Here is a 57449-nt window from a genome sequence, read left to right as displayed (position 1 = left end):
GTCGTTCAGATATCCCGGATGGTGAAAACGCATGCCGCCCGCGCCCTGCACGATCGGCTCCACGATCACCGCGGCCGTCTCGTCGGCGTGCGCCGCGAACAGCCGCTCCAGCTCCCGGACATATTCGGGCACATAGTCTTTCGGCGGCACGGGCGCGAAGATCTGCTCGGTGAGCACGTCGGTCCACAGCGAGTGCATGCCGCCGTCGGGGTCGCACACGCTCATCGGCGTGAACGTGTCGCCGTGATAGCCGCCGCGCCAGGTGAACAGCCGCCGCTTGCCCGGTCGCCCGCGCGCCCGCCAGTACTGCAGACACATCTTCGCCGCGACCTCCACCGACACCGAACCGGAATCGCAGAGGAACACCTTGTCCAGGCCCGCGGGCGTGATCTCGACCAGCAATTGCGCCAGCCGCGCCGCCGGCTCGTGAGTGAGCCCCCCGAACATGACGTGGCTCATCCGCTGCGCCTGCGCGGTCAGTGCCGCGTCCAGCACCGGGTGCCGGTAGCCGTGCACCGCCGCCCACCACGAACTCATCCCGTCGATCAGCTCGCGGCCGTCGGCCAGCCGCAGGCGGGTACCGGCGGCGGACGCGACCACCAGCGGCTCGGTGCTCGCCGGGAATCCGCCGTACGGATGCCAGACGTGCGCGGCGTCGAGTGCGGTGATCTGGTCGGGTGTCAGGGCCACGGGATTCCTTCACGCCGGGAGCTTGAACGCCGTTCAAGTTACACGACGACCGGATCGTCTCGCCGAAAACCTTTCCCCGAAGCGCGGTCGACGTTAATCTTTGACTTTGTCAAAGGTTCGTGGCGGACAAGCCACCGGAACACCGAAAGGCACAGGTCCATGAGCACCGCCACCACCGCGTCCGTGACCGCCGAGCACATTTCCGCGGTCCGCGAATTCAATCGCCGCTACACCCGCCTGATCGGCGTGCTGCACGAACACCTCGTGGACACGGATTTCTCGCTCACCGAGGCGCGAATCCTGTTCGAGCTGGCCCATTTCGGCCCGGTCGAGGTGGTCGCGCTGCGGCAGGGGCTCGGGCTGGACCCCGGTTACCTCAGCCGCATCCTGTCCCGGTTCGAGGACGCCGGGCTGGTGTCGCGGCAGCGCTCCGAGACCGACGGACGTCGCCAGCTGGTCCGGCTGACCGAGCACGGCGAGACGGCCTTCGCCGACCTCAACGAGCGCTCCAGCCGCGATGTCGCCGGTTTGCTCGGCACCCGGGCCGCCCATGACCGCGATCGCCTGGTCAACGCGATGCGCACCATCGAACGCATTCTGGACGACCAGGCGGGCGCGCCGTTTCTCCTCCGCGATCCGCGGCCCGGCGATTACGGCTGGGTGATTCAGCGCAATGCCGCCCTGTACGCCGCCGAGTACGGCTGGAACGCCGACTACGAGACGCTGGTCGCGCGGATCGTCGCCGATTATCTGGAGACCCGCGAACCGCAGGCGGAGCGGGCCTGGATCGCCGACCAGGACGGCGAGCCGATCGGCTGCGTGTTCTGCGTCCGCGAGGACGACACCACCGCGCGACTGCGCCTACTGCTGGTGGAACCATCCGCGCGCGGCCTCGGCGTCGGCTCCGCCCTGGTGGACGAATGCCTGCGCTTCGCCACCGCGGCCGGTTACCGCAGCATGGTGCTGTGGACCAACGACGTCCTCGCCTCCGCCCGCCACATCTACGAACGCGCGGGCTTCGACCTCGTCGACACCGAACCCCACCACAGCTTCGGCAAGGATCTCACCGGCCAGACCTGGCGCCGCGCCCTGCGCTGACCCGCACACCACTTCGGCCCTCCGGCAGGGCCCTCACGTGCGCGAACCAGCGGCTCCTTCCGCGCCGCTCACCCCGCTCGGGACGAACGCGGCGCCGGCGCGGACGAGCAGGCGGCGGAGGTCGGCGAGGCCGTCGGCTCCCAGGTGCTCGCCGAGGCGGTGCTCGATGGTGGCGAGGTGGCCCGCCGCGGTGGTCAGTGCGGCTCGGCCCGAGTTCGTGACGACCACCAGCCGCGCGCGACGGTCGGACGGATCGACGCGGCGTTCGACGTAGCCGCGGCGCTCCAGATGGGTGACGAGTTCGCCCATCGACTGCTGGGTCATGCCCGCGGTCTCGGCGAGATCGCCGATGCGGGAACCGGCGGGATCCAGATAGCGGAAGACGGCGTAGTGCGCGGGGCGGAGGCTGTCGTCGAGCACCGCGCGCAGCGCGCCGTTCAGCTCTCCCTCCACCGCTCGGGCCAGCAGGGTGAGCTGTTTCAGCAGGCTGTCGCGCTCGCCGGGTGGCGGAGAAACCATTGACACAATAGGAAGGTTACCTTTATATCTGGTGCATGGGAACCACGCTGACCTTCCGCAACGGCCACCGCGTCACGCTGGTCGAGGAAGGCGCCGACGAGCGCGGCGAGTACCTGCGCCTCGAACATCACCTGCCCGCACCCGGGCGCGAGGCGGGCCCGCACTGGCACCCGGTCCTCGCCGAACACTGGACCGTGCGCCGGGGCCGCGTCCGGTTCCGCATCGACGGCACCGAAGTAATTGCCGCCCAGGGTGATTCGGCCACCGCCCCGGCCGGTGCGGTGCACGAGTTCTGGACCGACGCCCCCGACACGGTCATCGATCACGAGATCCGGCCACCGCTGCGACACTGGCAGATGTTCCGGCTGTGGCAGGCCCTCGACGCCGCCGGGAAAACCAGTGGCACCGGCGTTCCGCGCAACCCTCTGGCCCTGGCGCTGCTGTGGGATTACCAGGACGGCTATCTCGCGAACATCCCCGCCGGACTCCAGCGCCTCGTCCTCGGCGGCCTGGCCCGGCTGGCCCGCCGCATCGGCTACGAACGCCGCTGGCTGGCGGACTGAGCCCGGCCTGAGCGGACACTCATCCGCCCGACGCGGCAGAATTCGCCACCTCGAGTCCGAAAGTGCACGTGTAGGCCGGTCAGGTCGCCCTGGGGACCTCGCGGACCGGCACTCGAGCACCGCCCCGGACCGCGCTGCGATTAGGGTCGTGGGCATGGTTCAGCCCAACCCGCCCGGTGACGCGGCACCGCTGGGCGTGTGGCCCGGCACCGCGTACCCGCTGGGCGCCACCTACGACGGGGCCGGCACCAACTTCTCGGTGTTCTCCGAGGTGGCCGAGCGGGTGGAGCTGTGCCTGATCGACCGCGCGGGCACGGAGACCCGCATACCGCTGGAAGAGGTCGACGGCTACGTCTGGCACGCCTATGTGCCGACCGTCGCGCCCGGTCAGCGGTACGGGTTCCGCGTGCACGGGCCCTACGATCCCGGGCGCGGGCTGCGCTGCGACGCGAGCAAGCTGCTGCTCGATCCCTACGGCAAGGCCTTCGCCGGGGAGTTCGGCAACGACCCCACCCTGTACACCCACGGCCGGGATTCCCTGGGGCACACCATGACCGGCGTCGTCATCAACCCGTTCTTCGACTGGGCCGACGACCGCGCGCCCCGCCGCCCCTACCACGAGACGGTGATCTACGAGGCCCACGTCAAGGGCATGACGTACACCCACCCACAGGTGCCGCCGGAGGTGCGCGGCACCTACGCCGGCCTCGCCCATCCGGCGATCATCGAACATCTGAAGTCCCTGGGCGTCACCGCGCTCGAGCTGATGCCAGTGCACCAGTTCCTGCACGACCGGCTACTGCTCGACCGCGGCCTGCGAAACTACTGGGGCTACAACAGCTTCGGCTACCTCGCCCCGCATCACGAGTACGCCGCCGACCCCCGGGCCGGGGCCGCGGTCACCGAGTTCAAGGCCATGGTGCGGGCGCTGCACGCCGCGGACATCGAGGTCATCCTGGACGTGGTCTACAACCACACCGGCGAGGGCAACCATCTCGGCCCGACGATCTCCCTGCGCGGCATCGACAACGCGGCGTATTACCGCCTGCGCGAGGACGACCCCGAGCACTACATGGACTACACCGGCACGGGCAACAGCCTCAACGTCCGCCACCCCCACACGCTGCAGCTGATCATGGACTCGCTGCGGTACTGGATCCTCGAGATGCACGTCGACGGCTTCCGGTTCGACCTGGCGGCCACCCTGGCGCGCGAACTGCACGACGTCGACCGGCTGTCCACCTTCTTCGACCTGGTGCAGCAGGATCCGGTGGTGAGCCAGGTGAAGCTGATCGCCGAACCGTGGGACGTCGGCGAGGGCGGCTACCAGGTCGGCAACTTCCCGGGCCTGTGGACGGAATGGAACGGCCAGTACCGCGACACCGTGCGCGACTACTGGCGCGGGCAACCGGCCACCCTCGGCGAATTCGCCTCCCGCCTCACCGGCTCCTCCGACCTCTACGAAGCCACCGGCCGCCGCCCCGGCGCCAGCATCAACTTCGTGACCGCCCACGACGGATTCACGCTGCGAGACCTGGTGTCCTACAACGACAAACACAACGAGGCCAACGGCGAGGACAATCGCGACGGCGATAACCACAACCGGTCCTGGAACTGCGGCGTGGAGGGCCCGACCGATGATCCGGAGGTCCTCGAGCTACGAGAACGCCAGAGCCGCAACATGATCGCGACGCTGGCGCTGTCGCAGGGCACGCCGATGCTGCTGCACGGCGACGAGCTGGGCCGCACCCAGCAGGGCAACAACAACGCCTACTGCCAGGACTCGCCGGTGTCGTGGATGGATTGGTCACTGGCGCACAAGAATTCGGAGCTGGTCGAGTTCACCGGCAACGCGATCGGCCTGCGCACCGCACACCCGGTGTTCCGGCGGCGGCGCTTCTTCGACGGCCGCCCCGCCCCCGGCGCCGACGCCGACATCGCCTGGTTCACCCCGGCCGGCGAGGAGATGACCGCCGCCGACTGGGAGTCCGGCTTCGCCCGCTCGCTGGCGGTGTTCCTGAACGGCGACGCCATCGCCGAGCCGGGACCGCGCGGTGAGCGCGTCCGCGACGACTCGTTCCTGCTGTGTTTCAATGCCCACGACGCCCCCATCGACTTCACCGTTCCCGGCCCGGACTACGGCGCCGAATGGTCGACCGCGCTCGACTGTTCGACACCCACCGGACTCTCCAGCGCCACCCATACCGCGGCGAGCACGGTCGAGGTGCCGGCTCGCTGCCTGCTCGTGCTCCGCCGTACCGCATGATCGAAATCGAGATGACAGAATTCCCCGCCACTCCCGAACACCGCACCGGCCCGATCGCCCGCAACACCCCCGTGCGCAGCACCTACCGGCTGCAACTGCGCCCCGACACGCTGACCTTCGCCGATGCCCGCACCATCGCCGAATACCTACAGCAGCTGGGCATCTCGCACCTGTACCTGTCGCCGATCATGACCGCGATGCCGGGTTCGCCGCACGGGTACGACGTCACCGACCCGACCACGGTGTCCGCGGCGCTCGGCGGCCCGGGCGGGCTCAAAGCGCTGTCGGACGAGGTGCGCAGCCGGGGCATGGGGCTGATCGTGGACCTGGTGCCCAACCATGTCGGCGTCGGCGACCCGCGGCAGAATCCGTGGTGGTGGGATGTGCTGCGGAACGGCAAGAAGTCGCAGTTCGCGCACTGCTTCGACATCGACTGGAGCCCGAACAACGGCGCCGGCGGACGACTGGCGCTGCCCGTGCTGCAGAGCGAGAACGATCCGGCCGCCCTCACGGTCGATCGCTCCGGCCCCGAACCCATGCTGGCGCTGCATGATCTGCGCTTCCCCATCGCCCCGGGCACCGACGGCGAGAACGCGCTGCGCATCCACGACAAGCAGCACTACCGCCTGGTCAGCTGGAAGGCCGGGATCTGCACCTATCGCCGCTTCTTCGCGGTGTCGAGCCTGGCGGCGCTGCGGCAGGAGGACCCGGCGGTCTTCGAGCTCACCCACCGCGAGCTGGCGGCCTGGTGCGAACACGATCTGGTGGACGGCGTCCGGGTCGATCATCCGGACGGATTAGCTTATCCCGCAGTGTATCTGGCGAAACTGCGGCGGCTGATCGGCCCGCACCGGCTGCTGCTGGTGGAGAAGGTGCTCTCCACCCGGGAGCCGCTGGACGCGACGCTGCCCATCGACGGCACCACCGGCTACGACGCGCTGGGTGAGCTGAGCGGGGTGCTGGTCGACCCGTCCGGCGAGCCGACGCTGACCGCGCTGTCGCGGCAGTACTGCGGGCACGGCAGCAACGGCGCGTGGTTCGGCAACAACGAGCACCGGATCAAGCGGGCCGTGGCCGAGCGGCTGCTGGTGCCGGAGGTGCGGCGCCTCGTCGCGGCGATCAAGCGCGACGCGGCGATCGGCGGCTTCGACGCGGCGGCGACCAGCGATCTGGCGCTGACCAACGCGACCGTCGAGGTGCTGTCGTTCATGCCGGTCTACCGCACCGACTACGCGCCGCTGGCGGGCATGGCGGGCAATATCGTCGCGAAGGTCGGCAAGCGCAATCGCGAACTCACCGTACCCCTGTCGGTGCTGGTGACGGCGTTGTCCGCGGGCGGGGAGGCCGCCGTGCGGTTCCATCAGGTGTGCGGGGCGGTGAACGCCAAAGCGGTCGAGGACACCATGTTCTACCAGGCGGCGCGGCTGGTCTCGCTGCAGGAGGTGGGCGGCAACCCCTCGCGCTTCGGTCATTCGCTGCTGGAGTTCCACCTGGCCAATACCGAGCGCGCCAACCGCTGGCCCGCGACGATGACCACGCTGTCCACCCACGACACCAAGCGCGGCGAGGACGTGCGGGCGCGGATCGGGGTGCTGTCGCAGTTCGCCGAGACCTGGGCGAAGGCGGTGGCGGCCTGGAACGAGATCACCCCGCCGCCCGACGGCGCGACGGCATTGTTTCTGTTGCAGAACATGTTCGGCGTCTGGCCCGCCGACGGCCGCCCGGCCGCCGCGGTCCCCGGGCTACGTGAGCGGCTACACCTGTTCGCGGAGAAGGCCGTTCGGGAGGCGGGCACCCAGTCCTCCTGGGAGGAACCGGATTCCGACTTCGAGTCACGGCTGCATCGCTGGGTGGACGCGGTGATCGACGGGCCGGTCGGCGCGGAACTCGACGCCCTGGTGGCCAAGCTGTCACACCATGCCTGGTCGGACGCGCTGGCACAGAAGCTGCTGCAGCTGTGCGGGCCCGGGATCCCCGACATGTACCAGGGCTGCGAGCTGTGGGAGGACTCGCTGGTCGATCCCGACAACCGTCGGCCGGTCGACTTCGGGCATCGGCTGGCTATGCTGCAATCGCTCACCGGCACACCGGAATTGGATTCCTCGGGCGCTGCCAAGATGTGGGTGGTCGCGTACGCGCTGTGGCTGCGCCGCGAGCGGCCGGACTGCTTCGTCGGCGGCACCTACACCCCGCTGTTCGCCACCGGCGACGGCGCCGACCACCTCGTCGCCTATGCCCGCGGGCGCGCGGGCGGTGCGCCGCAGGTGATCGTGGCGGCCACCCGGCACAGCGCGCGCCTGGCCGACACCGGCTGGGGCGACACCGTTTTGGACCTGCCCGAGGGCAACTGGACCGATCGACTGACCGGCAACGCCTTCTCCGGCCGGGCGCGGCTGGAGAAGTTGTTCACGCGGTTGCCGGTGGCCCTGCTGGTGCGCTGATCGGCGGCCGCCGCCGGGACGGGTCAGGCGCTGACCGGCTGTTCGAGTTCCGGGCGCGGGTCTTCCACGGGGTCTTCCACCACGTTCTCCACCAGCTCGCTCGGCAGTGACCTGCCCTGCTCGCTCAATTCCTGTTGCCACCGTTCGAGATTCGGCGGGCGGTAGTCGTCGCAGACCTCGACCGTCGAGGACAGCGACACCTTCTTGTCGTCGGGCGCCGACAGGCGGCGCCAGAAGTCCGGGTAGTAGCGCTGGTTGCGCGGATTCACCAGCAGGCCCAGCAGATTCATGATCCGGTACGGGAGGGGCAGCGCGTTGTGCGGTCGCACCGCGTTGTCGAAGGCCGGCGTGCCCATCAACTGCTCGAGCCGCTCGCGATCGAACTGCAGCCCTTGTGCGGCGGCCTCGTCCACCATCCAGCGCAACGTGAGATCGGAGAGGCGGCAATCGGCATGGCCGCCACCGATATCGGTGTGGCCACCCTTGAACCACACCTGCTTGACCCGATCGGCACGCTGATGCTCGACGCCCGCCTCGTCGGTGACCTCCCACAGGCAGGGCGCGAAGATGCGGCGGCGCTCGTCGATGGCCAGCGCCTGCCGGGCGCAGTGCACGTGCGGCGACAACCGCATGTCGTGGAAGCGGTACCGCCACGACGTCACCAGCGGCACGCCCATCGCGCCGACGGTGTCGAAGACGCCGACGAACTTGATCGGCACCGGATAGTGGCAGTGCTCCTCGCGGAAATCCACCCACTCCTGCGGATCCGGCTCGTCGAGATGCCGCTTGCGCTGCCGGTAGATGCGCAGCGCCTCCGGGTACTGCTTACCGATCATGGCCTCCGGCTTGAGCAGGCCCAGCCGATGGATCATCCCGGTGAGGCTGCGGGCGGTGTAGGCGCCGCGGCTGAATCCGAAGACGAAGATCTCGTCACCGGGCTCCCAGTTCAGCGCGACCTGCCAGTACATGGTGGACAGGTTCGCGTTCAGGCCGAGCCCGAACGCGCCGCCGAGCAGCTTGTCGGCCAGGTAGCCCTGCGAGCCGGGGCCGTCGGCGTAGAACACTCGCTGTCCCACATGTTCGCCGGTGTCCAGGGTGGTCCCCAGGCGCACCGACTCCGCGATCTTGACGACGTTACTGACCGCTGGATTGCTCTCGGATCCCCACGTGCCGTCGCAGCACACCACCAGACGTTTCATATCACGATCCTCCCGCCCCGTATTTCACGGATCTCGCGTAGCCGACTACTCGATTCATCGCCGCGGAGCCGCGCAAGCGTTAATAATTCCCGCATATTCGTCTCATCGCGGGCACCGTTGCGCAAGTACGGTGCCACCACCTCGTGCGCCCGGTCCCGACATCGAATCTTCGGGCCACCGGTTGCCGACGGGCCGCCGACCGACGGATTCGCGGTGAACTCGGCGCGAACAACGGCGATCGGCGGGCCGAAGTAGACTGCCGCCCAGCAGTTCTCGCACCGTGTGGGCGGCGACGACAGCCCACGCACCGGCGAGCAGCAGGTACAGGGCGACAGCGGATACGGCGAACAGTACAGCGCCGGTGTGGTGGTACAGCGCGGCGCAGCCGGTGACGCAGGTACCCACCGGGAACGTGAAACCCCACCAGGTCAGGTTGAATTCGAGCGCGCCGGCGCGCAGCGTGCGCACGGTGATCGCCAGGGCCAGCGCCAGCCACAGCATCGCGAAGCCCCACGCGAGCACCCCGTAGCCGATCGAGAACACCAGCAGCCCTTCGGCTTCCAGGCGCGGCAGAGCGGCGGGCGCGGCATCGGCGAGCAGACCCGCGGCGGTGATCGACTGCCCCAGTGGGCTGAGCACGATCCACAGTGTGGGCACCGTGGCGGACGGTGGCGCACCGTAATGCACCAGCCGCGACCAGATCATGGTCGTCGTGATCAGCGCCGCGATCAGGCTCAGCCCGAACATGGCCAGGCACGCCAGCAGCAGGGTCAGCCGCCACTGCCCGGCGGGCGTGTGCGGTACCAGCAGTGCGCCGGTGGCGGCCGAGACCATCGGCGGCACCACCGGCATCAACCACCCGCCGAACGCCGCGTCCGGGGCGAGGCGATGCCGGGTGATCATGCGATAGGGCACCACGACCGCCGTCGCCAAGCCCAGCACGGTCCCCACCGACCACAGCGCCGCATCGATCGCGACCGCCGCCGTCGCACCGATCACGTCCGCCCCGAGCAGCAGCGTGCCCGCGCCCACGGTCAGCAACGCCATCGGCGGCGCACCGAGAAAGTGGGCCATGACCGGGTGATCCTGATGGCCGCGCAGGACGTCCGGATGTCGCCGCCACTGCCACGCGAACGCCGCTGTCAGCACGATCAGCAGCACCGCCGCCACGGCCCACACCACCGTGGCCGCCTCCCACAACCCCGGCAGCCGCACCGGCAGGCTGGGCACCGCGGTCCCGACGATCCCGGTCCCCATCACCACCGCGAACCAGTTCGGCCCGAGCGCCCGCAGCGCGGACCCGTCCGCCACCCGCGCATCGGGCCGCGCCTGCACCGCCGCGGTCATCGGGACACCACTCCGCCGAACTCTCGCCACCGTTGCATGCCTCCACCGTCCTCGGCCGCGCTCTCCCTCAGTAGTCACCTCGTCCCGATGGGTACATAGAACGGCCCTATGCCCATGGCGGGCTCATCGGCGGACGTCCCAGCCGACCGAGACCACCGCCATGGTCGCCGAGGCCGAGCAGCCGCAGCGCGTGCGGCGCGTCCAGCGCCGGTTCATCGATGCGCTGCTGTGGGCCGGTAGCGCTCCGGACGGTGGCGGTCAGCCGCATACTTTCCGCGAACACATAGGCTCGTCCTATGCCGCTGTCGCCACGGGTCCCGGATCTGGCCGCGCTCGATCTGCTGCTGTCGGTGATCGAGCTGGGCAGTCTGGGTCGGGCGGCGCGGGCGCACGGGATCAGTCAGCCGTCGGCGTCGTCGCGGATCCGCTACCTGGAGAAGCTGGTGGGCGTGCCGGTGCTGGAGCGGACCACGCTGGGTTCGCGCCCGACGGCGGCGGGCGCGCTCATCGCGGAATGGGCGCGCGGGGTGGTCGACGCCGCCGCCAGGCTGGACGCGGGAATCGATACCCTTCGCGCGCAACGGGATTCGCGGTTGCGGGTGGCCGCCAGCCAGACCGTGGCGGAGTATCTGTTCCCCGGCTGGCTGACCAGGATGCGCGCCGCCGCGCCGGATACCACCATCGCGCTGGAGTCCGGGAATTCGACCGAGGTGGGCGCGGCGGTGCTGGACGGCCGCGCGGGAATCGGTTTCGTCGAGAGCCCGCGCGCCGCCCGCGGCCTGCAGAGCCATCCCGTGGCACGCGATCACCTGGTGGCCGTCGTGCCCCCGAACCACCCCTGGGCCCGGCGCGGCTCGGTGACACTACGCGAACTCGCCGCCACACCGCTCATCCAGCGCGAATCCGGATCGGGCACGCGGACCTGGTTCGAGCGCGCGGTCGCCGCGGCCGTCCCCGGCGCGCGACCGGCGGTCGCACTCGAGCTCTCCTCCACGACCGCCATCAAGTCCGCCGTCGCCTCGGGCCTGGCCCCGGCGGTCCTCAGCTCATTGGCCGTCGCCGGTGAGGTAGACGCCGGCACGCTGGTCTCCCCGCGGATCACCGATGCCGATCTCACCCGCACGCTCCGCGCGGTCTGGCCCGCCGCCCAGCAGCTGACCGGGCCCGCGCGCACCCTCTACGCCATCGCCCGACAGCGGTGATCAGCCTTGCGTCACAATGGTTCTCAGCCCTCGTAAGGCCGGACGGTGAAGTGGAGTTCGCCGGGCTCGGGGACATGAGCCGCGCCGACGGTGACGGTGCCGACGAAGTCGCCGTAGCCCGGGGAGAAGATCGCCGAGCGGCCGTCGTTGCTCCAGAACCCGGGACCGTTGGCACGGTGCGTCTTGGTGCCGGTTTCCCCGGTGGCGACATTGCGCCAGTTCAGGGTGACGTCGAGCGAGCAGCTGCCGACCCCGATCAGGGTGACCGCGGCGGTGAAACCCGCGGCGCCGGGATAGGCGTTGCCGTTCACCGAAGAGTCGACGATCGCGCCGCAGGGGCCGTTCGCCAGCGAATACACCCTGGTGAACTGGCCGCCGTCGGTATCGGCGGATGCCGGTGCGGCGGCGGCGATCACGGAGGCCCCGGCGACCAGGGCCGCCGCGGCGAGTGCTGTTGTAGATCCAATCGAACGCATCAAAACCCCCAGGGGTGGACGGTGACCATCACGGATCCGATGCCAAACGACGCTACCAGTCCGGTGCGACACGGACTCGGCGCTACCACATGGGCATTCGCGGGGACCCGCCCCGGGTCGGTCAAAACCTGTCGGAGGCAAGGCATAATCTCATGCCGTGTCAGCCTCGGGATTCGTTCACCTCCACAATCACACCGAGTACTCGATGCTCGACGGCGCGGCCAAGATCACGCCCCTGTTCAAGGAGGCGGAGCGGCTGGGCATGACCGCGGTCGGCATGACCGACCACGGCAACATGTACGGCGCCTCGGAGTTCTACAACTCGGCCAGGAAGCAGGGCATCAAGCCGATCATCGGCATCGAGGCCTACATCGCGCCCGCGTCCCGCTTCCAGACCAAGCGCGTCCAGTGGGGCGACCCGAGCCAGAAGAGCGACGACGTCTCCGGTTCGGGCGCCTACACGCACATGACGATGGTCGCCGAGAACGCGACCGGCCTGCGTAACCTGTTCAAGCTGTCGTCGCTGGCCTCCATCGAGGGCCAGCTCGGCAAGTGGGCGCGCATGGACGAGGAGATCATCGCCCAGTACGCCGAGGGCATCATCGCCACCACCGGCTGCCCGTCCGGCGAGGTGCAGACCCGACTGCGCCTGGGCCACGAGCGCGAGGCGCTGGAGGCCGCCGCCAAATGGCAGGAGATCTTCGGCAAGGAGAATTTCTTCCTCGAGGTGATGGACCACGGCCTGTCCATCGAACGCCGGGTCCGCGAGGGGCTGCTCGAGGTCGGCCGCAAGCTCGGCATCCCGCCGCTGGCCACCAACGACTGCCACTACGTGCACGAGTCGGACTCGGGCAACCACGAGGCGCTGCTGTGCATTCAGACCGGTAAGACGCTGTCGGATCCGACCCGCTTCAAGTTCGACGGCAGCGGCTACTACCTGAAGTCCGCCGAGGAGATGCGCGCCATCTGGGACGCCGATGTGCCCGGCGCCTGCGACAACACCGTCCTCATCGGCGAGCGCGTGCAGTCCTACGAGGAGGTCTGGACCCACCGCGACCGGATGCCCCTCTTCCCGGTCCCTGCGGGCGAGGATCAGGCCAGCTGGCTGCGCAAGGAGGTGATGCGCGGGCTGGAGTGGCGCTTCCCGAACGGCGTGAGCCAGGAGTACATCGACCGCGCCGAATTCGAGCTGAACGTCATCATCCAGATGGGTTTCCCGGCGTACTTCCTGGTCGTCGGCGACCTGATCAACCACGCCCGCGAGGTCGGCATCCGCGTCGGCCCGGGCCGTGGTTCCGCGGCCGGTTCGCTGGTCGCCTTCGCCATGGGCATCACGAACCTGGACCCGATCCCGCACGGTCTGCTGTTCGAGCGGTTCCTCAATCCTGAGCGCGTCTCGATGCCCGATATCGATATCGACTTCGACGATCGCCGCCGCGGTGAGATGGTCCGCTACGCCACCGACAAGTGGGGCACCGACAAGGTCGCCCAGGTGATCACCTTCGGCACCATTAAAACCAAAGCGGCGCTGAAGGATTCGGCCCGCGTGCAGTTCGGCCAGCCCGGCTTCGCGATCGCCGATCAGATCTCCAAGGCGCTGCCGCCGCCGATCATGGCCAAGGACATTCCGCTGTCGGGGATCATGGATCCCGAGCACGAGCGGTACAAGGAGGCCACCGAGGTCCGGGAGCTGATCAACACCAACCCGGACGTCAACAAGATCTACGAGACCGCCCGCGGCCTCGAGGGTCTGATCCGCAACGCCGGCGTGCACGCCTGCGCGGTCATCATGTCCTCCGAGCCGCTCATGGACGCGATCCCGGTCTGGAAGCGGGCCCAGGACGGCGCCATCATCACCGGCTGGGACTACCCGTCGTGCGAGGCCATCGGCCTGCTGAAGATGGACTTCCTGGGCCTGCGCAACCTCACCGTGATCGGTGACTGCCTGGAGAACATCAAGTCCAACCGCGGCATCGATCTGGATCTCGAGAATCTGCCGCTGGAGGACGTGCCGACCTACGAGTTGCTGGCCCGCGGCGACACTCTCGGCGTATTCCAGCTCGACGGCAGCGCCATGCGCGACCTGCTGCGGCGCATGCAGCCCACCGGCTTCGAGGACATCGTCGCCGTGCTCGCGCTGTACCGCCCCGGCCCGATGGGCATGAACGCCCACAACGACTACGCCGACCGCAAGAACGGGCGGCAAGAGGTCAAACCCATCCATCCGGAGCTCGAGGAGCCCCTGAAGGACATCCTGCGCGACACGTTCGGCCTGATCGTGTACCAGGAGCAGATCATGCAGATCGCGCAGAAGGTGGCCGGGTACTCGCTCGGCCGAGCGGATATTCTGCGCCGCGCCATGGGCAAGAAGAAGGCCGAGGTGCTCGAGGCCGAGTTCGAGGGCTTCGAGAAAGGCATGCAGGACAACGGGTATTCCAAGGCGGCCATCAAGGCGCTGTGGGACACCATCCTCCCGTTCGCCGGATACGCGTTCAACAAGTCGCACGCCGCCGGCTACGGCCTGGTGTCGTTCTGGACCGCGTACCTGAAGGCCAACTTCAAGGCCGAGTACATGGCGGCGCTGCTCACCTCCGTCGGCGACGACAAGGACAAGGCCGCGGTGTATCTGGCCGACTGCCGCCGCCTGAACATCCAGGTGCTGCCGCCCGACGTCAACGAGTCCGAGCACAACTTCGCCTCGGTGGGCAACGACATCCGCTTCGGCATGGGCGCGGTCCGCAACGTCGGCGCGAACGTGGTGGCGTCCATCATCGCCGCGCGCAAGGAGAAGTCGAAGTTCACCGACTTCTCCGACTACCTCAACAAGATCGACACCGTCGCCTGCACCAAGAAGGTCACCGAATCCCTCATCAAGGCAGGGGCTTTCGACTCGCTCGGGCATCCGCGCAAGGGCCTGATGCTGGTGCACTCCGACGCCATCGACTCGGTGATGGCCACCAAGAAGGCCGAGGCGATCGGCCAGTTCGACCTGTTCGGCGGCCTCGACGACGGCGACGACAGCGTGTCCTCGGTCTTCGACGTGAAGGTGCCCGACGAGGAATGGGACATCAAGCACAAGCTCGCCCTGGAACGAGAGATGCTGGGCCTCTACGTGTCCGGGCATCCGCTCGACGGCGTCGCCCACGTGCTCGCCGCCCAGGCCGACACCCCGATCCCGGCCATCCTCGAAGGCGATGTGAAGGACGGCGCGCAGGTCACCATCGGCGGCATCCTCGCCTCGGTCACCCGGCGCATCAACAAGAACGGAATGCCCTGGGCCTCCGCGCAATTGGAGGATCTCACCGGTGGCATCGAGGTGCTGTTCTTCCCGCAGTCCTACTCGGTGTACGGCATGGACGTCGTCGAGGACGCCGTGGTGCTGGTGAAGGCCCGCGTCTCGGCCCGCGACGACCGCGTCTCACTGATCGCCAACGACCTGGCCGTGCCCGACCTGTCCTCGATCGGCGTGGAGAAGCCGCTGTCGGTCACCATCCCGACCCGGCTGTGCACCCCCGACAAGATCACCGCCCTCAAACGAGTCCTCACCAGCCACCCCGGCACGGCCAACGTCCACATCCGCCACGTCGGCTCCCGCGAGAAGACGACCATGCTCAAGGTCGCCGACAACCTGCGGGTATCCCCGTCGTCGGCGTTGATGGGCGACCTGAAGGCGCTACTCGGGCCGGGGTGCCTGGCGAGCTAGGGGGCGGGGGCTCGCTACTGCTCGTTCGGATCCTCGTCGCGGAGGATCGCTCGCCCCTCCTCGGCATGCGACCGCATCAACGCCGCGATCTGCGAACGCAACCCGTACGGCCACTCACCGCTCGCGACCTGCTCCAGTAGCCACTCGGTGTCGTGTACGTCGAGGCGCGCGACCGCGAACATTACGACGTCGTCGTCAAAGTATTCCGGATTCCGGTCCGGCGTCAGTTCGCCGCGCAGGTATGCGGTGACGACTCGACGCGCACGATCGATCTGCTCCGTGTCTACCAAGACAATCCTACTCTCGTCGAAGCCTTACCATTTATTTCGATGTGGTCTGCGAGGATCCACTCCGGCCCGATCCATGGCTTCCAGCGCATTGTCTCGGAAGGCGGTGAAGTCACCACCTTGCGCCCGTGTGGCGTGCAGCGCCTCGAATAGCGGATTCGCCCGCGCGATACCGAAACTGGAACCGCCCATACCCGCAGACGGCTCCGCACCAAAGCCTACGCCCGGCAGCACCTGATAAGTCATAGCAGGAACCTCCCACATGAACGCATCCGGGTTTCTGGCCTGGTATTCCGCCAGCCAGGCCACCACTCGCTGCGCCGTTTCGTCGCCGGACGTGTAGATCACCAGGCCGTCCGGGCGCGCGGCGGCCGCACCCTCGACCTTCGCGCTGTAGATGCCGGGGAACGCGCGCGGATTATCCACGATCTCACGCACGATGTCGTGCATCAATCCCGCTGCCGCATCTGCTCGCGGATTGACATATACCCGGCCGTCGACCTGATCGGCTTCCAGGCTCGCGTTCTCACGATGATAATGCACGAAATGAATATCCGCCGGATTGAGTTCTCCGACATTTCCTTCGTAGAAGGGCGGCCAATTTCCACCACGCATCTGAGCTACGCCGACCCGGGAGTCGGGCGTCCGGCCCGCCAAGATCTGTGCGAGATCTCGTATATGGCCGCGCGGGTCCGAAAAGTAATTCGGAACATCGGAACCCGCGTACATCGAATAGACGTCCCTCGCGCTACCGATGTCGTCGCGGTTATCCCACAGCTGCCGCATGAATCCCTCGAGGTTCTCCCTCGCGAGATTCGGAGGCGGGTCGTAACCGTTCTGGCGATACGATTCTTCGCGAATCGCGAGCAGGTCTTCGAACGGCGTATTCGAATCCATGAGCTGCCGCAGCTCGTCCAGCGAACGAGGCTGCTCGAACATGTCCGGGAACTCGTTCAGCACGCGATCGGCAGTTTCCGGACTCAACGTACCGGAATATTCGTCGAATGCCGGCGGCCGGTTCGGCGCGGCCACGTGCTCCGGCGGGTAAGGATCAGTCGGATCCGGTCCGTGCTCGGGCTCCGGGACTCGCCCCGGCCCGGTCGTCCCATCGTCCTCGTTCTCGGGTACCCGTCGCGGTTCCTCCTGGGGTTCTTCCCTGGGCTCGGGTCGCGGTTCTTCCCTGGGCTCCGGTCGTGGCTCTTCCTTGGGCTCCGGTCGTGGCTCTTCCTTGGGCTCCGGTCGTGGCTCTTCCCTGGGCTCCGGTCGCGGCTCTTCCCTGGGCTCGGGACGTGGCTCTTCCTTGGGCTCCGGTCGCGGCTCTTCCCTGGGCTCCGGTCGCGGCTCTTCCCTGGGCTCGGGACGCGGCTCTTCCCTGGGCTCCGGACGCGGCTCTTCCCTGGGCTCCGGACGCGGTTCCTCCCTCGGCTCCGGACGCGGCTCCGGACCGGCCTCACCGTCGGGCTCTCGCGGAGTCGGCGGCGGCGCGCCTTCCTCCGGTGGTGGGGTGCCACGTTCCGCGGGCGGGGCGCCGTCGTCGAGAGCGCCGACACGCAGCCCGTCGACGAAGCCCTGCATGTCGCCTTGGAGTGCCCGCATGACGCCTGCCCCGCGCTCCGCGACCGCCCGCATCCCCCGGGCCGCGTTGCCGTAGGCCTCGCGCCGGGCCGCTTCGTCACCGCGCTCGGGGGCGGTCACCTGGGGCCGCTGGGACGGGTCCCCGCCCGTCGCGGGCGGCAAACCCTCGTCCAGCGCGCGAACGCGGGCGCCGTCGACGAAATTCTGCATCCGATCCTGCAACGCCCGCATGCCTTGTGCGGCATTGCCGTACGCCTCCTGGCGGGCGGCCGCGGGCTCGGGCGGCGTCGCACCGTCCGTGGCCGGCGGCATGCCTTCCCCCAGCGCACGAACCTGGGCACCGTCAACGAAGCCCTGCAACCGATCCTGCAGCGCCCGCATACTCTGTGCGACATTGCCGTACGCCTCCTGCCGGGCAGCCGGGTCGCCCGAATCGTCGCCGGCTCCGGGATCTCGCCCGGTACCCGGGCCGTCCCCGGAACCCGAATCGTCGCCGGAACGCGGGCCCGAACCGGAGTCATCGCCCGGCGCATGTGGACCACCGCCGCCCTCACCCGACCCGGGATCTCCCCCGGGTCGCGGCCCGTCACCATCGGGCAGCGGCGGGACCACCGCACTTGCCGGGCCGCGCAGCGCGTGCGGCATGGCACCCAGCACACCGCCGACAACGCCGGGCAGAATGTGATCCCAGCCCAGGTCCAGCTCCCCGGTGAACGGCACCAACGACGCCACCCCGGCCGCGGCGCCCGCGGCACCCGCCCCAGCGGCTCCGGCGAAACGGACACCGGCCCGTCCCAGGAAGCCGGGCACACTGCTACCGAAGAAGCGGCGCTCCAGCCCCATCATGGCGCGCACACCCACGAATTCACCCGCAGCACCGGCCGCGGCGCCGGCGAGCACGCCCAAACCGATCTGGTCCCAGTTGAATTCGCCCGCCTCGCGGTTGCCCTCCATCATCTGCACGGCCTCGGCGCCGAACGGGATCAGACCACCCTGGATCGCACCCAGCGTCACGCCCTTGAAGAGGATCGTCGTCACCAATCGGGCCGCGGCCGCCCGGGCCGCGTCGGTGCCGAGGTTCATGATCAGCTCACGGAACGCTGCCCGCACGGTCAGGCGGGTCGCCGCGGTCGCCGCGGCGCCATGGACCTGGCCGACGCCCGGAACGAAGGCGTCGATCGACAACTGCACCACAAGCGCGGCCAGGGAGCCGATGATCACGTACTTGCTGTACTCGGTCTGCAGCGCATCGCTGAAACACTGCTCGGCAAGTCCGTAACACGCTTTCACGGCACTGTTCAGGCCGTCGTCGAGATCGATGCCGTGCCGCTTCAACGCCTCGCCGGTCTGGCCCTCGATCGACCCGGCAGCACGATAGCGCGCCTCGCCGGACAGTTCCGCCGCCCTTGCTACCGCGTCACCGATCTCGTTCCAGGCATGCCCCAACCGGCGCAGTGCGTCCTCGTCGCCCTCCGGCCACGGCCCCGCCACCGCAGCCACGACCCAGGACGGAATTTCCGGGGGTATCTGCAGCCCCATCAGCAGTCGAGGAAATACGCGTCCACTACCCAGCCCGGCAGCAGGTGGATCGCGCTCACCTCATCCTCCTCCGACATTCTCCGGTCGTGCGAACGCCGCACATTCCGTCTGCGAACGCTGTTCAGTCCTCCGGTTCGGAATCGCGGTCGCGGCGGACATCAGGGGCGGTACGCGCAGCCGCGCTGACGATCTCGCGAACCTCTCGCAAGCTCGGCGCCCCTGGGAAGAGATCGGGAAGGTCGGGCAGCGCCCCGGCGGTGTCGGTGATGGGCGCGAGGATCTCCGCGCGCCGATGCTGTGCGGCCTCGGCCGCCGCCCGGGCGGCTTCGGTGATGGAGCGGGCGAGCCGGGCGGGTGGTCCCGCTTGAAATGCGTGTGCCGTCAACTGCACGTCGACGACGATTCCGTACGCGTCGACGGTGACCTCGACCAGCTTGTCCGACGACCATGCCGACGTGCGCGACTCCGACAGGCGTTCACAGACACCCGGGAGGTCGGCACTTTGCTGGTCGAGACCGTCCAGCAACGAGTCGACAAGCTTCTTCATCTCGTTGTTGGCCGAGCTCATCGCTTCGAAATCCGGACGATCCATCCGCGGCATCCTTCCTAGGCATCGACATTTCGGACCTCATCCGATGGGCGACTGCGTTTCGACCAAGGGGTTCTGAAAGTTTCGGCCGATTGTCGACGCACCGGCGTGACCGTCGGGTCGTCCTCCACCACGGGTGGACGATCCGCTGTTTCGGGAGGCACGACCTGCGCGGGTTTCTTCCGGGCCTTCTCGTCCTTCTTGCGTTCGCGGCGTTGCTGTCTCGGATTCTGCGCCGGAGACTGCGGCTGCTGGCCGCCACCGGGACCACCCGGTGGGCGGGCGCTCGACTGTGGCTGAGCCGTCTGCTGTTCGGGCCGGTAGCCGCCGCTCGGACCCTGAGCCGGAACTGCCGCCGCCGGGCCGGACGACTCGTCGGGCCCATACATCGGCGGCTCCTGCGGGCTCGTGGGCGCGACACTCACTCGCGGCGACTCGAAGGACTGTTCCTGCGGCGAGGCACCGGCAGCCGATTCGTCGGGCGACGCCGCGCTCTTCGAACCCGGCGAACCCGACGAACCGGTGGGCGATCCCGACGAACTCGGTGTGCCGGAGGACTGTTGCGCCGCAGCGTGGTTCGAGGACGTCGGCTGCGAGCCGGGCTCGGCCCGGGAACTGCCCGGCGCGTCCGGACCGGACGGTGAACCGGCAGCGACCGGAGACGACCCCGTCGCCGTCGGCGTTGCGGTGGGCACAGGAGTGGGCACGGCAGTCGGCTGTACACCGGCGTCCACGGCGGGTGGCGAACCCGTCGGGGCGAAGGTGGCCGGCGTAACTGCGGAGGTACCGGTCTTCCCCACGTCCGCAGCTGTGTCCAAGTCCAGATTGTCGAACTTGTTCGCCGAGTGATTCACGACGTCACTGGTGTACCGCAGCATGGCGACGAGCGTCTCGAGGTTCTCGACCGTCTTATCGGCGTCCGGACTGTAGGTCTGGGCGAATGCCGCTCCCGGTTCATCGGCGCCCCAGCACCGGCCCTCGCCGGTCAGTACCGACCGCAGATTTCGCAGAGCAGCCGCCAACTCGTTGCCCGCGGTCCGGTAAATCGATGACTGCCCGGAGAATTGGTTGGCATCGAACGAAAACGACGGACTCATGCCGGTCGCTTCGACTCGCTCGAGCGACAATTGGCCCGAGCATGACTCCCCACTGTCCTCATCTGCTCATCCGGTTCACTCGATGTGCTCGTTTTGTCCCAGTCTCTGCTATTCCCAGGATAGGGAATAGCACGAAGGCGGACGGATGGAGAGGTTCACAGCCGGGTCGATGCCCACTCGGATCTCCCGAACGGCCGCCTATCCCGGCGCCGCCGTACTCCCGCGAACGACCAGTGACGGTATTACCGGCGACGGCACCGGGACCGCGCCCTCGGACTCCACCAGGCGTAGCAGCAGGCCGATACTGCGCCTGCCCACCTCGTCGAAGTCCTGGCGCACCGTGGTCAGCGGCGGCGATAGATAGGCGGCCTCGGGGATGTCGTCGAACCCGATCACCGAGACGTCGTCCGGGACGCGAATCCCCCGTTCGGCGAAGGCGCGCAACAGGCCCAAGGCCATCTGGTCGTTGGACGCGAAGACCGCGGTGACGCCGGGTTGCGCGGCCAGCATCAGGCCTGCCTCGTATCCGGAGCGCGCGCTCCAGTCGCCACCGATGGGCGGGGGGACGGTGGCGCCCGCCGCGGCGAGGGTGTGCCGCCAGCCCTCGATGCGGTCGCGGGCTTCGAGCGAATCGCTCGGTCCCGACACGTGCCAGACGGTCTCGTGCCCGAGATCGAGCAGGTGCCGCACGGCCAACCGGGTGCCCTCGAACTGATCGACGGCCGCCGACGGCAGGGGCGCGTCCTGACCGGCCTCGACGGCGACCGCCACCGGGCGCGCGGGCAGGTTGTGCAGGGCGGCCGCGGCGGCTATCTGGGGGGCGATGATGATCACGCCGTCGACGCCCTGATCGGCGAGTGTGTCCACGGCCGCCAGCACGCCGGCGCGGTCGACCCGTTCCAAGGTGACGATGCTGACGCCGTAACCCGCTGCGCGCGCGGCTCTTTCGATGCCGAGCAGCGTGCAGGCCGGGCCGTACAGAACGGTGTCGAAGGTGACCACGCCGAGCACCTTGGATCGCCGGCTCACCAGTCCGCGCGCCATCGCGTTGGGGCGGTAGCCGAGTTCGGCGACCGCGGCCAGCACTCGCTCCCGGGTCTCCGGGCGCACCTGCGGACTGTCGTTGAGCACGCGCGACACCGTCTGGTGCGAGACGCCCGCCAGCTTGGCGACATCGGTCATCACGGCCGGCCTGTCCCCTGCGCCCCGAGTGGTGCGGGTCTTGCTGTCGCTCACGGCATCACCTCGCCGATACTCGCCGCCGCGTTCGGCATCGGCGCTCGGCTCGCAAGCTCACTCACATTCCCGCTTTCCGGGCCACTGTGCGGACGCGGCCCCGATCGTTCCGAATTCAGGTTAGCGCTCGCGCGGCCGCTCTCGGCGGCCCCCTCATCGGCCGCCGAAAGCGATTGCCCGTCAACGGCTGTCGGTGGTATCGCGGTCCCCGACAATTATTGCCGCACCGTGTTAACGCTAACACGCAGGCATGACGATCGGCGACGGTTTCCGTGAACCAGAGCATGCGCAGACGATCGGATTCCCGGATGCCGACTTCATCGGAACACCCGGCCTTCAGCGGGAAGCTAGGGCCGCGTGGTGCGCACCGCGCCGACGACCCAGCGAACCGTCGCGACCGCGGCACCGGCCAGCACCGCGATCTGCACGGAACCGGTGACCAGGGCGAGCACGGATAGGATCAGCAGACCGAACGCGAGGGCCTCGAGTTTATAGAGCGGCCAGGGCGTACCCGCGATATCGATCGTCCGCCGCGAGGTGACCGCGGAGCGCGAGATAGGGTCGACCACTGCCATGTCGACAGGTTACACGGATCGGGAAGTTCGGGCCACCGAACATTTCCACCCAGGAATATCCGAAAGATAGCCGGGCATTCTCCAGGGCATGCCACTCACCGGAGAGTACGAACCGAGCACCTCGGGCTGGGCCCGCGAACAGGCCGAGCGGTACGAGGCCACGAACGGCGCCGAGGCCGACACCATCAAGGGCTTGCCGATCATCCTGCTGACCACCCGCGGCGCGAAGACCGGCAAACTGCGCAAGACGCCGCTGATGCGCGTCGAGCACGACGGCGAGTACGCGGTGGTCGCGTCGCTGGGCGGGGCGCCCAAGCACCCGGTCTGGTACCACAACATCAAGGCCGACCCGCATGTCGAACTGCGCGACGGCGCGGTGGTGAAGGACTACACGGCACGCGAGGTCGTCGGCGACGAGAAGGCCGTGTGGTGGGAGCGCGCCGTGCGGGCCTACCCCGATTACGCCGACTACCAGAAGAAGACCGACCGCGAGATCCCCGTTTTCGTGCTGACCCCGCGCTGATCGACTCGTCGACCGAGGCGTAACCCGGCCTGGGCGGACACAATCCGGCGGTATGCGGCAATATTTGCCGCGTCGGGCGCGATCGTGACCGGTCAGGCCGGGACCACACCCCGGAGAACCGTGGGCATCCCCAACCGAAACGACGGGCTAGCATGTTCGGGTGTCCAACCCGCTTGATGTCGCTGAGAAAGTAACCGGCCCGCTGCCCGAACTGAGCGCGGACGAGATCGATGCCGCCACCAAGCGAATTTCCGACATCATCGAGCCGACGCCGCTGCAGCGCATCGAGCGGCTGTCGGCGGCCTCCGGCGCGGAGGTCTACGTCAAGCGCGAGGACCTCACCGCGGTCCGCTCCTATAAGCTGCGCGGCGCCTACAACCTCATCGTGCAGCTGTCCGACACCGAGCGCGCGGCCGGCGTGGTCGCGGCCAGCGCCGGTAACCACGCCCAGGGTGTCGCCTATGCCTGCAAGGCGATGGGTATCCAGGGTCGCATCTATGTACCCACCACGACGCCGAAGCAGAAGCGCGATCGGATCCGCGCGCACGGTGGCCCGCTGGTGCAGTTGATCGCCGTCGGCGACACCTACGACGCCGCGGCCGCCGCGGCCGCCGACGATGTGGCGAGCACCGGCGCGACGATGGTGGCGCCGTTCGACGACCCGCGCACCGCCGCCGGTCAGGGCACCATCGCCGCCGAACTGCTCGAACAGCTCGGCGGCACACCGGATCTGGTGATCGTGCCGGTCGGGGGCGGCGGCTGCCTGGCCGGGATCGGGACGTACCTGCGCGAAAGGTCCCCCGCCACAGCGATTCTCGGCGCGGAGCCGGCGGGTGCGGCCTCGATGACGGCGGCCCTGGTGGCCGGTGGCCCGGTGACGCTGCCGGAGATCGACCCGTTCGTGGACGGCGCGGCGGTGCGCCGCATCGGGCAGTTGCCCTACGACGCGGTGTCGAAGTTCGGCGGGCGGGTCCGCTCGCACGGCTCGCTGCCGCTGCTGACCGCGACCGAATCTCCCAGTGGCGCGGGCTCTTTCCGCCTCATGCAGGTGGACGAGGGCGCCATCTGCACCGCCATGCTGGAGCTGTACCAGAACGAGGGCATCATCGCCGAACCCGCGGGTGCGCTCGCGGTCGCCGCGCTCGCCGAGATCGACGTGCCGCCCGGGTCGACGGTGGTGTGCCTGGTATCGGGCGGCAACAACGACGTGTCCCGCTACGGCGAGGTCATCGAGCGTTCGCTGGTGCATCAGGGGCTGAAACACTATTTCCTGGTGGACTTTCCGCAGGAGCCCGGCGCGCTGCGCCGCTTCCTCGACGAGGTGCTCGGTCCCGACGACGACATCACCCTGTTCGAATACGTCAAGCGCAACAATCGCGAGACCGGCGCCGCGCTGGTGGGTATCGAACTCGGCTCCCCCGAGGGACTGGAGCCGCTGCAGAAGCGCATGCACGACGCGCCCATCCAGTGCGAGCGGCTGGATCCCGGCTCCCCCGCGTACCGCTACCTCACCTGAACCGGTTCCGTTACGGCGCAACCACTCTCACCGCGGCCGAGGATCCACTCCTCGGACCGCGGTGGGCGCGCGCCGTCCGGTCAGTCGTAGTACGGCAGGAAGCACGCCGGGTCGTTGCTGGACCCGAACTGGCAGTGCCAGTTGGCGGCGGTCGATCCCGTGCCGATGTCACGCAGCTGGTCGGCGATCTGCTCGAGAAGGCCGGGCTGCGGAGTGTCGGCATGGGCAGTGACGGTGGCCGTGCATAAAGCTGCGGCGATGATCGAGCCGGCGGTGACGGCGCGAATCGTGGTACGCACGAAATATCTCTCGATCCATGGCGGCTGCGCCGAGGCGGCGCAGCGAGCGGACAATCAGTTCCCCGGCACTGTATAGCCACCACGCCGGGCGGGCCTCCGCTTCACCGGCACACGACCACAACCCGCACCCTCGCGCTACGCCGCCTGCCTGCGGCCGCTGCGTGCCGCGCGCCGCCCGGCGACCTCGGCGCCGCGCACGGCGAGCGGCAGCACCCAGCCCGAAGCCACCTGGTCCCAGGCGAACTTGTCCAGTGTCATGCGGTTGTGGACGTAGCCGACCGACAGGCCGAGGCGAGGTTCCGCCCAGCCGAACGAGCCGCCCAGTCCGATATGGCCGAACCCCGTGCGGGCGCCCGGGACAGGCAGCGAGTGATAACCCAGGTGCCACAGCAACGGCAGATAGAACAGGGCACGGTCGAGCCGGTAGCGCTCGACCCGTCGCAGCGCCCCGATCGTCTCCGACGAGAGGTATCGCCGACCACCCGCCATGCCGTCGCAGGCCAGCGCGCCGTACATGGTGGCCAGTGCGTCGGCGGTGCAGACGCCGTTGCCGGCGGCCAGTTCCGTGCCGAGGATCGACGGATCGTCGCCCTCGAGCAGCGCCTCGACCCCGGGCAGGAACAGCGATCGGGCCACCGCGCCGAGGGCGCCCGGGATCCGGTAGGCGCGGCCGAGTACCAGCGCGCCCAGTGGCGTACCGACCACGGCCAGCCGCGAACCGGCGATCGACGCGACGGTGGTCGGCGCGCCGGCGGGCGGTCGGCCGAGATGAATGCCGTCGACGCCGAGAGGTCCGGCCACCTCGGTGCGGAACAGTTCGGTCATGGTCCGGCCGGTGATCGCGCGGGCCAGCCCCGCCAGCAGCCAGCCGAACGTCAACGCGTGATAGGCCGGAGTGCCCAGCAGCGCATCGGGTTCGGCGGCAGCCAGGCGCTGCTGCATCAGCTCGTGATCGAGTACGTCGTCCAAGCCCGCGGCGATGGTCGGCAGGCCGGACAGGCCCGCGCTGTGCGTGAGCACCTGGCGCACCGTGATCCGGTCCTTGCCGGCGGCGCCGAATTCCGGCCAGTACTCCGCGACGGGGGCCGCGTAGTCGAGCAGTCCGCGGTCGGCGAGCCGGTGGATGACCGTGGCCGCGACGCCCTTGGTCGCGGAGAACACGATGGCGCCGGTGTCGTGCGTCCAGGCGGTGGTGGGCGTGGCGTTGCCGGTCCAGATGTCGACCAGTGGCTCCCCGTGCCGGTGCACCGCCAGGGCCCCGCCCGCGCCCGGCCGGTCACCGACGAATCGCGCGAAGGCCCGTACCAGGGGTTCGAAGCCGGGGACGGCGTGACCGGCCACCCCGGCGGGAAGATCCGCGGGATCGGAAGGGAAAGCGACACTGCTCACATATTCCACGGTACGGGTGCGCCGCGGCCGCGGCAATGATGTTGTCCGAGTGGTGATTTCCCTTCACCGCGCCGATATCTCGCTGGTGAGGCCGCCGCGGCCCGGCAATCCTGCGGTTTTCCCGAAGCTACTCCGGTCGTGGGGCCCGCAATGGCTATCGTGGGTTATGCGATCGTTGCGATCATTGGCATTGCTGCTGCTCGTCGTCGCGATGGCCGGGGCCTGCTCGACCGCCGGGGCCCCGACGCCCGTGCCGAGCGCGGCGGATCGGTCGCTGGCGGGTGACTGGCACGCGACGCTGCCCGTCCCGGAGCATCCGGTCCCGCTGGGAGTGACCTTCGGCGACGACGGCGACACCGTCTCGGTCCCGGTGCAAGGCATCTACGCGCGGCGTTTGGAGCAGGTGTCGCGGATTCCGGACGATGTCCGCTTCACCATTCCGCGTTTGCCGGGCACACCCATGTTCCAGGGACGATACGACCGCGCCGCCGACACGATCACCGGCACGTTCACCCAGTCCGGCGAGACGCTGCCGCTGACCTTCGTGCGGGGGACGGTGCCCGAGGTGCCCCGGCCGCAGGAGCCGCGGCCGCCGTTCCCGTACCGGTCCGAGGATGTCCACTACACCAGCGGCGCCGTGACCATCGCCGGCACCCTCACCCTGCCCGCGACGCCCGGCCCGTATCCGGCCGTCGTGCTGATCAGCGGCAGCGGGCCGCAGGACCGCAACGAGGAGTTGCTGGGCCACAAGCCGTTCCTGCTGCTCGCCGACACTCTCACCCGCGCGGGATACGCCGTGCTGCGCACCGACGACCGCGGGGTGGGCGGCACCGGCGGCGCTCTCGACCGAACCAGTTACAACGATCTGGCCGACGATGTCGTGGCCGGGCTGGACCACCTGCGCGGCCGGGCCGATATCGACAAGAGCCGGATCGGGCTGCTCGGGCACAGCGAGGGCGGATACCTCGCGCCGCTGGTGGCGGCCCGGCCGGGCGCGGACGTGGCGTTCGTGGTCATGATGGCCGGTCCGGCCGCGGGCGGCGCGGAGGTGCTGATGGAGCAGAACCGGATCAAGCTGGCCGCCGAGAACGCCTCGGCGGAGGAGATCAGCGATCAGATCGAATTCGTCAGCACTCTCACCACGCTGTCGCGCACCGGCGACACCGAGCAGGTGCGCCGCTACCTCACCGACCGCAACGCGCAGCGGCCGCCGGACCAGCGGCTGTCACCGGCTCAGATCGACGAGTTCACCAGCGTGTACTTCACTTCGTTCGTCTCCTACGATCCGGCGCCCGCGCTGGCCGCGCTGCGCATACCGGTGCTGGCGTTCTACGGCGGCAAGGACTGGCAGGTGCCACCGGCGCAGAGCGAACCATTGGCGCGGCGCTACCTGGCCGCCGCGCCCGATGCCGACATTCACGTCTTCGACGGGCTCAATCACCTGATGCAACCGGCCGAGACCGGTAACCCCGCCGAGTATCCGGCCATCGAAACCACCATCGCTCCGGAGGTACTGGACTACGTCGGAAATTGGCTGACGCAGCGGGTGCGGTAGGCCCCGTCGTCAGGTCTCCAGCACGGCGAAGGAGTGACCGGGAACGGTTGTGACATCGGCGGTTTGGCGGATCGGCGCCCAACTCAGCAGCGGTGTGCCGGTGAACGGGATGGGAACCGGGTCGGGTGAGAGGTTGCACAGGAGGTGAATCCTGTTGCGGTGCAGCGCGATCCAGCGTGATTGCTCATCGACATCGATGGACAGGTGCGGTAGCCACGGGTCGGTGATCTCGGCGCGGGTCCGGCGCAGGGTGAGCAGGTCGCGGTAGCAGGCCAGCAAGCGGGCATGCGCGGGCTGTGCGGGCTCGGTCCAGTCGAGTTTCGAGGCCGTGAAGGTGGCGGGGTCCTGGGGGTCGGGGATGTCGGTGGCGGGCCAGCCGTGGTCGGCGAATTCGGACCGTCGTCCCTCGGCCACGGCGGCGGCGAGTTCGGGTTCGGGGTGCGAGGTGAAGTACCGGAACGGCGTCCGGGCGCCCCATTCCTCGCCCATGAACAGCATCGGCGTGTACGGCGACAGCAGGACGAGCGCGGCCTTGACCGCCAGTTGACCCTCGGTGAGGTAGGCGCCGGGACGGTCGCCCAGGGCGCGATTGCCGATCTGGTCGTGGTTGCAGGTGTAGGCGAGCAGGGCACTGGCGGGCGTCGTATCGGTCCGCAACGGGCGTCCGTGGGTGCGACCGCGGAAGCTGGAATATGTTGCGGCGTAGAAGAATCCGTGCCGCAGAGTGTCCGCCAGGCAGCGCAGCGAGCCGAAATCGCGGTAGTAGCCCTGTCGTTCGCCGGAGACCGCGGTGTGGACGGCGTGATGCAGATCGTCGTTCCACTGACCGTGCAGGCCGTATCCCCCAGCGGCGCGCGGGGTGATCAGGCGCGGATCGTTCAGGTCACTCTCGGCGATCAGGGTGAGCGGACGCCCCAGACGCGCTGAGAGACTGTCGGTTTCGATGGACAGCTGCTCCAGCAGTGGAACCGCGCGATGGTCGGCGAGGGCGTGTACGGCATCCAGTCGCAGTGCGTCGATGTGGAATTCGCGGAACCAGCGCAGGGCATTGTCGATGATGAAGCGGCGCACCTCATCCGAGCCCGGACCGTCCAGATTGACGCGCTGCCCCCAGGTGTTGCGATCCTCGGTGAGATACGGGCCGTAGCGGGGAAGGTAGTTGCCCGAGGGGCCCAGATGGTTGTAGACGACATCGAGAGCGACCGCCAAACCCTTTGCGTGGCAGGCGTTCACGAAACGCTGCAACCCGTCCGGGCCGCCGTACGCCTCGTGCACGGCGTACCAGAGCACCCCGTCGTAACCCCAGTTCCAGATTCCGTTGAACGCATTGACCGGCATCAGCTCGACCGTGGTGACACCCAGCTCCACCAGATGGTCCAGCCGGTCCACCGCCGCATCGAACGTGCCCTCCGCCGTGAACGTGCCCACATGCATCTCGTAGAACACCGCCCCCGCCAACTGCCGCCCCGTCCACGCGCCATCGGTCCACCCGGCCGGATCCAACCGATGCACCGCGGACCGCCCGTGCACGCCCTCCGGCTGCCGGGTGGACCGCGGGTCCGGCAGCACCTCCGTCCCCTCACCCAGCACAAACCCGTACCGCGCCCCCACTCCGGCCTCCACCTCGGCCTGCCACCACCCACCCCCACCAGGCCCCATCGCATACATCACCCCCTCCACCTCGACCCGCACCCGATCCACCCCCGGCGCCCACACCTCGAACCTGGTCACAGCCCCAGCATCGCACGAGAGTCCGCGAAACCCAGCCCGCGAGAGTCGGCCTCCGAAGCACAAGCCCCACCGGCCAAGATCGCGAGAGTTCAGTACGCGACGATTGCCCATTCCAGCGTGTCCCGAAAGGTCGGAATGTCCTGGAAGAGACGGTGCTGTGGTCGTCTCGATGTCACGGATTCACTCGCGACGCTGGATTGAAGGTGCTGCGATATTTCGCGGGGCTGATTCCGACGTGGCGGTGGAATACCGCGCGGATGTTGGCGGGACTGCCCAGACCTACTCGATATCCGATCCGGTCGACGGGAAGTAGCGTCGTTTCGAGCAGTTCGCGCGCGAGATCGATACGTGCGGCGGTGAGCCAAGTATGTGCTGAGGTGCCGGTTTCGTCGCGGAAGCGGCGGATGAAGGTCCGGCGCGAGCATCCGGCTCGGTGCGCGAGTTCATCGAGCGTGTGACGGTGGTGCAGGTTGGCCAGCATCCACTCCCGGATGTCGGCCAGCGTCCCCGCGGTCGCCTCGGGCCGAAACTGCTTGGTGTACTGGGCCTGGCCGCCCTCGCGGACGGGCGGTGCGACGAGGTCGCGGGCCCGCTCGTTCGCCGTCGCCGCACCGAAATCCTTGCGCACCACGTGCAGACACAGGTCGATACCGCTGGTGACCCCGGCGGATGTCAGCACGTCACCGTCGTCGACGAACAGCCGATCCGGCCGTACGTCGATGTCCGGGTATCTGCTTTTCAACAACGATGCCGCGCGCCAATGCGTCGTCGCCGGCCTGCCGGCCAACAGGCCGGCGGCAGCCAACGTGAAGGCACCGGTGCAGATCGACAGCAGCCGCGCACCGTGGTCATGTGCTCGGCGGACCGCGGAGACGACCGATTCGGGTGGTGCCTGTTCGAACGAGCCGTGTCCCGGAACGACAACGAGGTCGGCCCCCGCGGCGGCCTCGAGACCATTGATCGTCCGACAGGCCAACCCTGCCACGGCCGTCGTCACCTGCGGGGCCGCCGAACACACGAGCACGTCATAGTTCGGATCGGAACCGAACACATCGACCGGAATAGCGAGATCGAGAACGACGACATCCGGCACCGCGATCACCGCGACCTGCCGCCGGTCCCCTCCACGCCGCATGGCCCGATCCTAGCGGCACACGGCACTCGGGCTACTCCCATCACACGCGCATCGTCAATACCGTTGCCGCCATGAGCTTTTCCCTCGAACTCCCGGCCACCCCGATTGCCGAGGCGGCGCTGGCAGCCGTGCGCACGTCGGTGGCGGAACCGATCATCAACCACAGCATCCGGAGTTTCCTGTTCGCCGAACTGCTGGTCCGGCACGACGACCTCGCCGCGGAACCGGGCTATGATCGCGACCTCGTCTTCGCCGCGACCGTGATGCACGACCTCGGAACGGGAACCGGCGCACCAGGGCAAGCACGGTTCGAAGTGGAGGGCGCCGACCTCGCAGCACAGGTACTCACCGATATCGGCCTCCCCGCCGCGGCCGTCGACCGGGTCTGGGAAGCCGTCGCGTTCCACACCTCGCCCGGAATAGCCGAACGCCGGGGCCTGCTGGCATACCTCACCGCCGAAGGCAGCAAGATGGACATCGGCTTCAACGCGCACGTCACCGCGGCCCAGCAGGCAGCGATTCACGCCGCGTACCCACGGAACCACATGGTGCAGACACTCGTCGATGCCGTTGTCCGGCACGCGAACCTCTCCGACACCGCCGCGCCCCTGTACTCGATGGCCGATCTGTTCAGATCCGAACGCGAAACCACGGGGCGTACCCAATTGGAAGCCCTTGCCGCGGGCCGATCGCCGTGGGGCGAGTAACGGGATCCCCGGGACGTTCTTCTCTCCCGAGCTGGCAGCCGACCTCACCGCGGCATTCGCCGCCGAACTCGGGGTGGCGCCCACGACGGCCGGGCTGTCGACGGTGCCGCCGGACCTGCTGACCGCCGCCGGCGACGCGGTCTTCGCCAAGATGGACCAGTGGCGGGAGCGCTGGGGGCAGATCACCCACCGGCCGATCCCGTATGCGCCGGTGGTCGACGGCGACGTGCTGCCCACGACCCCCTGGCAGGCGCTGGCCGAGGGCAGGGCCCGGGACATCGAGTTGCTCGTCGGGCACACACGCGACGAGCACCGGTTGTTCAGCTTGATCGACGGCGTGCTCGGCCAGGTCACGCCCGAGCAGACCGAGGCCGCGCTCCACGTTCTCGCCCCCGGGCCGGACGGTGCGCGCCGGTACCGGGAGGCGTTCCCGGCCGCGACCGACGAGGAGCTGTACGAGCTGGTCAACGCGGACTGGCTGTTCCGCATGCCGAGCGTCCGGCTCGCCGACGCGCAGCTCGCCGGCGGCGGTCGAGCCCATCTCTACGAGCTGACCTGGACTGCCCCCGGCATGGACGGCGCGCTCGGCGCCTGCCACGGGCTGGACGTGCCGCTCGTCTTCGGCAATCTGGGCAGCGGGCGGACCGCGATGCTGATCGGCGACCCGCCCTCGCCGGAGGCGGCCGAGCTGTCGGCGCGCATCCGCAGGTCGTGGACCGCTTTTGCCGCGCACGGCGACCCGGGCTGGCCCGCGTACGACACCGACCACCGCCTCGCCCAGCTCTTCGACACACCATCGACGGTCGCCGCCTACCCGGAGGAACCGCGAGGCTACTGTGGCGCGATTTCACCTTCCCACCGCTACCGCTGCTCGCACCGGGAACCTAGTCACGGGTCGAGATCCATGATGGAAGATCGCGGCTTCCGCCGGATCGGCTGCCGCATTCGGGTGGTGCGGGGCGGCAGGTGTTGCCAGAGTGGTGCGGTGGGAATTTACAGCGAGCGGGTGTTGCCGCGGATCATCGATAAGGCCTGTGGGCTTCCGGCCAATGAGCGGATGCGGCGGCGGGTGTGTGCCGGGCTGAGCGGGCGGGTGGTGGAGATCGGGTTCGGGTCCGGGCACAACGTTCCGTATTACCCCGCCGTGGTGCAGGGGGTGACCGCCGTGGAACCGGCCGACGCGGGGTGGCGGCTCGCGGCGGAGCGGGTGGCGGAGTCTACGGTTCCGGTGCGGCGCTCGGGACTGGATGGGCAGGAACTTCCCTTCTCGGACAACAGCTTCGAGACGGCGTTGTCGACGTGGACGCTGTGCACCATTCCCGACCTCGAGGCCGCGCTGAGCGAGCTGCGGCGAGTCTTGGTGCCCGGTGGCACGCTGCATTTCGTCGAGCACGGGCTGGCGCCGGACGCCAAGGTGCAGGCCTGGCAGTATCGCCTCAACCCGGTGCAGAAGGCGCTGTTCGGCGGTTGCCACCTGAACCGCGACATCGAGTCGGCTATCGAGAGTGCGGGTTTCGAGATTCGGGAGCTGGACCGGTTCTACGAGGAGTCGGCTCCGAAATTCCTCGGCGCGCAATACCTCGGCGTCGCCGTCTCCGCCTGACGGCCCCGCCGGTCACCTGTTGCGGGGCGCGGCGGAGTATTCCTGTTCGGGCCGTCCCGTGCTGCCGTAGCGCAACTGCATGCGGAGCGCGCCGGTGGCGACCAGGTTCGCCAGGTAGCGCTGCGCGGTGGCGCGGGAGACACCGGTGGCCGCGGAGACCTCGGCGGCCGACAACGCCGCATCGGATTCCCGGATCGCTTGCAGCACAAGTTCTTTGGTCGGCGATGCCGTCGCGGTCTGCGGTCCGGCCGGTCCGGCGGGACGCAGCGCCTCGACGGCGGCGTCGATGTCGCGGGCGGTGACCACCGGGGCGGAGAGCAGGCGCCGATAGCGCGCGTATCCGGCCAGCCGCGTCGCGAGCGCGGCATGGTCGAACGGTTTGACCAGGTAGCCCAGCGCGCCCGCGGTGAGAGCCGACCGCACCGTGTCGGCCTCCGTCGCGGCGGTGAGCACCATCGCGTCGAAGTCGATCTCGCGCACCAGTCCCAGGCCCGAACCGTCGGGCAGATACACATCGACCAGCGCGAGGTCGAACGACGCTCCGGCGATCGCGGCGCGGGCGGCGGCGAGAGTGGTGGCCGTCGCGCCGACCGCGAAACCCGGTAGCGCCGAGACGATTCCGGCATGCAGGTCGGCCACCCGGAAGTCGTCATCGACGACCAAGACGCTCAGATCGGTTGTGCCCATACGGTTTCTCCCTCTACCAGCACCCCGGGCAACCGGGCAATGAACTCCGCGCCACCCAGCGGCGTCCCGTTCCCGCCCGGGCTCGACAACACCACGTCCCCGCCCAAAGCCCGCGCCAGCTGCCGCGACAGCGCCAAGCCCACCCCGCGCCCGCCAGGCACGCCATTGTCCGGACGAGTGGAAACCCCTTCCGCGAAAACCGATTCCACCAACTCGGGTGCCACCCCCGCCCCGCTGTCGGTCACCGCAATGTGCAGCGTCGTTCCCTCCCCCACCAGCTCCACCTCCACCTGCGCGCGCAGTACATTACCGGTTGCCTCAACCGGAGACGCATCCTTCGAGGCAGGGTTGCCGGTGCGCGCCGCTTCGATGGCATTGTCGAGCAGGTTCCCGAGGACCGTCGTCACATCCACGGGGACAACGAGATTGGCGTCTACCCAGGTGTTGGGGCCGAGCCTGAGATCGACTCCGCTCTCGCGGGCGTGGGCGGCCTTGGCGGCCAGGAAGGCTTGCAGGTACGGGTCGTGCACGACGTCCATGCCGGGGAGTGCCGCGCCCAGCGGGCCGGAGCCGAGCAGTTCATCGATGTACTGGGCGGCCTCCTCGGGACGGCCGCCGTGCAGAAGGCCGCTGAGCAGATGCAGGCGGTTGGCGAATTCGTGACGCTGAGCCCGCAGCACGGTGCTCATGGACCGCACGGCATCCAATTGCCTGGTCAGCGACTCGATGTCGGTGCGGTCGCGCACGCTCAGCACCGCGCCCAGCTCCCGCCCGTCGCGGCTGACGGTACGCGCCGTGACGACCACCAGCCGATCACCGACCGCCGCCGGAACCGGCCGTCCGTCGGCCGCGCGGAACACCCGCAGCACCCGTGGCGTCAGACCGATCTCGTCCACCGCCCGTCCACTCGCACCATCGATGCCGAGCAGCCGCCTCGCCTCGTCATTCACCACGGTCACTCGCCAGCGCGTGTCCACGGCGACCACCCCTTCGCCGATCCCGTGCAGCACCGCGGCCTGCTCGCGCACCAGCTCCGCGAGTTCCGGGGGTTCCAACCCGAGCGTCAACCCATGCCAGCGCCGCGCCAGCAGCATCGACCCGATCACGCCCGCGACCAGCGCGGCCGCCGCGAGCAGCCCGGCCCGCCCGAGATCGACCCACAGCTGCTGCCGCACGGCGGCCGTGGAGATCCCCACACTGACCTCACCGACGACACTCTCCCCGTCGGGCCGCAACACCGGAACCTTCGCCCGCACCGATTCCCCGAGCGTGCCCCGCTCCTGAATCACCACCTCGGCCCCGGCCAGCGCCGCCGACGGATCCGTGCTGACCATCTCCCCCAGCCGCGCCGGATCCGGATGGGCCAGCCGAATCCCGGCATCATCGGTGATCACGACGTACAACGCCCCGGTCCGCCGCCGGGTCTCCTCCGCGATCCGCTCGAGCTGCCCGGCGGCGAGTTCGTCGCGCAGCGCACGCGGATCGGTGACGGTAGCCGAGGTGTAGCGAGATGCCTCGGACCGCACCTCGGGATCGATCGCCACGGTGCGCGCAACGGCCAACGCCCGCTGCCCGTACTCGTTGGACAGTCGCTGCTGGCCCACATACGCGAACACGCCGAACGCGATACCCAGCGTCAGCGCGACCAGCACAACCTGCAGCAACACGATCTGCGTCCGCAACCGCATCCCGCGGCCGAACACGCTCATCACCGCAGTTGTACACCCATGAGCGAAATGATCACAACCCTCTGCCCAGCTATCCTCCCGCCGCTGCGCAGAATGAGCACAACGCCCGAATCGCAGCTTGCGCCAGTAGTGCGCACAACCTCACCCCGTGTGACCAGTCCCACTTATGGTCGACCAGCGGCCCCACATCACACGGCGCCGCCCGAAGGAGAACGTCATGCCCAACCTCATGGAGCGCCCCACGGCCGCCCCGTGTATCGAGTTCCGCGCCGCGACCAAACGCTTCCCCGGCTCCGACGGCGGCATCCACACGGCGGTGAAAAACCTCCACTTCACCGTCGCCCCAGGTGAATTCGTCGCCGTGGTCGGCCCCACCGGCTGTGGCAAGTCCACGACCTTGTCCCTGGTGTCCGGCCTGGAGAAGACCTCCGCCGGACGAACCCTGGTGCGCGGCAAGGACGTCCACGGCATCCCGGACGGCATCGGCTACATGTTCCAGCAGGATGCCGTACTGCCGTGGCGAACCGTCCTCGACAACGTCGCCCTGGGCCCGCGCCTCCAAGGCGCGACGAAACGCGAAGCGCGCCACCGCGCCGCGGAGTGGGTGCGCAAAGTGGGCCTGGCGGGCTTCGAGAAGTACTACCCGCACCAGCTTTCCGGCGGCATGCGCAAGCGCGTGGCCCTGGCCCAGACCCTGGTGAACGAGCCGGAGATCCTGCTGATGGACGAGCCGTTCAGCGCCTTGGACGTGCAGACCCGCCAGCTGATGCAGGACGAGTTGCTGCGCGTGTGGTCGGGCACGGGGACCAATCGCGGGCACAGCGCCGCGGTCGTCTTCGTCACCCACGACCTGGAGGAGGCGATCGCGCTCGCCGACCGCGTGGTCGTGATGACCGCGAGCCCCGCCACCGTGTGCGGCGATTTCACCGTCACCCTGGATCGCCCGCGCGACGTCGAGGAGGTCCGCCTCACCGACGAGTTCCGCCGGTTGTACACCGAGATCTGGGGCACGCTGCGTGACCAGGTCGAGGCCGCCCGCGCGAAGGGAGCGAGCCGTGTCGCCTGACACTCTCACCGAAACCGCGTCCGCCGCACCGGAAGTCGAGGCGGAGACCGAGGAGCAGATCCTCGCCCGCGCCCGTGGCCAGGCCCGTCGCACCCGCATCCGGACCTGGGGTCTGCGGGTCGCGCTGATCGCGCTGTGGCTGGGTTCCTGGGAGCTGACGGCGACGGTCTGGATCGACCCGTTCTTCTATTCGAAACCGTCGCTGATCTGGCAACGTATCGTCGAATGGTTCACCGAGGGAACCCAATTCGGCTCCATCTGGCTGCAGATCTTCACCACCGTCGAGGAGGCCGTACTGGGCTTCGTCATCGGCGCCGTGGCGGGTGTGGTGCTGGGTGTGCTGCTCGGTCGCAGCCGCTATTGGGCCGAGGTGCTGGCGCCGTTCATCAAGGCGCTCAACGCCGTTCCCCGCATCGTGCTGGCGTCGCTGTTCATCATCTGGTTCGGCCTGGGCTTGGAGTCCAAGGTGGCCACGGTCGTGGTGCTGACCTTCTTCGCGGTGTTCTTCAACGCCTTCACCGGCGCCCGCGAGGTGGACGGCAACGTGATCAACAATGCCCGGATCCTGGGTGCGAGCCGCTGGCAGGTGCTGTCGCAGATCGTGTTGCCCAGTGCCACCACCTGGATCCTGTCCAGCCTGCACACCGCGTTCGGTTTCGCGTTGATCGGCGCGGTGGTCGGCGAATACGCCGGCGCCGGTAAGGGTCTGGGACTGCTGATCTCCAACGCGCAGGGCACGTTCGACGCGGCGGGCATCTACGCGGGCATGATCATCATCACGGTGGTGGCGTTGCTCGCCGAATGGGCCATCGGCATGGCCGAGGGGCGACTGCTGAAATGGCGTCCGTCGCAGTCACAGTCGGCACATGAGGTGTGAGTGATGAGGTATCGCAAGCATATTGCCGTCGTACTGCTGGCGGTCTGCACCCTGCTGCTCGCGACGGGCTGCCGGGACTCCCGCCGGATCCCGATGGCAGACGGCCGCCCGCAGATCACCATCATGGTCGGCGGCCTGGAGAAGGTGATCTACCTGCCCGCCATGCTCACCGAACGGCTGGGCAACTTCGCCCGCAACGACATCGACGTGAAACTGATGGGCGAGCAGTCCGGGGCCAGTGCGGAGACGGCGTTGCTGACCGGCGATGTGCAGGCGGTGGTGGGCTTCTACGATCACACCGTCGATCTGCAGGCCAAGGAGCAGTGCCTGCGCACCGTCGTCCAGTTCTCCGACGTGCCGGGTGAGGTGCAGTTGGTCGCGAAATCGCAGGCGGCGGAGATCCGTTCACCGGCGGACTTCCGCGGCAAGAAGCTGGGCGTGACGTCGCTGGGCTCGTCCACCGACTTCCTCACCCAGGCGCTGGCCGGTCAGGCGGGCATGACCACCTCCGATTACGACCGGGTGAAAGTCGGTGCGGGACAGACGTTCATCGCCGGAATGAACCACGGCGGCATCGACGCCGGAATGACCACCGACCCGACGGTGGCGCAGATGGTGAAATCCGGTGACGCACAGGTCCTGCTGGACATGCGTACCGAGGCGGGCACCCGGGCCGCGCTGGGCGGGCTGTATCCCGCGTCGTCGCTGTACATGAAATGCGACACGGTGCAGGCACATCCGGACATCGTGCAGAAACTGGCCACCGCGTTCGTCCAGACGTTGCAGTGGATCGAGACGCACACACCGGAGGAAATCGCGGCGAAGATGCCGTCCCAGTACGCCGCCGGCGGCAAGGACCTGTACATCCAGTCGATCCGCGACTCGATCGGCATGTTCAACGGCGACGGCCTGATGAAACCCGAAGGAGCACAGAACGTCCTGAACATCCTCGGCCGGTACTCGCGCAATGTCGCCCCCAAGCGCGACAGCATCGTGCTCGAGGACACCTACACCAACGAGTTCGTGGACAAGGCGCTACAGGGCAGGCAATAGCAGCCCGCGCGGAATGCCCGGCCGCATGAGGGGCGGCCGGGCACCCGCACTCTCAATCGGCCCTCGGTGGTATTTCGGGAGCGAGCCCCAGCCGCCACGCCAGTCCACGCAGGTTCCGCCCGCCCGCGTCGCGGCGCGCGGTGCGCAGTTGATCGGCGACGGCTTCGCGGACGAAGAAGTCACTGCGGACTCGTTGGGGGGCAAGCTCTTCGGCTTTCAGGAGTAGAGCAAGGCCTTTGTCTCGATACTTCGGCTCGGCGAGGAGTGTGCGGCCCGCTTCGGCGTAGTAGTTGGCTTGGCGTACCGGGCTGGGTATGGCTTGGACGGGCACGTCGGTGGCCTGTTCCACAGCTCGTACGCCGTCACCCAGTTCCAGCCCGAGCGACGAGCGCCAGATACTGACGTTTACGCGCCCGAACCAGAATCCGCCGAATGTGCCCACCTCGTCGTCCATCCGTCTCGCCGCGGACTCCGCCTCATCGAGATGTGTTGCGGCAGTGGTGCGGTCGGCTCGCACCGCAGCGGCGAGCGCGGCGTTCAGATGAAGCATTCCGTAGCACTGCAACACCTCCGGGTCGTCGAGATGCGGCCCGAGCCGATCGGCGGCGGCCACCGACCGTTGATACTGCTGCGGCCGCGACACCTCACCGGCGACGCTCCCCCGCAGCCACACCGAAAACCCCAGCCATGCCGGAGATTCCAGAGCCTCGGCACACTGGTGTGCCGTCTTGGCCGCCAAGAGCGGCAGGCCACGGCCACCGAGGCGTTTCGTGGCCCATGCCATCGCGTCGTAGCAGGTGATCAGCGCGACGAGCGACTGCTCGCGAAGGGCGGGATGACGCACGTACGCCGCGTGTAATTCACTCAGCAATCCGGGCGTCAACCGGCCCTGAGCCGCATAATCGGCCGTCTGCCGATAGATCTTCAACTGCCGGAGGTCGGCGGCGATCTCGGGCCACGGCCGCACCGGCACGCCGGTGTCCTCACCGAGTTCGCAGGTATCCAAGGCGTTCTCGAACTCGACCAGCGCCGCGTGCGTCTCGGAAACAACACCGTCGCCCGTCTCCCACGGGCGGCCGGTGAACTCCGACGGCGCCACCCGGAGCGCACGCGCCACCGCCTCGAGAGTTCCCCGATTGGTCAGCGCTTGCTCCCCGCGCTCCAGCCGACCGAGGTACCCGTACGAAATACCCGCGAGCCCGGCGGCGGCCTCCAAACTCAGCCCACGCCAGGCGCGGATCTCACGCAATCGGCGGCCCATATCGTTCGGCGGGATCTCGCTCATCGGCCTCTCCTCCGCATCCGGAGCGTATAGGCCCAGCGTAGCGCCGGGCGGTAGCGGACATCGGTGATCAGGGTGGGCGCTCGCCCTGCTGCCGCCTGTCCTTTGAGGACAAGCGAGCTGTGATCCGGCTCATAACGTGCTGTCTTCCAGCATCACAGCGACTTCGAGGGGCGGCGATGAGATCTGTGCCTACCGCATTCGGTTTGGATACACCACGATGTCAGCACCACGCCGGAATGGGACGCGGCCCAGGTCCGGCGGCTGGCCAGGACGCTCGGGTATGCGCTGATCTGGCCCACGGCGGTCAGCGTGCTGCCTCTGGCCGATCAGGTTCGCGCGGCCGACGCGGACGTGGTGATCACGCCGACGCCGCTACATCTGGACGTGCTCACGCTGCATGCGCTGATGTATGTCACCGATGTCGAAACAGTGTGCCCGCGAATGAGTTTCGCGCGGTGGTCGTTCATCTCACCGTGGCGTCCGGCCGGATGACCGGGTCCGGAGACGTTCACCACCACACCGAGATCGACGGCCTGCGCGGTCACAAAACGAACCGGCGCGGCAAGTATCGCCGTGCCAGTTCGATTTGCGTCCGCGTAGGCCGGGGGTGCTACTCCGGCCAGCCTCCGTACGGGACGGTCAGCATTTCCATGAAGTGGCCGTCGAGATCGAGGAAGTAGACCCCGCGACCTCCGTCGTTGTGGTTGATCTCGCCCTCGTGCTGCTGGCGGGGATCGGCCCAGTAGGTCAGGCCGCGTTCGCGGATTTTCGCGAGTCCGGCGTCGAACTCCTGCTCGGAGACCAGGAAGGCGTAGTGCTGGGGCTGGATCTCGGTGACGTGCGGCGGGACAGCCGCGAAGTCGAAGGTCACGCCGTTGGCCATGGTGAGCGGAACGAACGGGCCCCACTGTGTACCGGCGGTGAGACCGAGAATGTCGGCCCAGAATTCGGCGGACTTCCGATTGTCCCGGCATCCGACGATGGTGTGATTGAACTGAATGGACAAAGGATTTCTCCTGAGTTCGTGGCGGTCCCGACCCCGGACCGGTACCAAGTTCGGCCTACGGGAGCACCGCCACGACTCGTAACGTATACCGACGGCGGCCGGGTCGGCAAACTCCCCGCTCGCGGTGCGTGAGTCAGGTTGCGGCCGGGGACGTTTCGGCAGTCCGCCGGGCACGGCGCAGCGCGTCGGCGGTGAACACCGCCAGGGCCAGCCAGATCAGGCCGAAGCCCGCCCAGCGGGAGGCGGGCATGGCCTCGTGGCCGACCAGCACGCCCCACGCCATCTGCAGTGCGGGAGTGAGGTATTGGAGAATTCCCATGGTCGACAGCGGCACCCGCCCGGCGGCGAAGGCGAACAGCAGCAGCGGGATCAGCGTGACCGGACCCGTCGCCATCATCAGGGCCGTGTGCCCCGCGCCGTCACCGAAGGAAGCGTTGCCGGTGATCCCGAACGCGATCGCCGCGGCCAGCGCGAACGGCGCCGACACCACGCCCTCGGCGGCGACGCTACGCATGGGATCGAGCCGGATCACCTTCTTCACCAGACCGTAGGTGGCGAACGAACAGGCCAGGACCAACGCGATGACCGGCGGCTTGCCGTAGTCCACGGTCAGCACCACGACCGCCGTCGCGCCGAGTCCCAGCGCCACCCATTGCGGCAGGGCCAGCCGCTCGCGGAAGATCACCACGCCGAACAACACCGTCACCAGCGGATTGATGAAATATCCCAGCGCGCACTCGACCACGTGGCCCGAGGTGACCCCGTACACGTACACGCCCCAGTTGAGCGCGATCGCCGCGCCCGCGACCGCGGCCAGCCGCCAGGTGCGGGCATTGATTGCGGCCATCTCGCGAATGCGCCCGGCCACCAGCAGCGCGGCCGTCACCACGACCAGGGTCCACAGGATTCGCTGCGCCAGAATCTCGACCGGACTCGCGAACTCGAGCAGCCCGAAGAACGCCGGGAACGCACCCCACGACAGATACGCCCCCGCCCCGACCGCGACGCCCCAATTGGCGGTCCGCGCCCGCCCGGTCTCGCCCCCGGAATCCGGTATCACCTGCGCTGATGGCCTCCGAAACTGCACTGGAGAGACGGTACTTCCGATCGGCACCACCTGTCGAGCGGCTTTCGGACGCGGCCTTCGGAAGCCGATTCAATCCGGCAGGCGCACAACCCCGTCCATGTACCGGTGGCAGCGGCCGGTCAGCAGAACCCGGTTTTCCGACAGGGCACAGCGCAAGCGCCCGCCGCGACGGGAGAGTTGGCGGGCGGTGAACTCCGTGCGGCCGAAGTGCCGGCTCCAGATGGGCGTCAATTGCGCGTGGGCCGAACCGGTGACCGGGTCCTCCGGGATGCCGACGCCCGGTGCGAAGAAGCGGGAGACGAAGTCGGCGCTGTCGCCGGGGGCGGTGAGGACCACGCCGCGGGCCAGTTTCGGGAAGGCGGACAGGTTCGGGCGGGCCGCGCGGACCTCGCGCTCGGACGCGACGACGACCACCTCGTCCTGCCCGGTGAGGGTGCGCAGCGGGCGCACGCCCAGCGCGTCGATCAACTGCGGGTCGCCCACGACGTCGAGCGAGGCGACGGCGGGCAGATCCAGCACCAGCTCGTCGTCATCGGTACGGTCGACGGTCAGCCAGCCGCTGCGGGTGTAGAAGTGCACGCGGTCGGCGCCGGGGTGCATGTCCTCGAGGATCTGCGCGGCCGACGCGAGGGTCGCGTGCCCGCACATGTCGACCTCGACCGCGGGAGTGAACCAGCGCAACTGGAATGCCGGACCACCGTCGGGCGCCGGCTCGGCCTCGGGCGGCAGCGACGAAGTGTAGAAGGCGGTCTCCGCGAGATTGTTCTCCTCGGCCAACTGCTGCAGCAGCCCATCGGGCAACCATGCCGGTAACGGCATCACCGCCGCCGGATTGCCCGTGAACGGCGCATCGGCGAATGCATCGATCTGATGCAGCAGGACCTCCATACAGCCGAAGGTACCCGTGTTTCCAATCGACACACGAGACAACGCCGTTCACGGCGCGCCATAGCAGACGACCAATTCGGTCCCGCGAAAAACCGCTGACCTCAGCCGTTTTCGACCGGCGCGGGCTTCGAGTCGTCCCCTCCCGGCGAGTCGGGCATCAGCTGCCGCTTCTCCCCCGCCAGCGAGGCGCTCAGCCACCAGGCCACCTCGACCAGCACGATGCCGATCACCCCGCAGATCACCGCGGTACCGGTCAGCGCCGCGTTGGACGGGTCGAGTTTGAAGAAGTGCCTGGTGAACGGGATGCTGAACAGGATCAGGTACCCGCCCACCGAGCCCCCGATCAACACCGCCTTCCACCACGACCAGGGCCGCGCCACGATCGCCAGCACCCACACCGCGATGATCAGCAGCGTGATCAGCGCGGTGGTGCCCGCCTGCACCTTCTGGGTGTCGCTCTGCTCCGGACCCTGATACGCGATGAGGTAGGCGATGAAGGTCATCACGCCGATCACGGCGCCGGACGGGATCGCCAGCCGCAGTACCCGGGGCACGAAACCCGTTCGCGCCCTTTCGTTGTTGGGCGCCAGCGAGAGGATGAACGCCGGAATGCCGATGGTGAACCAGGCCGCGATCGTCACGTGCCGCGGCAGGAACGGATACGGCACCGGCTCGTAGTGGAACAGCTGCGACCCGATGCCCGCGACGCCGATCAGGAAGGCCAGCAGCACCGAGTACACCGTCTTGGTGAGGAACAGATTCGAGACCCGCTCGATGTTGCCGATCACCCGCCGGCCCTCGCCGACCACGTATGGCAGCGTCGCGAACTTGTTGTCCAGCAACACGATCTGCGCCACCGCCCGGGTGGCCGGGCTTCCCGCGCCCATCGCCACGCCGATGTCCGCGTCCTTGAGCGCGAGCACATCGTTGACGCCGTCGCCGGTCATGGCGACGGTGTGCCCGCGCGACTGCAGGGCACTCACCATGGCGCGCTTCTGATCCGGCCGGACCCGGCCGAAGGTGGTCCGGTTGTCGAGCACATCGGCGAGTTCGTCGCGGTCCTCGGGCAGCTTGCGGGCGTCGACGGCGTGGTTGCCGCCGGTCAGGCCCAGCGAGGAGGCCACCGCGCCCACCGACACCGCGTTGTCGCCCGAGATCACCTTGATCGAGACGTCTTGGCTCGCAAAGTAATCCAGCGTCGAGCGGGCATCCGGGCGGACCTTCTGCTCCAGCACCACCAGCGCCTGCGCCGTCACCGTGCCGGGCGCGTCGGGAGCGTCGACGGGGCGGTCGCTGGTGGCCAGCAACAGCACCCGCAGGCCCTGCGCGCCGATCTCCTGAGCGGCGGCCGCGGCCTGCGATTGCGGGTCCAGCAGCACATCGGGCGCACCGAGCAGCCAGTTGCCGTGCTCGCCGTAGGAGAAGCCGCTCCACTTCTTCGCCGAGGAGAACGGGGCGATCCCGGTCGTCGGCCAGCCGGGTGTGTCGGGCAGCGCCTCGGCGATGGCCGCGACGCTGGCGTTCGGCCGCGGGTCGTCGGAGGCCATGGCCGCCAGCACCGTTCGCAGTTCCGGCTCCGCCACATCGCCCACGACGCGCAGTTCCGACAGCCGCATGCCGTTCTCGGTGAGGGTGCCGGTCTTGTCGGCGCACACCACGTCCACGCGCGCCAGGCCCTCGATCGCGGGCAGTTCCTGCACCAGGCATTTGCGCTGGCCCAGCCGCACCACGCCGACCGCGAACGCGATCGACGTCATCAGCACCAGGCCCTCAGGCACCATCGGCACCAGCGCCGCCACCATGCCGTTGAGCGCGGCGCGCCAGGATTCGTGGCTGGAGAACAGCTGGTTGTAGATCGTCACCAGGCCCGCCGGGATCAGCAGATAAGTGATCACCTTCAGGATGGTGTTGATGCCGTTGCGCAGCTCCGAGTTCACGAGCGTGAACTTGCTGGCCTCGGCGGCAAGCTTGGCGGCGTAGGCGTCGCGACCGACCTTGGTGGCACGGTAGGTGCCCGCGCCGGACACCACGTAGCTGCCCGACATCACCTGTGCGCCAACCGATTTCTCGATCGGGTCGGCCTCGCCGGTGAGCAGTGACTCGTCGATCTCGAGCAGTTCGGACTCGACCACCTCGCCGTCGACGACGATCTGGTCGCCCGGGCCGAGTTCGATGAGATCGTCCAGCACGACGTCGGAGGGCGCCACCGTGTCCGCCCGGCCGTCGCGCCGCACCGTCGGACGGGCCTGGCCGACGATGGCCAGCTTGTCCAGGGTCTGCTTGGCGCGGATCTCCTGGACGATGCCGACCACGCTGTTGGCGACGATGAGCAGGCCGAACATCCCGTCGATGATCGATCCGGTGGCCAGCACCAGGATGAACAGCACGCCCAGGATGGCATTGATCCGGGTGAAGACGTTGGCCCGGACGATGTCGGCGACCGAGCGGCTGGCCCGGTCCGGCACGTCGTTGGTCTGCCCGTCGCGGACGCGTTGCTCGACCTCGGCCGCGGACAACCCCGGGGCGCGCGCCGCCTGCTCGGTGATCGACATGCCGACAGCCTAGAACGTCGCACGGACACCGGTCCGGCATCCCTGGCGCGTCCTGCGACTTCCCGGGCGTTTCCGGCTATCGCGGACCGCGGGAGCGCATGATGAGCGCCGCGACGTAATAGGTGCACGGCTCGCCGGTGTGGTTGGCGTAGCGCAGGGTGCTGTCGGCGGCGAGGTAGATGGAGTCGCCCGCGGCCAGCTCCACGACCCGGTCGCCGTCGACGGTCAGCGTGACGGTACCCGACTCGACATAGATGAACTCGTGTGAACCCGGTGCGTAGGAAGGGTATTCGCCGGGAACGCTGCCGGGCGGGAGAGTCGAGCGGATCCATTCGAAGTTCACGCCGGGCACCACGGGCGTGAGAATGGTTCGCTCCCAGCCCGATTCGCTCACGACGTCCTGGTCGGCGGCGCGGCGGACGATCATGCGCTCGCCGTCGGGCTCGGAAACCAAGGCGGACAACCGGATTCCGAGACCCTTCGCCACGCGGTCCAGCACGACGACCGTCGGCGCCTTGTCCCCGCGCTCGACGGCCGAGAGCATGCTCACGCTCACCGACGACAGCTCGGCCAAGGCCTGCAACGTAAGCCCGCGGTCGCGGCGGAACCCCTGAATGCGCTCGCCGAGCGCGACCAGATCCATCTACACTATAGTAGTGACAGATTCCTCTATAGCGAAATGCCGGGTGGTGCGGGCAGGTGTGGCGGCCGACCTGCCCGCGATCACCGAGATCTACGCGCACTATGTGCTCGGCACCGTCGCCACCTTCGAGATCCACGCTCCCGATGAGGCCGAGTGGCGGCATCGGTTCGACGCGATCACCGCCGCCGGGCTGCCGTTCCTGGTCGCCGAGGAGGACGGCCGCGTCGCCGGGTACGCCTACTGCTCGCCGTGGAAACCGCGGCCCGCCTACCGGCAGACCGTGGAGAACTCGATCTATCTCGCGCCCTGGGCCGTCGGCCGCGGTCTCGGCGGCCGCCTCTTGGACGAACTGCTATCGGCCTGCCGCGCACTGAACCTGCGCGAGGTCATCGCCGTCATCGCCGTCATCGCCGACACCGGAGACCCGTCCTCCCCCACCCTGCACCGCAGCCGCGGCTTCACCGACGCGGGCCGCCTACGCCACGTCGGCCACAAACACGACCGCTGGATCGACACCCTCCTCCTACAACTCAGCCTCCATTCCGGCGAAAAGCACGCCGGAAAATAGGGAAGTGCGCCGACGGCCGGAAATAGGGAAGTGCCCAACGGCCGGAATGGGGAAGGCATCGTCAGGGGTTGGGGATGGGGCCGTCGTCCGGGCCTGGGGTGATGGTGTCGAGTTGTTCGGGTAGCAGGGGGGCTACCGCGAAGGCGCCTGCGGCGGCGTCCGGGGGTAGGGCCTCGACGGCTCGGATTCCGGTGTGGGAGGCGAGGTCTCGGAGTTGGGTGAGGCGACCTCGGACGACCACGCCGACTGCGCAGGGGCAGTCCGCGTGGAGGCGGGCGGCCACCACGGCGGCGGTGCGGGCGGCGCGCTCGTCGGCCGGTTGGGCGTAGTCCATCGCGCCCGCGGCGGCCCGGATCGACCCGATCGCCGCGGCGTCACCGGCGGGGACGGGGACCGCGGTCACCGGCGTGTACACCCGATCGAGGGGGACGTGGTACAAGACTTGCGAAATCCGCAGTCCCGCAGCCTGTTCCGGCAACCGGTCGGCGGCCGTCCCGGTGTCGAACGACGCCAGCGCCCAGTGCTCGGTGGTATCGGCCCCGGTCAGCGAATCCCTCGCTCGCGCAAGGTAATCGGCGACCCGCTCGCCCGACTCGGGCCCCAGGCGATCGGTGGACACGATCGCGGCGCGGGGCGGAATCGCCCAGCCGAGCACCACGATCAGCACGACGGCGGCGACCACCGCACCGGCTATCGCGGTCCGGCGCAGGCTGTTACGCATTGCGCAGGACGCCGAGGGCGTGCTCCAGATCCGCGGGATACTCGCTGGTGATCTCGATCCACCGGCCGTCGGCGGGATGCGCGAAGCTCAGCGCGCGGGCATGCAACCACTGCCGTTCCAGTCCCAGCCGCTCCGCCAGCCGCGGGTCGGCGCCGTAGGTCAGGTCGCCGCAGCAGGGATGGCGAATCGCCGAGAAGTGCACCCGGATCTGGTGTGTGCGACCGGTTTCCAGGTGGATGTCGAGCAGACTCGCCGCCTGGAACGCCTCCACGGTGTCGTAGTGGGTGACGCTCGGGCGACCGTCCGCGGTCACCGCGAACTTCCACTCGTTGCCGCGGGCCCGCCCGATCGGCGCGTCGATCGTGCCGCTGGACGGATCCGGATGTCCTTGCACCAGTGCGTGATACCGCTTGTCGACCGTGCGCTGTTTGAACGCCCGCTTGAGCACCGTGTACGCGTGCTCGGACTGCGCCACCACCATCACCCCGGAGGTGCCGACGTCGAGCCGGTGCACGATGCCCTGGCGTTCGTGCGCACCCGAGGTGGAGATGCGGTAGCCCATCGCGGCCAGCCCGCCCACCACGGTCGGCCCGGACCAGCCGACGCCGGTGTGAGCGGCCACCCCGACCGGTTTGTCGACCGCCACGATGTCGTCGTCGGCGTAGAGGATTTTCATCCCCTCGACCGGCGTCGCCTCCACCCGCAGCTCCCGCTTCGGCTCGGGGAACTCGACCTCCAGCCACGTCCCGCCGACCAGCCGATCCGATTTGCCCGCCGGCACACCGTCGATCTGCACCGCCCCGTCCTCGGCGAGCGAGGCGACGGCCGTGCGCGACAAGCCCAGCAGGCGCGACAATCCGGCGTCCACGCGCAGGCCGTCGAGCCCGTCGGGCACCGGCATGGCCCGGGTCTCCCTCATGCCTGCTCCCCCGTCGTCGACTCGGCCTTGCCGTCCGAGTGCCGGGCGCGGGTGCCGTCGGGTTCGAAACCGAACAGCGTCAGCGCCACCAGCAGGATCGCACCGCACACGATCGCCGAGTCGGCCACGTTGAACACCGGCCACCACTTGGTGACGGAGATGAAATCCACGACGTGCCCCTGCAGCGGACCGGGTGCGCGGAACAGCCGGTCGACCAGATTGCCGAAGGCGCCGCCGAGCACCAGTCCCAGCCCGATCGTCCAGCCCAGCGAGCGCAGCGACCGCCCGATGCGGATCACGCCGATCACGACGCCCGCCGCGACCAGCGTCAGCAGCCAGGTCATGCCGGTAGCCATCGAGAACGCGGCTCCCGCGTTGCGCACCAGGGTCAGCCGGACCACCTCGCCGATGACCGAAATCGGCTCACCCGGCGTCATCTTCGCCACCACCAGCGCCTTGGTGCCGAGATCGAGCGCGAAGATCACGGCGGCGACCAGCAGCAGCGCGGGCAGGCGGCGGGCCGGCGCGGGGACCGCGGTGGCGGCCACGTCCCGGGGCGACTCGTCGTGCTCGTCGGGGTGTTGATCGCTCGGCCGGTCGGTATTCACAGCTGACATCATCCCCTATAGGAATAGCGGCCTCGTCGGTCGCCGGGTGCACCGGGTCCGGCCACCGGTCCGGTCCCAGCTGATTTTCAGGAACCGGTCGTACTCTGTTCGGCGTGACGGTGTTGTCTTCTCCCCCCTCGACCGCCCGGTCCGTCCGGTCGGGCGTGCTGCTGGTGGTGCTGTCGGTCGCACTGTCGGCACTGGGTGTCGGTTGCAGCGACAGCACGGAGTCCACGGCCGACCCCGATGTGGAGCCGACCGGACTCGGCAAGGAGGTCACCGTGCCGATCTCCGCGACGGTGACCTCGGTCGTCGATCCCGGCGCCGAACCGCGCTCGCTGCTGCGGCCCGGCTACGAGATCGGTACCGCCCAGCAGGTGACGCTGCGCACCGACCATCACATCGAGCAGCAGATCAACGGCCAGGCGGTGCGCGACTTCTCGCCGCCCGCGGTCACCATCCCGCTCACGGCGCAGACCAGCCGCAAGGGCGTGGATCTGACGCTGGGCGCCGTCACCTCCCCGGATCCGTCGCTGGCGCAGGAGTTGCAGTCGGCCGACGGCTCGCACGCCGGGTTCGACATCAACGCGGAGGGCGCCATCACCCGGCTCCGGCTGGAAACCGCGCCCACCACCGACGACGCCGCCCGCGCGGCCCTGGAGCGGACCTTCTACCAGACGGTGTACCGCTCCATAGCGTTCCCGCCCGACCCGGTCGGCGTGGGCGCGGTGTGGACGGTGCGCCAGCAGGTGTCCAACGATGTGCAACCCAACGAGGTCGACCAGGTGACCACGGCGACGCTCACCCAGCGCGAGGGGAACCTGCTCACGATCGCTCTCGACATCACCCAGACCCCACAGTCCGACGCCTGGCAGCTGCCCAACAACACCGGTTCGCTCGACATCGTCGACTACCTGATGCACGGAACCGGCACCATCACCGTGGATCTCGGTCTGCCGCTGCCGGTTTCGGGCTCGGTGAACATCGGCGGCCACCTCTCCTACCGCGAGCCGCGCACCAAAGTGCTGCTCCGGCAGAACATCCGCACGCAGGTGCGATGGGGCGACTGACGCGAGCCGGCGCCCTGCTGGCGGGTGCGGCGCTGTGCGCGGCCGGATGCGGCTCCCAGCATGCGGATTCGGCCTCGAACCCGATTTCGGCGGTGACGCCACCGTCGATCACGGCGCCCGCCATCACCGATTCCGCGCAGTTGCAGGCGAGGCTGCTGACCGTGGCCGACCTGCCTCCCGGATACACCCGTCTCGACGACGGCTCACCGGGTAACGGTGCGACGCCGCAGGATCGGTCCCGCACCGAACCGCCCGAGTGCGCCAAGGTGCTGGCCGCCGTCGGCGAGCAGTTCGCCGGAGCGAGCGCGCGCGGAGCGGCCGGTTACGCGACCGCCGATTTCGCCAGTGTCGACATCGACGCCGCGAGCTACCCGGACAACGGTGCGGCCCAAGCCTTCTCCGCGGTGCAGGACCTGCTGCGCCGGTGTACCGCCTACTCGGGCACCGACGCGGACGGTGTCGCCGTCGACTACCGCGTCAGCGCCCTCGAACTGCCCCGCACCGGCGACGCCTCCGTCGCCTTCCAGGTGCGAACCACGAGCGAGGGCATGACGCTGTACTCGTCCGCGGCCCTGATCCTGGTGGGCAGCACCGTGGCCCAGCTCGCCGAGACCGCGCCCCAGCCCATCGATTCCGCCGCGTTCGCCGACCTCACCGCGAAGCAGGCGCAGCGGCTCCAGGACCGTCCGGTGCGCTGACGCTTCTTCTCCGCGAGGACGCGTCCGGAGACCGGCTACTTGCACAGGTCGGGATTCACGTATCCGCCGTGCTCGGATGCCGTCTTCTGTGCCTTCACCCTGGCGTCCTGCACCGCCGCCCCCGTGGTGTCGCCGGTGCCGGTCGACTGGATAGCGCCGCCGGGCTGGCCGAACGTGTTGAGGAAGACCGGGCAGGTGACCGTGACCGTGACCTTCGCGGCGGCCACGCCCGTGCCGACGGTCCCCAGCACCCCGGCGGACAGGACCGCGACGACGACCGCCTTGCGGGCGGCAGACGACATTGCATTGCTGCTGTACATGGTTGACTCCCCTTCTCTGTCAACAACTTCGACGCACGCGGTGGCCCTGCGGTTCCCGCGGCGGCGAAATTCTCGAGGGGAATTACCAGGCGGTGTTGATGTGGCCCGGGTTCCACAGGCCCGAGTGGGTGACCTGGGTGACCGCGGGGTCGGCGAGGGCGGCGGCGGGGTCTCGGGGTGTCAGGCGCTGGAGTTCGCCCCAGTCCTGGCTCCAGTCGTCGCGGAGGTAGGTGGCCAGGGTTTCGGTGCGCAACAGCTGCTGGCTCCAGCCGAGCGGGCCGCCGCCGTCGTGGCTCTCCCACAGGTTGGTGTCGTGGGCGGCGGGGCGGTCGGGCAGGATGCGCCAGCCCGGGATCTGTGCGATGCCGTCCTTGTGGTCGAACGGGCGCTGGCACGGAAACTGCAGGCCCACCGCCCAATCCAGCAGCACCGGATCGTTCGAGCCGATCAGCTGATCGATGGTCTGGGTCCGCGGTATCCGCGGCGGGGTCAGCGCCATCCACTGCTTGGGGTCGAGCGACTTGTCCTTGGCGACGATGCGGATCACGTCGGCCTGCGCCGGGATCTGGTCCAGCGGCACCCGCAGATTGCGCCACGACGGGGCCGGACCGATATCGATCGGCGTCACCTTGCCCAGCGCCTGCGCGGAGGCCGTCGAATCCGACGTGCCGTATTCGATCTCGACCGGCTGCCCCGGCATGATCGAACCGTCCTGGGTGATCGCGCGGAACCGGCCCGCCGCGGTGATCGCCACGATGCCGCTGCGGTCGGCCGGATCAGGCAGCTTGTACCAGCCGGTGGTCAGTTCGGCCGAGGCCCGCTGACCGGCGGTGCCGAGCTCCGGCGTGCCGTTCGCCAGCCCGAAAGGCAGTGGCGCGCCGCCGAGTTGGGTGCCGGCGCTGCCGTCGGACTTGTCGTTGAAGGCGTTGGCGATACTGCTGCTGTTGCCCGCGGGCTGGTCGTCGGGGGTGAGATCGCCGACGCCGTTGGGCAGGAATTCGGTCGAACTCCCGGCGAACGTGGTCATCGGGTCGCCCGAGAGCGGCGCCAGCATGGAGGCGTTGGGGTCGGTCTCGACCAGTACGTCGTTGGCCAGCCCGCACGGCTTGCCGAGCACCGCATCGACGTTCGAGCGCGCCAGCGAGTACGCGGGATACTGCGTGACCGCGCCCTTGGCGAACGACGCCACCTCGAACAGCACGATCAGCGCCGCGACCAGGGTCAGCGGCGGAATCTTCGCCAGCCGCCAGGCGCGCGGCGAAATGCGGTGCGGCGTACCGGGTTCCGGCGCCCGCACATGCCACCACGCGGCCAGCGCCAGGCACAGCACGGCGATGATCAGGAAGATCTTGCTCAGCCCCACGCCGAACACCGACGGCGCCTGATCCCACCACGGAATGCCGTAGCTGGAGACGTACCACCACTCGTTGACGCTGGTGAAGATCTGCGCCATCGCGATGGCCACGATCGCCGCGAACAGCGCCCGGTACCGCGGCGCCCGCATCACCCGCGGCCCGACCGCCACCGCGGTCACGACCGCGACCGCGCCCGCCAGGCCGGCATAGATGCCGTTGTGGTGGGTGAACTTCGTCGGGACGGTCGCCATCAGCACCATCGCACCGAAGGTGATGCCCAGCAGGCGTTTCGCCGGTCCGGCCGCGACGAACGGGATCCGCCCGCCCTTGCGCAGCACCACGAACGCGCACACCAGCAGGCCGAGCCACATCGCCACGATGCCGAACCGGCGACCGATCGAGCCGTCGGCGGTGGGCATGAACAGCCACTGGTAGGTCAGGTAGTCGTCGTACCACGGCACCGACGGGCCGACGGCGTTGTGCACCCGCTTCATCTCGAACATCGCCGACAACGGCTCGACGCCGAAGGCGAAGACCAGCACCAGCGTTCCGGCGGCGGCCAGCGGCGCCAGCAGCGCGCCGTACGCCTTGGTCCACGACCACCACGAGACCTTCGAATCCCCCGGTACCCCAGTGGGATTCGCGAGTTCACGGGCCCGGCCGACGCCGAACCGCACCACCGAGCGCGCCCCGGCCAGCAGCGGCGCGAGGCAGATGACGCCCGAGGGCGCCGCGGTGAGACTGAATGCCGCGATCAGAATGGCGATGGCGTAGGGCAGCAGCCGTCGCGTCGCGATCGCGCGCTCCACGAAACACCAGGTGAGCAGCACCGCGACGGCGATCACCGGTTCCGGGCGCAGGCCGTTGTTGTAGGGCAGCCACACCGCGAGGAAACCGAGCGCCCCCGTCCACACCGCCACCTTGTCGTGGCGCACGGCTACCCCGAGCCGCGGGATCACCTCCCGGCTCAACGCCAGCCAGGTGATGACACCGGCCAGCAGCGTGGGCAGCCGCATCCACGGACTGGCGGTGCTGATCTCGGTCATGTGCGCGATCACGTCGTACGGCGGTGTGCCGACCGGGTTTTCGGGCACGCCGAAGAACCGGAAATAGTTCGCCATGTAGCCCGACACCAGCGAGGTGCGGGCCATGCCGAACTGATAGCCGTCGTCGGAGGTGGTGGAACCGATGAAATGCCACACCACGAGCGCGCCGAGAACGACGGTGTCGACGCGGGTGAACGTCCACCACCGCTGCGGCAGCAGCCGGCGCACCCGGCGTCCGTCGAACCGGTCCAGCCGGAACAGCGCCGCCAGCGCGACCAGGGCCAGCACCACCGCCAGCACCGTGGCGGCCCGCTTGGCGATCGTCGGCACGACCGAGAACCGGCTGTCGACCTCCGCGGTGACAGTGGTGCCGCCCGCGGCGGGCAGATCGCTGAACACCCCCACCAGCTGCGGCCGGAAATCGCCGTACAGCACCGCCGGTTTCGCGCCGGTGCCGCGCAGTTCGGCCGTGGTCGAGGAGTGGTCGGAGTGGACGACCAGCGCCGCGTCGGAGAGTTCGGCGAGCGGCACGCTGAACATCGACTGGCTGCGCAGTATCACCTCGAACAGCGCCGGCCGGTCGTCCTGTGCGGGCCGCACCCGCGCGACGAAACCGTACTTCTCCAGGTCGGGCGCGGTCGCGGGCATGGTCGCCGCGGCCAGGCCGCCACGTTCGGCGAGTTGCTGCAGCGTCGCGCCGGGAATGGTGGCGTCGAAGGTCAAGGGCGCGTAGGACACCAGCGGCGCGGTGATGCTGCGGGTCGAATCCTGTTGCGGCCACGACAGCGTCGTCTTGTCCACGTGAACGGGCAGCAGCGGCACCGCGACGGCGAACAGGGCCGCGAGCACACCGGCGATCAGGGCCACCGGCTGGGCCCACCCTCCGTGTCGCGGCCGGGTGGCCCGAGGTTGCTCGCCCGCTGCGGGCGCCTCGTCCGCCCTCACCATCGTGTCCGTCACGGGGGCCGATCGTAGCGTGACGCATTCGTGACCGGAGAAATCGCGCACGGGATTCTCAGCCTGCGCTTAGCTTCCCCGCACGCTCGGCGGACATGCGAACGGGGCCGATGCCACGCCGGACATCGGCCCCGTCGGGCGACGGAAAGTTACGAGCAGGCGGGCGAGGCCTGGCCGAGGTTCTGGATTCCGGCGCAGGCCCAGCTCTTCTGCAGGACCCACTTGCCGTTCTGCGCGATGAACGGCACGCTGGCCTCGCTCGGCGCGCCGTCGTTGACGGAGAAGTTGGCCTTCGCGGTCAGGGTGTCGCCGCCGAGGTATGTGACGTTGGTCACCTCGATCTTGGCGTTGTTCTGCTGGTACGCGTCGGTCAGCTTCTTGATCATGTCAGGGTCCTTCTGCAGGGCCTCCTGACCGTCCTCGAGGTACTGGATCTTCTCTTCGGCGGGAACGTTCGGGTCCAGCGCCTGCGACAGCTCGGTGTTCAGCTCCTCGACGGTCGGCACCGGCGGCACGTTCTGCACCGACGTGGCGGCCGCTTTGCTCGAGCTCTTCGGCTTGGAACCCTCGTTCTTGTCGCCGCTGCCGCAGGCGGACATGCCGAGCGCGGCCACGACGGCCAGCGTGGCGACCGCGATGCGTCCAGTCATCTGAAGCTTCAATGCTCGTCCTTTACGTTCGAGGTTGGTCTGTACCGTGCACGTGACAGCAGCCGCCCGACCGGCGGCTCCGCACGAGTGGCCTCACGCTACCCGCCGAAATTCAACGAAGACTAAGGAGCGGGTCGGCCGGGGCGAGGTCGATATCGTCGGCGTGAAAGGTATACGCCGGACCCGGTCCTGTCGAGCGTGTCTCGAAACGGACCGTGACGCGGCCGTGTCCGGAGCCCTGCACCCAGCCGTGCCCGTGCTCGCGATGGGCGACATCGCGCCCGGGATACCAGAATTCGGTGGTATAGGAACGGGTGGCGGGCGGAACCGCGGGCTCGGGTGCCACGAATTCGTCGAGCGCGCTTGCCGAATCGGGCTCGCGCGCCGCGCCGGGGCTACCCGACGCCGCCAGCGCCTGATCCAGTTCGGGGAACAGCGACTCCTGCCGGACCGTGGACAGGCCGCCGAAACCCACGCCCACCAAGCGAATCGGGCCCAGCTCGCCCGGATCGATGGCCGAGCGCAGCGCGGCCGCGGTGAGCGTCGCCGGTTCCTCGGTGGCGTAGGGCAGCGTGAACGAACGCGTCACGATGCTCATGTCGGCCTTCTTCAGCTTCAGTACCACCGTGCGCGCGGCGCGGCCGTCGGCGATCAGGCGCCGGTGCGCGGCCGCGGCCATCGCCTCGATCGCCGGGCGGAGCTGGGCGAGGGTGACTATGTCGCTCTCGTAAGTGGTTTCGGCGCTGATCTGCTTGGCCTCGGCGCGCTCGGCGACCGGGCGGTCGTCGAGGCCGCGGGCCAGGCGGTGCAGGGCCGCGCCGACACTGCCGCCCAGCAGCGACACCGCCTCCTGCTCGGGCAGCGCCGCGAACGCGCCGACGGTCTCGATGCCCAGCGAACGCAGCCGCCCCTCGGCCACCGGGCCGATACCCCACAGCTTGCGCACCGGCAGCGCGGCGAGCAGCTGCTGCTGCTCGGCCGGTGAAACCACCCGCACCCCATCGGGTTTCGCGAGCCCGGAGGCGATCTTGGCCAGCTGCTTGCCGGTGCCCGCGCCCACCGACGCGACCAGCCCGGTGCGCTCGCGGACCAGCGCGCGCAACTCCTCGCAAAATTCCAGCACCCGCGCGGCGGTGGCGCCGACCAGCTCGGCGGGCTCGCCGAATGCCTCGTCGAACGACAGCGTCTCCAACACCGGTATGCGCGAGCGCAGTGCCTCGAACACCTGCCCGCTCACCTCGCCGTAGACCACCCCGCGCGGCGGCACCACCACCGCCGTCACGCCCACCAGCCGGCGCGCCTGATGCATCGGCATGGCCGACCGCGCGCCGAACACCCGGGACTCGTAGCTGGCCCCGGCCACCACGCCGCGCGCGCCGATGCCGCCGACCAGGACCGGCCGCCCGCGCAGCGTGGGACGGGTGAGCTGCTCCACCGAGGCGAAGAAGGCATCCATATCAATGTGCAGCACCCAGCGCCGCGCCGACGCCTCGAGAGCCGCACGGCCGGATGCCAGGGTGGTTCCCCGGACTGGCAAATTGCTGGCGGGTTCCTGCGAATCGCGGCCACGCCCGGCCGCGCCGCCGGGACCGCGCACTACCCCGGCAGATGCCCGCTGACCAGGCACGAGCCATGCCGTAGCCGAGTCGGGGGCAGCGTCCATGACAGGGAATCTACGCGCGGCTACCGACATGATCGGCGACCCGAGTATGTGATGATCGGATCATGAGCATCCGAAAGGCCGTGATCCCGGCCGCCGGTATCGGTTCCCGCCTGCTCCCGCTGACCAAGGCCATCCCCAAGGAGATGCTGCCCGTCGGCGACAAGCCGGTGATCGAACACACCGTGCGGGAGCTGGTGGCCTCGGGCATCACCGACATCACGATCGTGGTCAGTGCCGGAAAGTCGTTGATCCAGGACCACTTCCGGCCCAATCCGGCGCTGGTGGCGCAGCTGCGCGCCGATGGCAAGACCGCCTACGCCGACGCGGTGGAGGAGGTCGGCGAACTCGGCCGCCTCGGCCACATCACCTATCTGGACCAGCACGGTCCGTACGGCAACGGCACGCCGGTGCTCAACGCCGCCCGCACCCTGGGCGACGAGCCGATGCTGGTGCTGTGGCCCGACGACGTGTTCGTCGCGGACGTGCCGCGCGCGCAGCAACTCATCGACGCCTACAACAAGACGCACTCCCCGGTGCTGGCGCTGCTGCCCATGGATGCCGCCGATTCGACGCGCTACGGCGTGCCGGTGGTCGAGGAGACCTTCGACAACGGGCTGATGCGCATCACCGGTCTGGTCGAGAAGCCGAAGCCGGAGGACGCGCCCTCGGCCTACGCCGCGATCGGTGGTTACGTCGTCACCCCGGGCATCGTGGAGGAGCTGCGCAAGCAGGTCGCCGAGTGGTACACCCACCGCAGCGGCGAGGTCTACCTGACCGACGCGATCAATGTGTTCGCCGCCTCCAACGCGGTGTACGGCCAGGTCATCCAGGGCAACTGGTACGACACCGGCAATCCCGCCGACTATCTGGTCGCCCAGTTCGCCTCGGCCCTCACCCATCCGGAGTACGGTCCGGTGCTGCGCGGGCTGGTGCACGACTGACGTCAGTAGAACCGGCGGATCGCGTAGATGTCGAATTCGCTGAGTGGCGTCAGCACGACCCCGACGCCCGCCGAGTGCGCGTTGAGCAGCTGCCCGCCACCGGCGTAGATGCCCTCGTGTGATCCGTCGGCGTTCACGATGACGATGTCGCCGGGCTGAATCGAGCCCAGCGGTACCGCGCTGCCCGCCGCCGCCTGCTGCCAGGTGGTGCGCGGCAGCATGATGCCCACGTGCCGGAACG

General features: G+C 69.0%; 51 protein-coding genes and 1 pseudogene (2 of these 52 only partly in view). 20 read left to right on the top strand and 32 right to left on the bottom strand.

Annotation, left to right across the window (positions count from 1 at the left end; translation table 11 throughout):
• Positions 1-690, bottom strand: partial view of an adenosylmethionine--8-amino-7-oxononanoate transaminase gene (locus ACFMRZ_RS34955; protein ID WP_400182446.1) — the 5' portion only. The gene continues 585 nt to the left of window position 1, outside the view; only the first 690 of its 1275 coding nucleotides appear in the window; its start codon is at positions 688-690; the stop codon falls past the left edge of the window.
• A gap of 159 nt (positions 691-849) precedes the next feature.
• Between ACFMRZ_RS34955 and ACFMRZ_RS34950 the strand changes: the two genes are divergently transcribed.
• A complete protein-coding gene (locus ACFMRZ_RS34950) occupies positions 850-1788 on the top strand; it encodes a GNAT family N-acetyltransferase (protein ID WP_400182445.1) in 939 nt (312 codons plus the stop codon).
• Between the two features lie 33 nt (positions 1789-1821).
• Here ACFMRZ_RS34950 and ACFMRZ_RS34945 read toward each other — a convergent pair whose 3' ends face one another.
• The gene (locus ACFMRZ_RS34945) at positions 1822-2307 is read right to left on the bottom strand and encodes a MarR family winged helix-turn-helix transcriptional regulator (protein ID WP_400183046.1); all 486 of its coding nucleotides are present in this window, start codon (positions 2305-2307) and stop codon (positions 1822-1824) included.
• Between the two features lie 35 nt (positions 2308-2342).
• Here ACFMRZ_RS34945 and ACFMRZ_RS34940 point away from each other — a divergent pair, with 35 nt between their 5' ends.
• The 3 genes from ACFMRZ_RS34940 to treY all read left to right on the top strand — a co-directional run bounded on the left by ACFMRZ_RS34940 (position 2343) and on the right by treY (position 7577).
• Entirely contained in the window at positions 2343-2870 is a 528-nt protein-coding gene (locus tag ACFMRZ_RS34940; protein WP_280276879.1) for a cupin domain-containing protein, read from the top strand.
• Between the two features lie 154 nt (positions 2871-3024).
• Positions 3025-5136 carry a glycogen debranching protein GlgX gene (glgX, locus tag ACFMRZ_RS34935; RefSeq protein WP_400182444.1) on the top strand — a complete coding sequence of 704 codons (2112 nt, stop codon included), beginning with the start codon at positions 3025-3027 and terminating at the stop codon, positions 5134-5136.
• Positions 5137-5147: 11 nt separating this feature from the next.
• On the top strand, positions 5148-7577 hold the full coding sequence (treY, locus tag ACFMRZ_RS34930) for a malto-oligosyltrehalose synthase (RefSeq protein WP_280362684.1): 2430 nt from the start codon (positions 5148-5150) through the stop codon (positions 7575-7577).
• Between the two features lie 23 nt (positions 7578-7600).
• Here the strand turns inward: treY and ACFMRZ_RS34925 are convergent, their stop codons facing one another.
• From ACFMRZ_RS34925 to ACFMRZ_RS34915, 3 genes are all read right to left on the bottom strand, one after another.
• Positions 7601-8776, bottom strand: a complete 1176-nt coding sequence (locus ACFMRZ_RS34925; protein WP_400182442.1) for a DUF2235 domain-containing protein — start codon at positions 8774-8776, stop codon at positions 7601-7603.
• Between the two features lie 102 nt (positions 8777-8878).
• On the bottom strand, positions 8879-10123 hold the full coding sequence (locus ACFMRZ_RS34920; RefSeq protein ID WP_400182441.1) for a TDT family transporter: 1245 nt from the start codon (positions 10121-10123) through the stop codon (positions 8879-8881).
• Positions 10124-10229: 106 nt separating this feature from the next.
• Positions 10230-10406, bottom strand: coding sequence for a hypothetical protein (locus ACFMRZ_RS34915; RefSeq protein ID WP_400182440.1), 177 nt, complete (start codon positions 10404-10406; stop codon positions 10230-10232).
• A gap of 13 nt (positions 10407-10419) precedes the next feature.
• Here ACFMRZ_RS34915 and ACFMRZ_RS34910 point away from each other — a divergent pair, with 13 nt between their 5' ends.
• Positions 10420-11325 (top strand): LysR family transcriptional regulator, encoded by a 906-nt coding sequence (locus tag ACFMRZ_RS34910; protein WP_400182438.1) that lies wholly within the window; start codon positions 10420-10422, stop codon positions 11323-11325.
• A 23-nt stretch (positions 11326-11348) separates the two neighbouring features.
• On the opposite strand, the gene ACFMRZ_RS34905 is transcribed toward ACFMRZ_RS34910, so the two are convergent.
• Positions 11349-11801 carry a hypothetical protein gene (locus tag ACFMRZ_RS34905; protein ID WP_400182436.1) on the bottom strand — a complete coding sequence of 151 codons (453 nt, stop codon included), beginning with the start codon at positions 11799-11801 and terminating at the stop codon, positions 11349-11351.
• A gap of 157 nt (positions 11802-11958) precedes the next feature.
• On the opposite strand from ACFMRZ_RS34905, the gene dnaE reads away from it, so the two are divergent.
• Positions 11959-15504, top strand: coding sequence for a DNA polymerase III subunit alpha (gene dnaE, locus ACFMRZ_RS34900; protein WP_400182435.1), 3546 nt, complete (start codon positions 11959-11961; stop codon positions 15502-15504).
• Positions 15505-15518: 14 nt separating this feature from the next.
• Here dnaE and ACFMRZ_RS34895 read toward each other — a convergent pair whose 3' ends face one another.
• The 6 genes from ACFMRZ_RS34895 to ACFMRZ_RS34870 all read right to left on the bottom strand — a co-directional run bounded on the left by ACFMRZ_RS34895 (position 15519) and on the right by ACFMRZ_RS34870 (position 22402).
• Positions 15519-15794 carry a hypothetical protein gene (locus tag ACFMRZ_RS34895; protein ID WP_400182433.1) on the bottom strand — a complete coding sequence of 92 codons (276 nt, stop codon included), beginning with the start codon at positions 15792-15794 and terminating at the stop codon, positions 15519-15521.
• Between the two features lie 24 nt (positions 15795-15818).
• A complete protein-coding gene (locus ACFMRZ_RS34890) occupies positions 15819-18866 on the bottom strand; it encodes a T3SS effector HopA1 family protein (RefSeq protein WP_400182431.1) in 3048 nt (1015 codons plus the stop codon).
• A 160-nt stretch (positions 18867-19026) separates the two neighbouring features.
• Positions 19027-19497: a YbaB/EbfC family nucleoid-associated protein gene (locus tag ACFMRZ_RS34885; RefSeq protein ID WP_280274934.1), complete on the bottom strand. Its 471-nt coding sequence runs from the start codon at positions 19495-19497 to the stop codon at positions 19027-19029.
• Positions 19498-19511: 14 nt separating this feature from the next.
• Positions 19512-20591: a hypothetical protein gene (locus ACFMRZ_RS34880; RefSeq protein ID WP_400182430.1), complete on the bottom strand. Its 1080-nt coding sequence runs from the start codon at positions 20589-20591 to the stop codon at positions 19512-19514.
• A gap of 198 nt (positions 20592-20789) precedes the next feature.
• Positions 20790-21827 (bottom strand): LacI family DNA-binding transcriptional regulator, encoded by a 1038-nt coding sequence (locus tag ACFMRZ_RS34875; protein ID WP_400182429.1) that lies wholly within the window; start codon positions 21825-21827, stop codon positions 20790-20792.
• Between the two features lie 347 nt (positions 21828-22174).
• Entirely contained in the window at positions 22175-22402 is a 228-nt protein-coding gene (locus tag ACFMRZ_RS34870) for a hypothetical protein (protein WP_400182428.1), read from the bottom strand.
• A gap of 88 nt (positions 22403-22490) precedes the next feature.
• Here ACFMRZ_RS34870 and ACFMRZ_RS34865 point away from each other — a divergent pair, with 88 nt between their 5' ends.
• The gene (locus tag ACFMRZ_RS34865; RefSeq protein WP_280274938.1) at positions 22491-22925 is read left to right on the top strand and encodes a nitroreductase family deazaflavin-dependent oxidoreductase; all 435 of its coding nucleotides are present in this window, start codon (positions 22491-22493) and stop codon (positions 22923-22925) included.
• 160 nt (positions 22926-23085) lie between these two features.
• Positions 23086-24441, top strand: coding sequence for a threonine ammonia-lyase IlvA (gene ilvA, locus ACFMRZ_RS34860; RefSeq protein WP_400182427.1), 1356 nt, complete (start codon positions 23086-23088; stop codon positions 24439-24441).
• An 80-nt stretch (positions 24442-24521) separates the two neighbouring features.
• Here ilvA and ACFMRZ_RS34855 read toward each other — a convergent pair whose 3' ends face one another.
• Entirely contained in the window at positions 24522-24740 is a 219-nt protein-coding gene (locus ACFMRZ_RS34855; RefSeq protein ID WP_280274940.1) for a hypothetical protein, read from the bottom strand.
• A gap of 135 nt (positions 24741-24875) precedes the next feature.
• On the bottom strand, positions 24876-26129 hold the full coding sequence (locus ACFMRZ_RS34850; RefSeq protein WP_400182426.1) for a serine hydrolase domain-containing protein: 1254 nt from the start codon (positions 26127-26129) through the stop codon (positions 24876-24878).
• A 166-nt stretch (positions 26130-26295) separates the two neighbouring features.
• On the opposite strand from ACFMRZ_RS34850, the gene ACFMRZ_RS34845 reads away from it, so the two are divergent.
• Positions 26296-27684 carry an alpha/beta hydrolase family protein gene (locus tag ACFMRZ_RS34845; protein WP_400182425.1) on the top strand — a complete coding sequence of 463 codons (1389 nt, stop codon included), beginning with the start codon at positions 26296-26298 and terminating at the stop codon, positions 27682-27684.
• A 9-nt stretch (positions 27685-27693) separates the two neighbouring features.
• Here ACFMRZ_RS34845 and treZ read toward each other — a convergent pair whose 3' ends face one another.
• A complete protein-coding gene (gene treZ, locus ACFMRZ_RS34840) occupies positions 27694-29415 on the bottom strand; it encodes a malto-oligosyltrehalose trehalohydrolase (protein WP_400182424.1) in 1722 nt (573 codons plus the stop codon).
• A 172-nt stretch (positions 29416-29587) separates the two neighbouring features.
• Positions 29588-30550 (bottom strand): GlxA family transcriptional regulator, encoded by a 963-nt coding sequence (locus ACFMRZ_RS34835; RefSeq protein WP_400182423.1) that lies wholly within the window; start codon positions 30548-30550, stop codon positions 29588-29590.
• A 71-nt stretch (positions 30551-30621) separates the two neighbouring features.
• Between ACFMRZ_RS34835 and ACFMRZ_RS34830 the strand changes: the two genes are divergently transcribed.
• The 3 genes and pseudogenes from ACFMRZ_RS34830 (at position 30622) to ACFMRZ_RS34820 (ending at position 32860) form a co-directional block, all read left to right on the top strand.
• Positions 30622-31257 (top strand): HD domain-containing protein, encoded by a 636-nt coding sequence (locus ACFMRZ_RS34830; RefSeq protein ID WP_400182422.1) that lies wholly within the window; start codon positions 30622-30624, stop codon positions 31255-31257.
• Positions 31258-31408: 151 nt separating this feature from the next.
• Positions 31409-31990: pseudogene (locus tag ACFMRZ_RS34825) on the top strand (carboxylesterase family protein); the annotation flags it as partial.
• Between the two features lie 252 nt (positions 31991-32242).
• A complete protein-coding gene (locus tag ACFMRZ_RS34820) occupies positions 32243-32860 on the top strand; it encodes a class I SAM-dependent methyltransferase (protein WP_400183045.1) in 618 nt (205 codons plus the stop codon).
• Between the two features lie 12 nt (positions 32861-32872).
• On the opposite strand, the gene ACFMRZ_RS34815 is transcribed toward ACFMRZ_RS34820, so the two are convergent.
• Positions 32873-33547 carry a response regulator gene (locus ACFMRZ_RS34815; protein WP_400182421.1) on the bottom strand — a complete coding sequence of 225 codons (675 nt, stop codon included), beginning with the start codon at positions 33545-33547 and terminating at the stop codon, positions 32873-32875.
• Positions 33529-35235, bottom strand: a complete 1707-nt coding sequence (locus ACFMRZ_RS34810; protein ID WP_400183044.1) for an ATP-binding protein — start codon at positions 35233-35235, stop codon at positions 33529-33531. Before ACFMRZ_RS34810 ends, ACFMRZ_RS34815 begins: the two co-directional genes overlap by 19 nt.
• A 217-nt stretch (positions 35236-35452) precedes the next feature.
• Between ACFMRZ_RS34810 and ACFMRZ_RS34805 the strand changes: the two genes are divergently transcribed.
• From ACFMRZ_RS34805 to ACFMRZ_RS34795, 3 genes are read left to right on the top strand one after another with little or no spacing between them, the layout of a single operon-like run.
• Positions 35453-36301, top strand: coding sequence for an ABC transporter ATP-binding protein (locus ACFMRZ_RS34805; RefSeq protein ID WP_280274948.1), 849 nt, complete (start codon positions 35453-35455; stop codon positions 36299-36301).
• Positions 36291-37178, top strand: a complete 888-nt coding sequence (locus tag ACFMRZ_RS34800) for an ABC transporter permease (protein WP_400182420.1) — start codon at positions 36291-36293, stop codon at positions 37176-37178. The genes ACFMRZ_RS34805 and ACFMRZ_RS34800 overlap by 11 nt, the downstream gene beginning before the upstream one ends.
• Before the next feature lie 3 nt (positions 37179-37181).
• Entirely contained in the window at positions 37182-38231 is a 1050-nt protein-coding gene (locus ACFMRZ_RS34795) for an ABC transporter substrate-binding protein (protein ID WP_280274950.1), read from the top strand.
• Between the two features lie 52 nt (positions 38232-38283).
• On the opposite strand, the gene ACFMRZ_RS34790 is transcribed toward ACFMRZ_RS34795, so the two are convergent.
• Positions 38284-39516 (bottom strand): helix-turn-helix domain-containing protein, encoded by a 1233-nt coding sequence (locus tag ACFMRZ_RS34790; RefSeq protein ID WP_400182419.1) that lies wholly within the window; start codon positions 39514-39516, stop codon positions 38284-38286.
• A 309-nt stretch (positions 39517-39825) separates the two neighbouring features.
• Here ACFMRZ_RS34790 and ACFMRZ_RS34785 point away from each other — a divergent pair, with 309 nt between their 5' ends.
• Complete coding sequence (locus ACFMRZ_RS34785; RefSeq protein WP_400182418.1) at positions 39826-40008, top strand: hypothetical protein; 183 nt, start codon at positions 39826-39828, stop codon at positions 40006-40008.
• Positions 40009-40126: 118 nt separating this feature from the next.
• Here the strand turns inward: ACFMRZ_RS34785 and ACFMRZ_RS34780 are convergent, their stop codons facing one another.
• The 5 genes from ACFMRZ_RS34780 to ACFMRZ_RS34760 form a co-directional block, all read right to left on the bottom strand.
• Positions 40127-40522, bottom strand: coding sequence for a VOC family protein (locus ACFMRZ_RS34780; protein ID WP_280274618.1), 396 nt, complete (start codon positions 40520-40522; stop codon positions 40127-40129).
• Between the two features lie 133 nt (positions 40523-40655).
• A complete protein-coding gene (rarD, locus tag ACFMRZ_RS34775) occupies positions 40656-41579 on the bottom strand; it encodes an EamA family transporter RarD (RefSeq protein ID WP_400183043.1) in 924 nt (307 codons plus the stop codon).
• A gap of 99 nt (positions 41580-41678) precedes the next feature.
• Positions 41679-42497 (bottom strand): PhzF family phenazine biosynthesis protein, encoded by an 819-nt coding sequence (locus ACFMRZ_RS34770; protein ID WP_400182417.1) that lies wholly within the window; start codon positions 42495-42497, stop codon positions 41679-41681.
• Positions 42498-42598: 101 nt separating this feature from the next.
• Positions 42599-45049, bottom strand: coding sequence for an HAD-IC family P-type ATPase (locus ACFMRZ_RS34765; RefSeq protein WP_400182416.1), 2451 nt, complete (start codon positions 45047-45049; stop codon positions 42599-42601).
• 76 nt (positions 45050-45125) lie between these two features.
• On the bottom strand, positions 45126-45692 hold the full coding sequence (locus ACFMRZ_RS34760) for a helix-turn-helix domain-containing protein (RefSeq protein WP_400182414.1): 567 nt from the start codon (positions 45690-45692) through the stop codon (positions 45126-45128).
• A gap of 13 nt (positions 45693-45705) precedes the next feature.
• Here ACFMRZ_RS34760 and ACFMRZ_RS34755 point away from each other — a divergent pair, with 13 nt between their 5' ends.
• Complete coding sequence (locus tag ACFMRZ_RS34755) at positions 45706-46260, top strand: GNAT family N-acetyltransferase (protein ID WP_400182413.1); 555 nt, start codon at positions 45706-45708, stop codon at positions 46258-46260.
• A gap of 61 nt (positions 46261-46321) precedes the next feature.
• On the opposite strand, the gene ACFMRZ_RS34750 is transcribed toward ACFMRZ_RS34755, so the two are convergent.
• From ACFMRZ_RS34750 to lspA, 3 genes are read right to left on the bottom strand one after another with little or no spacing between them, the layout of a single operon-like run.
• A complete protein-coding gene (locus tag ACFMRZ_RS34750; protein WP_400182412.1) occupies positions 46322-46981 on the bottom strand; it encodes a hypothetical protein in 660 nt (219 codons plus the stop codon).
• Positions 46974-47900 carry an RluA family pseudouridine synthase gene (locus ACFMRZ_RS34745; protein WP_280275472.1) on the bottom strand — a complete coding sequence of 309 codons (927 nt, stop codon included), beginning with the start codon at positions 47898-47900 and terminating at the stop codon, positions 46974-46976. Before ACFMRZ_RS34745 ends, ACFMRZ_RS34750 begins: the two co-directional genes overlap by 8 nt.
• Positions 47897-48517, bottom strand: coding sequence for a signal peptidase II (gene lspA, locus ACFMRZ_RS34740; RefSeq protein ID WP_280275481.1), 621 nt, complete (start codon positions 48515-48517; stop codon positions 47897-47899). Before lspA ends, ACFMRZ_RS34745 begins: the two co-directional genes overlap by 4 nt.
• A 104-nt stretch (positions 48518-48621) precedes the next feature.
• Between lspA and ACFMRZ_RS34735 the strand changes: the two genes are divergently transcribed.
• Both ACFMRZ_RS34735 and ACFMRZ_RS34730 read left to right on the top strand, forming a co-directional pair.
• Positions 48622-49578, top strand: a complete 957-nt coding sequence (locus tag ACFMRZ_RS34735) for a hypothetical protein (protein ID WP_400182411.1) — start codon at positions 48622-48624, stop codon at positions 49576-49578.
• Complete coding sequence (locus tag ACFMRZ_RS34730) at positions 49566-50276, top strand: hypothetical protein (protein WP_400182409.1); 711 nt, start codon at positions 49566-49568, stop codon at positions 50274-50276. The genes ACFMRZ_RS34735 and ACFMRZ_RS34730 overlap by 13 nt, the downstream gene beginning before the upstream one ends.
• A gap of 35 nt (positions 50277-50311) precedes the next feature.
• On the opposite strand, the gene ACFMRZ_RS34725 is transcribed toward ACFMRZ_RS34730, so the two are convergent.
• The 4 genes from ACFMRZ_RS34725 to ACFMRZ_RS34710 all read right to left on the bottom strand — a co-directional run bounded on the left by ACFMRZ_RS34725 (position 50312) and on the right by ACFMRZ_RS34710 (position 56060).
• Positions 50312-50596: a hypothetical protein gene (locus tag ACFMRZ_RS34725; protein WP_400182408.1), complete on the bottom strand. Its 285-nt coding sequence runs from the start codon at positions 50594-50596 to the stop codon at positions 50312-50314.
• Between the two features lie 82 nt (positions 50597-50678).
• Entirely contained in the window at positions 50679-53945 is a 3267-nt protein-coding gene (locus tag ACFMRZ_RS34720) for an arabinosyltransferase domain-containing protein (protein WP_400183042.1), read from the bottom strand.
• A 158-nt stretch (positions 53946-54103) separates the two neighbouring features.
• The gene (locus ACFMRZ_RS34715) at positions 54104-54604 is read right to left on the bottom strand and encodes a hypothetical protein (protein ID WP_280275468.1); all 501 of its coding nucleotides are present in this window, start codon (positions 54602-54604) and stop codon (positions 54104-54106) included.
• Positions 54605-54716: 112 nt separating this feature from the next.
• Positions 54717-56060 (bottom strand): DNA polymerase IV, encoded by a 1344-nt coding sequence (locus tag ACFMRZ_RS34710; RefSeq protein ID WP_400183041.1) that lies wholly within the window; start codon positions 56058-56060, stop codon positions 54717-54719.
• 269 nt (positions 56061-56329) lie between these two features.
• Here ACFMRZ_RS34710 and ACFMRZ_RS34705 point away from each other — a divergent pair, with 269 nt between their 5' ends.
• Positions 56330-57208, top strand: a complete 879-nt coding sequence (locus ACFMRZ_RS34705) for a UTP--glucose-1-phosphate uridylyltransferase (RefSeq protein ID WP_280364401.1) — start codon at positions 56330-56332, stop codon at positions 57206-57208.
• Positions 57209-57210: 2 nt separating this feature from the next.
• Here the strand turns inward: ACFMRZ_RS34705 and ACFMRZ_RS34700 are convergent, their stop codons facing one another.
• Positions 57211-57449 carry the end of a C40 family peptidase gene (locus ACFMRZ_RS34700; RefSeq protein ID WP_400182407.1) on the bottom strand. Its footprint extends 307 nt past the window's final position, so only the last 239 of its 546 coding nucleotides appear in the window; the start codon falls outside the window, past its right edge; its stop codon occupies positions 57211-57213.

The sequence above is a fragment of the Nocardia sp. N2S4-5 genome, from assembly GCF_044628355.1.
GTDB lineage: Bacteria > Actinomycetota > Actinomycetes > Mycobacteriales > Mycobacteriaceae > Nocardia > Nocardia wallacei_B.
Note: the sequence above shows the minus strand (reverse complement) of the source record. Positions and strands in the feature narration are given on the sequence as shown.

Coding starts and splice junctions, on each gene's coding strand:
- ACFMRZ_RS34870 (WP_400182428.1), bottom strand. CDS start 22,402: ATGGCAGTGGTCGACCCTATCTCGCGCTCCGCGGTCACCTCGCGGCGG.
- ACFMRZ_RS34950 (WP_400182445.1), top strand. CDS start 850: ATGAGCACCGCCACCACCGCGTCCGTGACCGCCGAGCACATTTCCGCG.
- ACFMRZ_RS34720 (WP_400183042.1), bottom strand. CDS start 53,945: ATGGTGAGGGCGGACGAGGCGCCCGCAGCGGGCGAGCAACCTCGGGCC.
- ACFMRZ_RS34760 (WP_400182414.1), bottom strand. CDS start 45,692: ATGGATCTGGTCGCGCTCGGCGAGCGCATTCAGGGGTTCCGCCGCGAC.
- ACFMRZ_RS34705 (WP_280364401.1), top strand. CDS start 56,330: ATGAGCATCCGAAAGGCCGTGATCCCGGCCGCCGGTATCGGTTCCCGC.
- ACFMRZ_RS34815 (WP_400182421.1), bottom strand. CDS start 33,547: ATGGGCACAACCGATCTGAGCGTCTTGGTCGTCGATGACGACTTCCGG.
- ACFMRZ_RS34810 (WP_400183044.1), bottom strand. CDS start 35,235: ATGCGGTTGCGGACGCAGATCGTGTTGCTGCAGGTTGTGCTGGTCGCG.
- ACFMRZ_RS34770 (WP_400182417.1), bottom strand. CDS start 42,497: ATGGAGGTCCTGCTGCATCAGATCGATGCATTCGCCGATGCGCCGTTC.
- ACFMRZ_RS34945 (WP_400183046.1), bottom strand. CDS start 2,307: ATGGTTTCTCCGCCACCCGGCGAGCGCGACAGCCTGCTGAAACAGCTC.
- ACFMRZ_RS34830 (WP_400182422.1), top strand. CDS start 30,622: ATGAGCTTTTCCCTCGAACTCCCGGCCACCCCGATTGCCGAGGCGGCG.
- ACFMRZ_RS34750 (WP_400182412.1), bottom strand. CDS start 46,981: ATGCGTAACAGCCTGCGCCGGACCGCGATAGCCGGTGCGGTGGTCGCC.
- lspA (WP_280275481.1), bottom strand. CDS start 48,517: ATGTCAGCTGTGAATACCGACCGGCCGAGCGATCAACACCCCGACGAG.
- ACFMRZ_RS34925 (WP_400182442.1), bottom strand. CDS start 8,776: ATGAAACGTCTGGTGGTGTGCTGCGACGGCACGTGGGGATCCGAGAGC.
- ACFMRZ_RS34715 (WP_280275468.1), bottom strand. CDS start 54,604: ATGACTGGACGCATCGCGGTCGCCACGCTGGCCGTCGTGGCCGCGCTC.
- ACFMRZ_RS34835 (WP_400182423.1), bottom strand. CDS start 30,550: ATGCGGCGTGGAGGGGACCGGCGGCAGGTCGCGGTGATCGCGGTGCCG.
- ACFMRZ_RS34710 (WP_400183041.1), bottom strand. CDS start 56,060: ATGGATGCCTTCTTCGCCTCGGTGGAGCAGCTCACCCGTCCCACGCTG.
- ACFMRZ_RS34805 (WP_280274948.1), top strand. CDS start 35,453: ATGCCCAACCTCATGGAGCGCCCCACGGCCGCCCCGTGTATCGAGTTC.
- ACFMRZ_RS34795 (WP_280274950.1), top strand. CDS start 37,182: ATGAGGTATCGCAAGCATATTGCCGTCGTACTGCTGGCGGTCTGCACC.
- ACFMRZ_RS34765 (WP_400182416.1), bottom strand. CDS start 45,049: ATGTCGATCACCGAGCAGGCGGCGCGCGCCCCGGGGTTGTCCGCGGCC.
- ACFMRZ_RS34920 (WP_400182441.1), bottom strand. CDS start 10,123: ATGACCGCGGCGGTGCAGGCGCGGCCCGATGCGCGGGTGGCGGACGGG.
- ACFMRZ_RS34880 (WP_400182430.1), bottom strand. CDS start 20,591: ATGAGTCCGTCGTTTTCGTTCGATGCCAACCAATTCTCCGGGCAGTCA.
- ACFMRZ_RS34745 (WP_280275472.1), bottom strand. CDS start 47,900: ATGAGGGAGACCCGGGCCATGCCGGTGCCCGACGGGCTCGACGGCCTG.
- ACFMRZ_RS34730 (WP_400182409.1), top strand. CDS start 49,566: ATGGGGCGACTGACGCGAGCCGGCGCCCTGCTGGCGGGTGCGGCGCTG.
- ACFMRZ_RS34940 (WP_280276879.1), top strand. CDS start 2,343: ATGGGAACCACGCTGACCTTCCGCAACGGCCACCGCGTCACGCTGGTC.
- glgX (WP_400182444.1), top strand. CDS start 3,025: ATGGTTCAGCCCAACCCGCCCGGTGACGCGGCACCGCTGGGCGTGTGG.
- ACFMRZ_RS34845 (WP_400182425.1), top strand. CDS start 26,296: ATGCGATCGTTGCGATCATTGGCATTGCTGCTGCTCGTCGTCGCGATG.
- ACFMRZ_RS34725 (WP_400182408.1), bottom strand. CDS start 50,596: ATGTACAGCAGCAATGCAATGTCGTCTGCCGCCCGCAAGGCGGTCGTC.
- ACFMRZ_RS34865 (WP_280274938.1), top strand. CDS start 22,491: ATGCCACTCACCGGAGAGTACGAACCGAGCACCTCGGGCTGGGCCCGC.
- ACFMRZ_RS34910 (WP_400182438.1), top strand. CDS start 10,420: ATGCCGCTGTCGCCACGGGTCCCGGATCTGGCCGCGCTCGATCTGCTG.
- ACFMRZ_RS34885 (WP_280274934.1), bottom strand. CDS start 19,497: ATGGATCGTCCGGATTTCGAAGCGATGAGCTCGGCCAACAACGAGATG.
- ACFMRZ_RS34790 (WP_400182419.1), bottom strand. CDS start 39,516: ATGAGCGAGATCCCGCCGAACGATATGGGCCGCCGATTGCGTGAGATC.
- ACFMRZ_RS34905 (WP_400182436.1), bottom strand. CDS start 11,801: ATGCGTTCGATTGGATCTACAACAGCACTCGCCGCGGCGGCCCTGGTC.
- treY (WP_280362684.1), top strand. CDS start 5,148: ATGACAGAATTCCCCGCCACTCCCGAACACCGCACCGGCCCGATCGCC.